This window comes from Pseudomonas sp. p99-361 (assembly GCF_003935475.1).
GTDB lineage: Bacteria > Pseudomonadota > Gammaproteobacteria > Pseudomonadales > Pseudomonadaceae > Aquipseudomonas > Aquipseudomonas juntendi.
In genome coordinates, this window is the sequence record NZ_RHQO01000003.1 from 56,839 (window position 1) to 113,524 (window position 56,686).

The 56,686-nt window shown below is 64.6% G+C and carries 48 protein-coding genes and 1 pseudogene (2 of these 49 running past the window's edge); 23 read left to right on the forward strand and 26 right to left on the reverse strand.

Going from position 1 to position 56,686, the window contains the following annotated elements:
- The 3 genes in view from EGJ22_RS02420 to EGJ22_RS02430 are tightly spaced (at most 50 nt apart) and all read left to right on the forward strand, a layout consistent with a single transcriptional unit that may run on beyond the window.
- Positions 1–776, forward strand: the 3' end of a protein-coding gene (locus EGJ22_RS02420; RefSeq protein ID WP_029887311.1) for a molybdopterin cofactor-binding domain-containing protein. Its footprint begins 1,474 nt before the window's first position; 776 of the gene's 2,250 nt are visible here — the last part of the coding sequence; its start codon lies beyond the left edge, outside the window; its stop codon occupies positions 774–776.
- A gap of 17 nt (positions 777–793) precedes the next feature.
- Positions 794–2,137 carry a cytochrome c gene (locus EGJ22_RS02425; RefSeq protein WP_029887312.1) on the forward strand — a complete coding sequence of 448 codons (1,344 nt, stop codon included), beginning with the start codon at positions 794–796 and terminating at the stop codon, positions 2,135–2,137.
- Positions 2,138–2,187: 50 nt separating this feature from the next.
- Positions 2,188–3,207, forward strand: coding sequence for an XdhC family protein (locus tag EGJ22_RS02430; protein WP_029887313.1), 1,020 nt, complete (start codon positions 2,188–2,190; stop codon positions 3,205–3,207).
- Between the two features lie 21 nt (positions 3,208–3,228).
- On the opposite strand, the gene EGJ22_RS02435 is transcribed toward EGJ22_RS02430, so the two are convergent.
- The 3 genes from EGJ22_RS02435 to EGJ22_RS02445 form a co-directional block, all read right to left on the reverse strand.
- On the reverse strand, positions 3,229–4,017 hold the full coding sequence (locus EGJ22_RS02435) for an ABC transporter substrate-binding protein (protein ID WP_064314590.1): 789 nt from the start codon (positions 4,015–4,017) through the stop codon (positions 3,229–3,231).
- Between the two features lie 241 nt (positions 4,018–4,258).
- The gene (locus tag EGJ22_RS02440) at positions 4,259–4,456 is read right to left on the reverse strand and encodes a DUF1289 domain-containing protein (protein WP_029887314.1); all 198 of its coding nucleotides are present in this window, start codon (positions 4,454–4,456) and stop codon (positions 4,259–4,261) included.
- Positions 4,457–4,463: 7 nt separating this feature from the next.
- Entirely contained in the window at positions 4,464–4,781 is a 318-nt protein-coding gene (locus tag EGJ22_RS02445; protein WP_029887315.1) for a hypothetical protein, read from the reverse strand.
- Positions 4,782–5,095: 314 nt separating this feature from the next.
- Between EGJ22_RS02445 and EGJ22_RS02450 the strand changes: the two genes are divergently transcribed.
- Positions 5,096–6,844 carry a BCCT family transporter gene (locus tag EGJ22_RS02450; RefSeq protein WP_029887316.1) on the forward strand — a complete coding sequence of 583 codons (1,749 nt, stop codon included), beginning with the start codon at positions 5,096–5,098 and terminating at the stop codon, positions 6,842–6,844.
- 244 nt (positions 6,845–7,088) lie between these two features.
- Here EGJ22_RS02450 and EGJ22_RS02455 read toward each other — a convergent pair whose 3' ends face one another.
- Positions 7,089–8,432, reverse strand: a complete 1,344-nt coding sequence (locus EGJ22_RS02455; RefSeq protein ID WP_029887317.1) for an OprD family porin — start codon at positions 8,430–8,432, stop codon at positions 7,089–7,091.
- Positions 8,433–8,700: 268 nt separating this feature from the next.
- On the opposite strand from EGJ22_RS02455, the gene EGJ22_RS02460 reads away from it, so the two are divergent.
- Entirely contained in the window at positions 8,701–9,351 is a 651-nt protein-coding gene (locus tag EGJ22_RS02460) for a TIGR04211 family SH3 domain-containing protein (protein WP_029887318.1), read from the forward strand.
- A gap of 6 nt (positions 9,352–9,357) precedes the next feature.
- Here the strand turns inward: EGJ22_RS02460 and EGJ22_RS02465 are convergent, their stop codons facing one another.
- A complete protein-coding gene (locus EGJ22_RS02465; RefSeq protein WP_029887319.1) occupies positions 9,358–10,290 on the reverse strand; it encodes a LysR family transcriptional regulator in 933 nt (310 codons plus the stop codon).
- A 208-nt stretch (positions 10,291–10,498) separates the two neighbouring features.
- On the opposite strand from EGJ22_RS02465, the gene EGJ22_RS02470 reads away from it, so the two are divergent.
- Together EGJ22_RS02470 and EGJ22_RS02475 are read left to right on the forward strand one after the other, a co-directional pair.
- Positions 10,499–10,885 carry a VOC family protein gene (locus EGJ22_RS02470; RefSeq protein WP_029887320.1) on the forward strand — a complete coding sequence of 129 codons (387 nt, stop codon included), beginning with the start codon at positions 10,499–10,501 and terminating at the stop codon, positions 10,883–10,885.
- Positions 10,886–10,926: 41 nt separating this feature from the next.
- A complete protein-coding gene (locus EGJ22_RS02475; RefSeq protein ID WP_029887321.1) occupies positions 10,927–11,496 on the forward strand; it encodes a hypothetical protein in 570 nt (189 codons plus the stop codon).
- Between the two features lie 34 nt (positions 11,497–11,530).
- On the opposite strand, the gene EGJ22_RS02480 is transcribed toward EGJ22_RS02475, so the two are convergent.
- The 3 genes from EGJ22_RS02480 to EGJ22_RS02490 form a co-directional block, all read right to left on the reverse strand.
- Positions 11,531–11,971, reverse strand: coding sequence for a VOC family protein (locus EGJ22_RS02480; protein WP_029887322.1), 441 nt, complete (start codon positions 11,969–11,971; stop codon positions 11,531–11,533).
- Positions 11,972–12,038: 67 nt separating this feature from the next.
- On the reverse strand, positions 12,039–12,965 hold the full coding sequence (locus tag EGJ22_RS02485; protein ID WP_029887323.1) for an alpha/beta fold hydrolase: 927 nt from the start codon (positions 12,963–12,965) through the stop codon (positions 12,039–12,041).
- A 152-nt stretch (positions 12,966–13,117) separates the two neighbouring features.
- Positions 13,118–15,622 (reverse strand): UvrD-helicase domain-containing protein, encoded by a 2,505-nt coding sequence (locus tag EGJ22_RS02490; protein ID WP_029887324.1) that lies wholly within the window; start codon positions 15,620–15,622, stop codon positions 13,118–13,120.
- 184 nt (positions 15,623–15,806) lie between these two features.
- Here EGJ22_RS02490 and EGJ22_RS02495 point away from each other — a divergent pair, with 184 nt between their 5' ends.
- The 4 genes from EGJ22_RS02495 (at position 15,807) to EGJ22_RS02510 (ending at position 19,274) form a co-directional block, all read left to right on the forward strand.
- On the forward strand, positions 15,807–16,505 hold the full coding sequence (locus EGJ22_RS02495) for a pirin family protein (RefSeq protein ID WP_029887325.1): 699 nt from the start codon (positions 15,807–15,809) through the stop codon (positions 16,503–16,505).
- Between the two features lie 124 nt (positions 16,506–16,629).
- On the forward strand, positions 16,630–17,547 hold the full coding sequence (locus EGJ22_RS02500; RefSeq protein WP_029887326.1) for an AEC family transporter: 918 nt from the start codon (positions 16,630–16,632) through the stop codon (positions 17,545–17,547).
- Positions 17,548–17,579: 32 nt separating this feature from the next.
- The gene (locus EGJ22_RS02505) at positions 17,580–18,191 is read left to right on the forward strand and encodes a cell wall hydrolase (RefSeq protein ID WP_064314591.1); all 612 of its coding nucleotides are present in this window, start codon (positions 17,580–17,582) and stop codon (positions 18,189–18,191) included.
- A gap of 231 nt (positions 18,192–18,422) precedes the next feature.
- Positions 18,423–19,274, forward strand: a complete 852-nt coding sequence (locus EGJ22_RS02510; protein ID WP_047149650.1) for a CAP domain-containing protein — start codon at positions 18,423–18,425, stop codon at positions 19,272–19,274.
- 34 nt (positions 19,275–19,308) lie between these two features.
- On the opposite strand, the gene EGJ22_RS02515 is transcribed toward EGJ22_RS02510, so the two are convergent.
- A complete protein-coding gene (locus tag EGJ22_RS02515; RefSeq protein WP_029887073.1) occupies positions 19,309–20,283 on the reverse strand; it encodes a GlxA family transcriptional regulator in 975 nt (324 codons plus the stop codon).
- 105 nt (positions 20,284–20,388) lie between these two features.
- Here EGJ22_RS02515 and EGJ22_RS02520 point away from each other — a divergent pair, with 105 nt between their 5' ends.
- Entirely contained in the window at positions 20,389–21,000 is a 612-nt protein-coding gene (locus tag EGJ22_RS02520) for a LysE family translocator (RefSeq protein WP_029887072.1), read from the forward strand.
- 41 nt (positions 21,001–21,041) lie between these two features.
- On the opposite strand, the gene EGJ22_RS02525 is transcribed toward EGJ22_RS02520, so the two are convergent.
- Positions 21,042–22,244 carry an MFS transporter gene (locus EGJ22_RS02525; protein WP_029887071.1) on the reverse strand — a complete coding sequence of 401 codons (1,203 nt, stop codon included), beginning with the start codon at positions 22,242–22,244 and terminating at the stop codon, positions 21,042–21,044.
- Between the two features lie 104 nt (positions 22,245–22,348).
- Positions 22,349–23,254, reverse strand: coding sequence for a LysR family transcriptional regulator (locus EGJ22_RS02530; RefSeq protein WP_029887070.1), 906 nt, complete (start codon positions 23,252–23,254; stop codon positions 22,349–22,351).
- 317 nt (positions 23,255–23,571) lie between these two features.
- On the opposite strand from EGJ22_RS02530, the gene EGJ22_RS02535 reads away from it, so the two are divergent.
- Together EGJ22_RS02535 and EGJ22_RS02540 are read left to right on the forward strand one after the other, a co-directional pair.
- Complete coding sequence (locus EGJ22_RS02535) at positions 23,572–25,989, forward strand: glucose/quinate/shikimate family membrane-bound PQQ-dependent dehydrogenase (protein ID WP_029887069.1); 2,418 nt, start codon at positions 23,572–23,574, stop codon at positions 25,987–25,989.
- A gap of 128 nt (positions 25,990–26,117) precedes the next feature.
- Entirely contained in the window at positions 26,118–27,386 is a 1,269-nt protein-coding gene (locus tag EGJ22_RS02540) for a carbohydrate porin (protein ID WP_064314592.1), read from the forward strand.
- 70 nt (positions 27,387–27,456) lie between these two features.
- Here EGJ22_RS02540 and argE read toward each other — a convergent pair whose 3' ends face one another.
- Both argE and EGJ22_RS02550 read right to left on the reverse strand, forming a co-directional pair.
- Positions 27,457–28,617, reverse strand: a complete 1,161-nt coding sequence (gene argE / locus EGJ22_RS02545; RefSeq protein ID WP_029887067.1) for an acetylornithine deacetylase — start codon at positions 28,615–28,617, stop codon at positions 27,457–27,459.
- The gene (locus EGJ22_RS02550) at positions 28,610–29,287 is read right to left on the reverse strand and encodes a DUF1028 domain-containing protein (RefSeq protein ID WP_029887066.1); all 678 of its coding nucleotides are present in this window, start codon (positions 29,285–29,287) and stop codon (positions 28,610–28,612) included. Before EGJ22_RS02550 ends, argE begins: the two co-directional genes overlap by 8 nt.
- Positions 29,288–29,671: 384 nt before the next feature.
- On the opposite strand from EGJ22_RS02550, the gene EGJ22_RS02560 reads away from it, so the two are divergent.
- Together EGJ22_RS02560 and EGJ22_RS02565 are read left to right on the forward strand one after the other, a co-directional pair.
- Positions 29,672–30,991, forward strand: a complete 1,320-nt coding sequence (locus EGJ22_RS02560) for an NAD(P)/FAD-dependent oxidoreductase (protein ID WP_029887065.1) — start codon at positions 29,672–29,674, stop codon at positions 30,989–30,991.
- On the forward strand, positions 30,991–31,407 hold the full coding sequence (locus EGJ22_RS02565; RefSeq protein ID WP_029887064.1) for a RidA family protein: 417 nt from the start codon (positions 30,991–30,993) through the stop codon (positions 31,405–31,407). The genes EGJ22_RS02560 and EGJ22_RS02565 overlap by 1 nt, the downstream gene beginning before the upstream one ends.
- Positions 31,408–31,578: 171 nt before the next feature.
- On the opposite strand, the gene EGJ22_RS02570 is transcribed toward EGJ22_RS02565, so the two are convergent.
- The 4 genes from EGJ22_RS02570 to pgm form a co-directional block, all read right to left on the reverse strand.
- The gene (locus EGJ22_RS02570) at positions 31,579–33,984 is read right to left on the reverse strand and encodes a TonB-dependent receptor (RefSeq protein ID WP_029887063.1); all 2,406 of its coding nucleotides are present in this window, start codon (positions 33,982–33,984) and stop codon (positions 31,579–31,581) included.
- A gap of 66 nt (positions 33,985–34,050) precedes the next feature.
- Positions 34,051–34,995 carry a FecR domain-containing protein gene (locus EGJ22_RS02575; protein WP_029887062.1) on the reverse strand — a complete coding sequence of 315 codons (945 nt, stop codon included), beginning with the start codon at positions 34,993–34,995 and terminating at the stop codon, positions 34,051–34,053.
- Entirely contained in the window at positions 34,992–35,504 is a 513-nt protein-coding gene (locus EGJ22_RS02580) for a sigma-70 family RNA polymerase sigma factor (RefSeq protein WP_009686523.1), read from the reverse strand. Before EGJ22_RS02580 ends, EGJ22_RS02575 begins: the two co-directional genes overlap by 4 nt.
- Before the next feature lie 77 nt (positions 35,505–35,581).
- Positions 35,582–37,219, reverse strand: coding sequence for a phosphoglucomutase (alpha-D-glucose-1,6-bisphosphate-dependent) (gene pgm / locus EGJ22_RS02585; protein WP_029887061.1), 1,638 nt, complete (start codon positions 37,217–37,219; stop codon positions 35,582–35,584).
- A 204-nt stretch (positions 37,220–37,423) separates the two neighbouring features.
- On the opposite strand from pgm, the gene EGJ22_RS02590 reads away from it, so the two are divergent.
- Positions 37,424–38,071: a DUF1345 domain-containing protein gene (locus EGJ22_RS02590; protein ID WP_009686521.1), complete on the forward strand. Its 648-nt coding sequence runs from the start codon at positions 37,424–37,426 to the stop codon at positions 38,069–38,071.
- Between the two features lie 274 nt (positions 38,072–38,345).
- Complete coding sequence (locus tag EGJ22_RS02595; protein ID WP_009686520.1) at positions 38,346–38,606, forward strand: DUF1652 domain-containing protein; 261 nt, start codon at positions 38,346–38,348, stop codon at positions 38,604–38,606.
- On the opposite strand, the gene EGJ22_RS02600 is transcribed toward EGJ22_RS02595, so the two are convergent.
- On the reverse strand, positions 38,603–40,693 hold the full coding sequence (locus EGJ22_RS02600; protein ID WP_029887060.1) for a bifunctional diguanylate cyclase/phosphodiesterase: 2,091 nt from the start codon (positions 40,691–40,693) through the stop codon (positions 38,603–38,605). The two genes, EGJ22_RS02595 and EGJ22_RS02600, sit on opposite strands and share 4 nt — an antisense overlap.
- Before the next feature lie 173 nt (positions 40,694–40,866).
- Positions 40,867–41,628, reverse strand: a pseudogene (gene catA / locus EGJ22_RS02605) (catechol 1,2-dioxygenase); the annotation flags it as partial.
- Between the two features lie 190 nt (positions 41,629–41,818).
- Between catA and EGJ22_RS02610 the strand changes: the two are divergent.
- Both EGJ22_RS02610 and EGJ22_RS02615 read left to right on the forward strand, forming a co-directional pair.
- Positions 41,819–42,586, forward strand: a complete 768-nt coding sequence (locus EGJ22_RS02610; RefSeq protein WP_029887058.1) for an SDR family NAD(P)-dependent oxidoreductase — start codon at positions 41,819–41,821, stop codon at positions 42,584–42,586.
- A gap of 28 nt (positions 42,587–42,614) precedes the next feature.
- On the forward strand, positions 42,615–43,886 hold the full coding sequence (locus EGJ22_RS02615) for a D-arabinono-1,4-lactone oxidase (protein WP_029887057.1): 1,272 nt from the start codon (positions 42,615–42,617) through the stop codon (positions 43,884–43,886).
- 92 nt (positions 43,887–43,978) lie between these two features.
- Here the strand turns inward: EGJ22_RS02615 and EGJ22_RS02620 are convergent, their stop codons facing one another.
- The 5 genes from EGJ22_RS02620 to EGJ22_RS02640 form a co-directional block, all read right to left on the reverse strand.
- Entirely contained in the window at positions 43,979–44,776 is a 798-nt protein-coding gene (locus tag EGJ22_RS02620; protein WP_009686510.1) for a helix-turn-helix transcriptional regulator, read from the reverse strand.
- Positions 44,777–44,890: 114 nt separating this feature from the next.
- Positions 44,891–46,123, reverse strand: coding sequence for an ethanolamine utilization protein EutH (gene eutH, locus EGJ22_RS02625; RefSeq protein WP_029887056.1), 1,233 nt, complete (start codon positions 46,121–46,123; stop codon positions 44,891–44,893).
- A gap of 184 nt (positions 46,124–46,307) precedes the next feature.
- Positions 46,308–47,363: a lipocalin-like domain-containing protein gene (locus EGJ22_RS02630; protein ID WP_029887055.1), complete on the reverse strand. Its 1,056-nt coding sequence runs from the start codon at positions 47,361–47,363 to the stop codon at positions 46,308–46,310.
- The gene (locus EGJ22_RS02635; RefSeq protein WP_029887054.1) at positions 47,353–49,815 is read right to left on the reverse strand and encodes an FtsX-like permease family protein; all 2,463 of its coding nucleotides are present in this window, start codon (positions 49,813–49,815) and stop codon (positions 47,353–47,355) included. The genes EGJ22_RS02630 and EGJ22_RS02635 overlap by 11 nt, the downstream gene beginning before the upstream one ends.
- Complete coding sequence (locus tag EGJ22_RS02640; RefSeq protein WP_029887053.1) at positions 49,812–50,480, reverse strand: ABC transporter ATP-binding protein; 669 nt, start codon at positions 50,478–50,480, stop codon at positions 49,812–49,814. The genes EGJ22_RS02635 and EGJ22_RS02640 overlap by 4 nt, the downstream gene beginning before the upstream one ends.
- 201 nt (positions 50,481–50,681) lie before the next feature.
- On the opposite strand from EGJ22_RS02640, the gene EGJ22_RS02645 reads away from it, so the two are divergent.
- Together EGJ22_RS02645 and EGJ22_RS02650 are read left to right on the forward strand one after the other, a co-directional pair.
- Positions 50,682–51,749: an aromatic ring-hydroxylating dioxygenase subunit alpha gene (locus tag EGJ22_RS02645; RefSeq protein WP_029887052.1), complete on the forward strand. Its 1,068-nt coding sequence runs from the start codon at positions 50,682–50,684 to the stop codon at positions 51,747–51,749.
- Between the two features lie 12 nt (positions 51,750–51,761).
- On the forward strand, positions 51,762–52,712 hold the full coding sequence (locus EGJ22_RS02650) for a PDR/VanB family oxidoreductase (protein WP_029887051.1): 951 nt from the start codon (positions 51,762–51,764) through the stop codon (positions 52,710–52,712).
- Here the strand turns inward: EGJ22_RS02650 and EGJ22_RS02655 are convergent.
- Both EGJ22_RS02655 and EGJ22_RS02660 read right to left on the reverse strand, forming a co-directional pair.
- Positions 52,692–53,432: a GntR family transcriptional regulator gene (locus EGJ22_RS02655; protein WP_009686503.1), complete on the reverse strand. Its 741-nt coding sequence runs from the start codon at positions 53,430–53,432 to the stop codon at positions 52,692–52,694. The genes EGJ22_RS02650 and EGJ22_RS02655 overlap by 21 nt on opposite strands.
- A gap of 56 nt (positions 53,433–53,488) precedes the next feature.
- Positions 53,489–54,826, reverse strand: a complete 1,338-nt coding sequence (locus tag EGJ22_RS02660; RefSeq protein ID WP_029887050.1) for an MFS transporter — start codon at positions 54,824–54,826, stop codon at positions 53,489–53,491.
- 561 nt (positions 54,827–55,387) lie between these two features.
- On the opposite strand from EGJ22_RS02660, the gene mrdA reads away from it, so the two are divergent.
- A protein-coding gene (gene mrdA, locus EGJ22_RS02665; RefSeq protein ID WP_125920115.1) for a penicillin-binding protein 2 crosses the window boundary here: on the forward strand, positions 55,388–56,686 show its 5' portion. The gene runs 597 nt beyond the window's last position; the window shows 1,299 of its 1,896 coding nt (coding positions 1–1,299); the start codon lies at positions 55,388–55,390; the stop codon falls past the right edge of the window.

Below are 56,686 nucleotides of genomic sequence, written 5' to 3' on the forward strand. Positions count from 1 at the left end.
GCCCGACCGAGGCCCTGGCGGGCAAGCAGGGCGACAAGGTCGACCCCACCGCGCTTGAGGGGCTGTCGGGCAAGGCCTATGCCATCGCCAACAAACGCATTGCCCAGGTCTATGTCAAAGGCCCGGCCATGCTCGGCTACTGGCGCTCGGTGGGCAACTCGCTGAACGACTTCTTCTATGAGTCGTTTCTAGACGAACTGGCCGACAAAGGTGGCAAGGACCCGTTCGAACTGCGCCTGCACCTGCTGCGCGACAACCCCCGGCTGACCACCCTGCTGAACGCGGCCGCCGACTTGTCCGGGGGCTGGAAGCGCGGGCCGTTCACCGCCGAAGATGGCAGCAAGCGGGCCCGTGGCGTGGCCATAGCCTCGCCCTTCGGCTCGCACGCAGCCGTCATCGCCGAAGTGTCGATGGAGAACGGCCAGGTCAAGGTGCACGATATCTGGCAGGCCATCGACCCCGGCAGTATCGTCAACCCGGCCATCATCGAGCACCAGGTCAATGGTGCGGTGGCCTTGGGCCTGTCGCAGACGCTGGTGGAAGAAGCGGTGTACGTGGATGGCAAGCCGCGCGCGCGCAATTACGACCTGTACCCGATCCTGCCGCCTTCGCGCATGGCACGGGTACATGTGCGCATTGTCGAAAGCGGGGCGAAAATGGGCGGCATTGGCGAACCGCCACTGCCCGCAGTCGCGCCGGCAGTGGCCAACGCGGTGGCGCAACTGACCGGCCAGCGCGTACGCAGCCTGCCAATGAGCCGCCACACCTTCAGCTGACGCACGAGGATTGCCCCATGACCCATCGCTTCGCAAGAACCGCTGGTTGGCTGGCGCTGCCGTGCCTGATCGCGGCGGGCCTGCTTGCCTGGTATGTCACCCGCGAGCCCGCTTCGCCGTTCACCGACGCGCAGGCGGATACCGCCGCCGCAGCGCTGGTCAGCCGTGGCGAATACGTGGCCCGGCTCAGCGACTGCGTCGCCTGCCACAGCCTGCCAGAGGGCCAACCGTTCGCCGGCGGGCTACAAATGGCCACCCCACTGGGGGCCATTCATGCCACCAACATCACCCCCGATCGCGACACTGGCATCGGCGCCTACAGCCTGGCGGACTTCGACCGCGCCGTGCGCCACGGCGTGGCACCCGGTGGCCGGCGCCTGTACCCGGCCATGCCCTACCCCTCGTACGCCAAACTCAGCGATGACGACGTAAAGGCGCTGTATGCGTTTTTCATGCACGGCGTGCAGCCGGCCAAGCAAGCCAACCTGCCCAGCGATATCCCGTGGCCGCTGAACCTGCGCTGGCCCATTGCGCTGTGGAACGGCCTGTTTGCCCCGACCGCGCCGTACACCGCCCAGGCGGGGCAGGACGCGCAGTGGAACCGAGGTGCCTACATCGTCCAGGGCCCTGGCCACTGCGGCAGTTGCCACACGCCGCGTGGTTTGGCGTTCAACGAAAAGGCCTTGGACGACAGCGGCACAGCGTACCTGGCCGGGGCATTGCTCGATGGTTGGTATGCACCGAGCCTGCGTGCGGACCACAACACCGGGTTGGGGCGCTGGAGCGAAGCTGAAATCGCCCAGTTCCTCAAGACCGGCCGCAACCGCCATGCCGTGGTATTCGGTTCGATGACCGAGGCATTCAACAACTCCACCCAGTTCATGACTGACGACGACCTGGCCGCCATCGCCCATTACCTGAAGTCGCTGCCCGGTGACCCTCAGCGCGATGGCGCGCCCTGGCAGTACCAGGCAGTGTCGGCTGCCGAGCGGCTGGACGCCCCCGGGGCGCACACCTACGTGACCCGCTGCGCGTCGTGCCATGGCCTGGACGGCAAGGGCCAGGCGCCATCGATGCCACCACTGGCCGGGGCTACATCGGCTTTGGCCAAAGAAGACGCGTCGACGATCAATATCACCTTGAACGGTTCACAGCGGGTAGTGTCTGCTGGAGTGCCTGATGCTTACCGTATGCCGGCCTTTCGCGAGCAACTGGGGGACAAGGAGATCGCCGAAGTGCTGACGTTCGTGCGCTCGGCCTGGGGCAACCAGGGCGGCGCGGTGGACGCGCAGGCGGTAAGCAAGTTGCGCGGGCACACCGACCCGGCCAGCAGTAGCCCCATCATCTTGCATATGCGCTGAAGGGGGCATGCCTGAGCCAACCTTCTCGACAGTGTTGTAACGGAGTTTCCATGGAAAGCATCGACCTGCTGGTGCTGCGCACCACCCGCGACTGGCTTGCCGGCGGCCACCGCGCCCTGCTTGCCACGGTCGCCCGTACATGGGGCTCTTCACCGCGCCCGGTCGGCTCGATGATGGCGCTGCGCAGCGATGGCCGGGTGGTTGGCAGCGTATCCGGTGGCTGTATTGAGGACGACCTCATCCACCGCTACACCAGCGCCTATGGCGGCCCCGGCATGCCCAGCGGCCAGCCGCAGGTGGTGCGCTACGGCGTCAGCGCCGAGGAAGCCCACCGTTTCGGCCTGCCCTGCGGCGGCACCCTTGAACTGGTGCTGGAGTTCGCGCCCGCGTTGTCGCACCTGGAACAACTGCTGGCCAGCCTGGACAGCGGCAACCTGATGTGTCGCGAACTCGACTTGCACACGGGTGCTGCCAGCCTGGTTGCCACCGCTACCCCACAACTGTTCAGGTTTGATGGCCAGCGCCTGTGCAGCACCCTTGGGCCTGGTTACCGCCTGCTGCTGATCGGTGCTGGCGCCCTGGCCGAGTACCTCGCAACCATGGCCCTGTTCAACGGCTTCAGTGTCTCGTTGTGCGACCCGCGCCCGGAATACACGGCAGGCTGGAGCATCCCCGGCGTTACCCTGCTGCCAGGCATGCCAGACGATGTGGTCCGTGCCTTCAAGGCAGATGTGCGCAGCGCCATCGTTGCCGTCAGCCATGACCCCAAGCTGGACGACCTGGCCTTGCTCGAAGCCTTGCACAGCCCGGCCTTCTACATTGGCGCCATCGGCTCGCGGCGCAACAGCCAACTGCGCCGTGAGCGGCTAATCGAGCATTTCGGCGAAAGCGAAGCGTCGCTGCAGCGTTTGCATGGACCGATAGGCATCTATATCGGCAGCAAGACCCCGGCGGAAATCGCCGTCAGCGTGATGGCCGAGCTGCTGGCGGCAAAAAATGATGTGCATTTGCCTGGCGCGGTCAACGTCAGCAACGCCAAGGAAGCCGAGCAACTGGCCCACGCGCTGTAGCAACGGCCTGCGCACGACCTGTCATTGCCATTGCTCCATGTTCTGCTTCAACAACTGCTGCGGTAGGGCTCCGCCTACGATCCTGGCCATTTCCCGGGCCAGTGCTGCGCGCAGCTGTGGTTGGTTGCAGGGTGAATTATGCGAAATGGCCAGGTACAACCCTTCACTGGAGACCGGTGGCTGCAGTACCTGCACGGCACCGCCAATACCCAGTGTGCGCGCCAGGGCCATGCCAGGGTACTGTTCGTAAACCACGTAGGCACTGCGCTTGTGCACCAGTTTTTCGAACGCCTGGCGAGCAGTGGGTACCGCTTCGAGCGTGAGATTAGCATGCGCGTACTCATCGAACTGCTGGCCATGGCTGTTGTTCACCAACGTACCGCCTTTGCGGCCCTTCAGGTCCGCCCATTGCCGGTAGGCAAAGGCGTCACCCTGGCGCACCCAGACCACGCTGGGGGTGGCCAGGAACGGTGGCTCGATGAAGTCCATGTGCTGTTGCCGCGCCTCGGTGCGAAAGTACCCGGCCAGAAGGTCGATCCGCCCAGTGCGCACTTCTTCCTGCGCGCGTGACCACGGCCCCGCGTCAACTACGTCGATCTCCAGCCCGAGCTGCTTGCCCAGGTGCTTGAGCAAATCGGCATTGGCACCCATCAACTGCTGCGGGTTGCGCGGATCGCGCCACAGGTAAGGCGGGTATTCCGGGTTACCGGTGGCGGTCAGCCGCCGGCATGTGTCATCGGCTACCGCCGCCAGGGGCAGCAGCATCAGGCACAACAAGGGCAAGGCGTGGCGCAGGCAACGCTTGATCATCGACGACCCTCGGCAGTTGTAACTTCGCCGCCCCGCTGGGTGACCAATGGCTTGAGCAATGCTGGTCGGCTGCATCAGGCGTGGGGCTGCATACAGTCTGGACCATCAGAGGCCGACTAGCGGACCTTTTATGGGCAAAAAAAGGAGTGCGGCCCATCGCCGGCAAGCCGGGCTCCCACAGGAGCAGTGCAAACCTCAAGCTTTGCGCCCCCTGTGGGGGCTGATGGGCTGCCAGCAGGGCTTAACTGACCTGCCGCTTGGCCGCCTTCTTGGCGATGGCCTTCATGCGCGTGGCCGCCCGCTGCACGGTCGCCATCTTCTCGGGGCGCTTCATGCCCCGCCATTTGCGGATTTCCTCGCGGGTACGGCCGCAGCTTACGCACAGCTCACTGTTGAGCTGGCACAGCGAAACGCAGGGGTTGTCGATGTCTTTGGCCATATGCCGTTCAGCCGGGCAATTCAGCCCGCGCGCGCGCGCCAGCATCCTTGAACACTTTGCGCACTTCATCGGCCTTGGCCTTGTTGACCGAGTGGGCGGCCAACAGCTCGTCGACTACGCGCAGGCCCTGTTCCAGGGCCGTCGCCAATTGCTCGGCGTCGCAAGCGTCAGCGATATCCCCAAGGTAAGGCGCGATGAGGTAAACGTAACGGTCTTGCAGCTTGAGCGCTTCCAGCGCGTCGAGAGCACGCTGGAACCGCTCGGCTGCGGCAGGGCTCATGCTCAGTTTATCGAAATGAATCAGGCTCACACGGTCAGTGGCCATTATTACGAATCTCCGTTTCCTGGTACGGCCGGGCCCGCACGCGACAGCGCTTCTACGGTGCTTGATGTGCAACCCCGGGTAATGAACACCAGCGTACCAGAAGCCGAGACAGAAAGGTTCATCGCCACCAGAACTAAAACGCTTTGCCGAGTCGCGCAAGGGCAGCCCCAGGACGCTATCGGGACAGGTGCCGGCGCCGACCGCGCAGGATAATTCCGCCAGCACTCCACCCGGCCGAGGCGCCAACGCCCTCGGTAGCTCACACAACTACAAGCCTGCACGAACAGGCAAGCCACACAGGGGCCTCAGCATTCATGGTAAAGGAACACATCAACGAAACACTCGACCTTGGCGTTACCGACCCCTCGAAAACCGCAGAAGCCCGCCAGGACCGGCGCTTCGAGGGCAAGCTGGACTGGGTGGTCTTCGGTTTCACCAGCATCCTGGCCATCGCTTTCGTGCTCTGGGGCTTCATCAACCAGGCCAGCCTGGCGCGCAGTGCCTCCACCGCTCAATCGTGGGTCATTCTCAACTTTGGCTGGTTCTTCGTACTGACCTCCACCCTGTTCGTGGTGTTCGTGCTGTGGCTGGCCGCCAGCCGCTACGGGCGGGTACCGCTTGGCCGTGATGGCGAACAGCCAGAGTTTCGCACGGTGTCCTGGGTGGCGATGATGTTCAGTGCCGGCATGGGTATCGGCCTGATGTTCTTCGGCGTGGCCGAGCCGCTGTCGCACTACGTGTCGCCGCCGCCCGGCTCGGCCAGCGGGCAGACCAGCGAAGCGATGCAGGTCGCCATGGCGACCACCCTCTTCCACTGGACCTTGCACCCTTGGGCCATGTACGCCATCGTCGGCCTGGTCATCGCCTACGGGACCTTCCGCCGGGGCCGCTCACAGTTGATTTCCGCGGCCTTCCGGCCGTTGATCGGCAAGCACGCCAACGGCCCGCTTGGCCGGCTGATCGACATGATGGCAATCTTCGCCACGCTGTTCGGCTCGGCGGCCTCGCTGGGCCTGGGCGCCCTGCAGATCGCCGGCGGGTTGGAATACAACGGCTGGATCGAAAGCCCTGGCAAGCTGTTCTACATCTCCATCATCACCCTGCTGACCATCGCCTTCGTCTCGTCGGCGGTATCGGGCATCGGCAAGGGCATCCAGTGGTTGTCCAACATCAACATGGTGCTGGCCCTGGTGCTGGCGCTGTTCGTGTTCATGGTCGGGCCTACCCTGCTCATGCTGAACTTGCTGCCGACCTCGCTCGGCATCTACATCAAGATGCTGCCGGAAATGATGGCCCGTACCAACGCCAGCGGTGGCGAGCAGATGAACAGCTGGCTGGCCGGCTGGACAGTGTTCTATTGGGCCTGGTGGATTTCCTGGACGCCGTTCGTGGGCATGTTCATTGCCCGCATCAGCCGTGGCCGCACCATCCGCCAGTTCGTTACCGGCGTGCTGCTGGTGCCGAGCCTGGTCAGCCTGGTGTGGTTCACCATCTTCGGCGGCGCGGCCGTCGATGCCCTGCGCGAAGGTGCTTTCCAGCTGGCCAACGGGGCCGTCAACAGCAACCATGCGTTGTACCAGTTGCTGGACAGCTACCCACTGGCCTCTGCGACGTCAGTGCTGGTGATGGTGCTGGTGGGTATCTTCTTCGTTTCCGGCGCCGACGCGGCGTCGCTGGTGATGGGCACGCTGTCGGAGCACGGCACCACCGCACCTTCGCGGCGCACGGTGATTTTCTGGGGCGCGCTGACCGGGACGGTCGCGGCCATCATGTTGGCGATCGGCGACCCACGGGACCCTGGCGAAGCGCTGACCGGGCTTCAGAACCTGACGATCGTGGTGGCCCTGCCGTTCGTGGTGGTGATGGTGCTGCTTTGCCTGGCGCTGTACCGCGACCTGCGCAAGGACCCGATGATGCTGCGCCAGCTGCGCGGCAACGAGCTGATCGAAAAAGCCGTGCTGTATGGGGCGGTGAAGCATGGCGAAGAGTTCTATATCGTGGTGCAGGAGAAAAAGGCGTCGGTCAAGACGGCGGAGGCTGCGAGCGAAACCGCAGACACCTGAACCCGCGCAGCGGTAACGGCTACTGCCCAAAAAAAGCGCCCCAAAAGGTAATGCCTGTCAGTTGAGCGTTACTGGGGCTGCTTTGCAGCCCTTCGCGGGCACGCCCGCTCCCACAGGTTTAGCGCTGAACTCAAGAACTGCGCGATACCCTGGACTACCCCAAATTACTTAACTGACTTGCATTACCCAAGGGGCGCAAAACATTCACCCAAACCAAAGGAGCTGGAAAGCTACCAAGGTGAATTCACAGGATCGACAGTGGGTACTCGACGATCAGCCGCACTTCGTCCAGGTCCGACTCGAACGCCGTGGCGCGGGTGGTGGCCTGGCGTACGCGCAGCGCCAAGTCCTTGGCCGCACCGCTCTGCACCACGTACTTGACCTCGATATCGCGCTCCCAGCGTTTCTGATCGGTCAGCGGGTTGCCATCGGCACCCCGGCGCATATATACGGCGTTGGCGTTGCTGTAGTCCGCGTCGCTCCCTTTGCCGTAGCGGGTCATGAACGACAACCCAGGCACGCCATAGGCCGCCATGTTCAGGTCATAGCGCAGCATCCACGAACGCTCCTTGGGCGAGTTGAAGTCGCTGTACTGGATGGAGTTGTCGAGGAAGATCGAGTCGGCCTGGCGCAAGTAATCGAAGTCGTCGTCGCCATTGTTGCGCTGGTGGGTGAGCGCAAGGGTGTGGGCACCGAAACGCACGCCCAGCTTGGCACTCCAGATATCGTTGTCGAAAGCACCCAGGCGCTGGCGCCCCTCGTCCACGGCCTTGTAGTAATTGAAACCGCCAATCAGCGCCAGTTGCTCGCCAAGCGGCCAACTCAGGCTGGTGCCGGCGTAGTACTGGTTCCAGACATCCTTGAGCCGGCTGCTGAACAGGCTGACACTGGCATATTCGTTGAGGGTGTAGTCGCCGCCGCCGTAGGCGATCCAGGGCGAGTCCACCGGGCCGCCGTAAAATGTGGCGAAGTTTTCCCGCATGCCGCTGGACATGGGCTGGCTCATGGCATGCAGGCGCCCCGCCTGCAAGGTCAGGTCCTTGATGCTGGTGTTCTCCAGGGTCGCGCCCCGAAAGCTCTCGGGCAACAGCCGTGAGTCGCCTGCGGCGACCACCGGGTTAACCGGAAACACATCGCCCACCTTCAATACCGTATCGAAGAGGCGCACCTTGGCTGCGCCGCCAACCTTGGTGTATTCATCGCGCGCCTGGCCGTCATGGTCCACCGGCAATACATCGAACGAACTGCGCCCGCCGTTACGGCCGCCGCCGGTATCGAGCTTGAGGCCGAGCATGGCGAACGCGTCCACGCCGACACCGACCGTGCCTTGGGTAAAGCCCGACTCGAAGCGGGCGATCACGGCGTGAGCCCAGGCCTCGGAGTAGCCATTGTCAGCCGCTTTGCGCGGGTTGTGCGTGGGCGCTGCAGCGTCGCGGTTGTCACGGTTGAAGTAGAAGTTGCGGTTGAGCACATCGAGGGTGCTACCTTCGATGAAGCCGTCCGTGTTCTTTTCGGCGGCCAGTGCCTGGCCACCGAAGCTGGCCAAGGCCAGGCATGCAGCCAGTTTAAGGGGGTATCTGCAAGTCATCGGATGCTCCTTGAACGTCGCATTTGTTTTTATGTCGGCGTTGCGAGATTGCCCCTCGGCAGATAACGCCAGGATGATCCCCGCATTACAATTGCGTCATCGGCGGCGCCCCGGCACGGCTTGGGCGCTGCAACATTCTGCAGACATTTCCGACGCCAGGCAGTGAACCTGCTGACAAAAAAAAGGTCATTCGCTGACGGTCAACTCACCGACCGGTTCATCGGCCCAGTCACCGGCCTACTTTTTCTCCGTTGCAGCGAAGACCAACATGCCCGATTCCCGCCCAACCGCCTCCGCCCTCCCTGCCCTGCGCGGCAGCCTGATCGCCGCCCTGCTGGCGCTTGCCGCACCCGTGCATGCCGAAGAGCCCGCCAGCGACGCACGCTGGGTCAGCGACAGCCTGAGCACCTATGTGCGTAGCGGGCCGACCGACGGCCATCGCATTGTCGGCACCCTCAAGTCCGGGCAAAAGCTGACCCTGCTTGGCAGCCAGGGCAAGTACAGCCAGGTGCGCGGCCAGAATGGCGACGTGGTGTGGATCCTCAGCGATGACCTGCAGGCGGTTCCCGGCCAGAACGAACGGCTGCCGCTGCTGGATGCGCAGGTGGCAGAGCTCACCGGCCAGCTGAAGACCATCGACGACAGCTGGAAAAACCGCGTGCAAGGCATGCAGGAAACCCTGGACTCGCGCAAAAAGCTGATTGACGAGCTGGAGGCACGCAACAAGGCGCTCAACGAGCAATACGACCAGAGCCAGTCGGAGCTGCGCGACACCCAGGCGCGCCTGGGCGATGAGAACAAACAGGTGATGATGCGCTACATGGTCTACGGTGGCAGCATCGCCGGCGCGGGCCTGCTGGCGGGGCTGATCCTGCCGGCGCTGACCCGCGGGCGCAAGAAGAATGACCGCTGGTTCTGAACTGCGTCAGGCACCGCGCTGCGGCTGCAGATCTTGGAACTTCGCCAGCTCTTCGCGGCAGAACGCCACGAACAACTGCGCCGGCTTGGTCAGCTGTACACGCTTCAACCAAGCCGCGGCCAACCCCGACAGCGCCACCGGCTCGGTGATGTCCAGCATGACCAGGCGCTGGCCGTCGTAGGTGTAGGGCGAATGCGGCCGGGTGACCAACAGCGAGAACCCGAACCCCTGCCCGACCATGCCGCGCACCATCTCGATCGAAGGCGAACTGAAGACGATGTTCGGCGTGAGGCCCAGCTCGTTGAACAGGCTGACGAAGTAGGTACGGCTGGGCGCCACGTCCAGCAAGATCATCGGCTCCGGGCACAGGTCGCGCAGCGAGACCTGGCCCTGGCTGGCAAAACGGTGGTTCTCCGGCAGCAATACGTACGGTTTTTGCGGCGGCATCAGCGGCTCGGCCTCGATGGTGCCATCGAGGTCGTGATCATAGAGAAATGCCAGGTCGAAGCTCCCTGCGGTCAGGCCCTGGATCAGGTCCTGCTGCTCGCCGTCGCGCAGGCGGATATCCACGCCAGGGTAGCGCTGGCGGAAACCGGCAATCAGCCGTGGCAGGTACAACGGCGCCACGGTTTCGAAACAACCGATATCGATCTGCCCGGCAACGGTGTCATTGTCGGCCAGGGCGTTTTGCTCGAACTCATGGGCCATTTGCAGCAGCGACTTGGCCTTGGCGTAAAAGCGCTTGCCGCTGGGCGTCAACGACACACCCTGAGCATGGTGGCGGATGAACAACTGCACCCCGAAGCTTTCCTCCAGGCCTTTGATGGCCGTGGAAATAGACGGCTGGGCGATGTAAAGCTGGCGCGAAGCCTCCGCCACGCTACCGGCTTCTACCGTGGTGACGAAGTACTTGAGTTGTCGCAGGGTATAGGCAGCCACGCTTACCTCTCTGGCGCCGGCCTGGGCGCACGGGAATCGGGATCATGGCTGACACTTTACCCCTGCAGGCGCCCGGGCGGTGGCTGGCGGATCAAGCATTTGCCTATGGCTTGAGCAGGTTTTCCCTGGGTAGGCTCAAGTGCACTGGTCAAATGGCCCTGAGCGTCTTTACTGATGCTTATCGACCCTAGGCATACGGTGTGCACTCATGAAGATCGTCATCACCAGCATCCTCGTCGACAATCAAGCCAAAGCCCTTGCTTTCTACCATTACGTACTCGGTTTCGAGCCCAAGCAGGACTTCCCCATGGGCGACCACCGCTGGCTGACCCTCACCTCGCCCAACGACCCCAACGGCGTTGAGTTGCTGCTGGAGGCGTACGACAGCGATGAGGCCCAGGCCAACCATGCGAGACTCAAGAAAGCCGGTACCCCTGCCACCTCCTTCGCCGTGCGTGACATTCAGGCAGAGTATGCCCGGCTCTGCGCCGCCGGCGTCCAGTTCACCCAGCACCCTACCAACAAGGGGGCGGTAACCGTCGCGGTGTTCGATGACACCTGCGGCAACCTGATCCAGATCGCACAGAAGCACTAACCCCATGCCGCTATGGCACTGCGCAACAATAAGGAAAACAGATGCGCCATGAATTCAGCGAAGTGCTCAATGACGGGGTCGACTACTTTCTGCTTGGCGATATCCAGTTGCTCGAACGGTTCAAGCAGGACCAGCAACTGCCCGATGACCTGGCCTACGCCTTCACCCATGACGACAGCGGCGACCAAGCCGTGCGTGAAGGTGTGGTGCTGCCACTGGCCGGGGTCGATAACCTGCCGTACCGCATTCTGTTCACCCTGGACAACCACACACCAGCGCTGCGCGAAGCTGGCAGCCGCCTGAAGCACCAGCGCAACGGCTATGTGCTGCGCGTCGAGCACGGGGCGCTGATGCTGTATACCTGGCGGATGCTTCAGCACTTCACGCCCAAGACGCTGGGTGACTTCTTGGCGCGTTACCAAGTACCGGGGCGGCCGATCATCGAGCTGGACAATGGCTGGTATGACGTGGAGGTGCTGGCCGGCGCACTGGTGCGCGACGCTTTGTACGAGCCGGCGTTCGAGTTCGTGTTGAAAAAGCGCTGGAGCCGGGGCCGGCCAGCCACCGTGGACACTGGCTACGCGTTCGGGCTGCGTGGCTATTTCGACTGATGGTTGCCCGCTCCGGTGTGCGGCGCCGCCAGGGTTAAACCCCGAGGGTGTGCACCGCTGCCACTGACGCTATCGGCCCCTTAAGCTCGACCTGGTTGCCATCCGGGTCGTAGCAGTACAGCGACGGCCCTTCGCCCTCGGCACCGTAGCGTATCTCGGCAGGTTCCACCTGCACCCCCGCCGCTTGCAGGTAGGCCAGCAAGGCGGGCTCATCGAATGGCTCGATACGCAGGCAGAAATGATGCAGGTTGCGCCCCTCGGCGCCCGGCGCCGCACCACCGGTTCGCCCCAGCGGCCCGTCCAGCGTAACCAGGTCGATCATCGCCGTGCCCGTGGCCAGGTGCACCATGCCCAGGTCCTCACGCACGCGGCTGACCGAACAGCCAAGCAGGTCGGTATAGAACGCCACGCTGCGCGGCAGGTCCCTGACCCGCAGTACCAGGTGGTCGATGTGCTGGATGGCGAAGGGTCGCATGGCGGGCTCCTGCTGGCCTGGGGGTGTACCACCATAGCGCAGGACACCAGGCCATCACCAGCACTCGCTACTCATTCACCAGGCGTTGCAGCATGCCCCCTTCATGCCGCGCGATGATGCGCAGCAGTTGGTCGGCCAGCGCCCGGTCCGGCGCATCCAGGTGGAAATGATGACCGCCCGGGTGCCAGGACACCTTCGCATGGTCGGGCAAAGCTGCCTGGCGCTGGCTGAACGCATCGCCGGAAAATGCCCCCTGGCGGCCGAACATCAGGTACAACGGGCAGCGGATCTGGCTGAGCAGGTCGCACGCTTCGCGCTCGGTCAGCGGCATGGGTTCGGGCAGAACCAGCCGTGGGTCGTGGCGCCAGCAATAGCCCTCACCCAGTTGCAACAGGTCGCGCATGGCCAACAAGCGTGCGGCGCCTTCGGACAGCTCGGTGTCCAGCCGCTCGCGGCGTTGCGCCAAGGCGGTGTCGAGGTCATCGAAGCGGGCGGCGCCCGGCTCGCCGAAGCCCGGTAGCTGGCTGCGCTGCACCATGCGCTTGAGCCGATAGGCCCGCGCCAGGTGCTGCACGCGGTCATCCTCGGCGACGGTGAACGGTGCCCCCATGCCGTCGAGGAACGTCATGCTGGCGATGCCGCTGGTCATGGCCGCAAGCAGCGACGCCACCCCCGTGCCCATGCCGTGGGCCAGTACATGGAATTGGCTCAGGCCGAGGCTGTCGGCAACCGCCAGCATGTCCTCGGCGTGCTCCCACAGGTAATAGCCACTGTCGTGCCGGCGATGGTCGGAACGCCCATGGCCGACCAGGTCGGGGGCCACGACGAAACAGTGTTCGAGCAGCGGTGCCAAGCGGTCGAACGAGGCTGCATTGTCCAGCCAGCCATGCAAGGCCAAGACCGGCATGCCGTCCTCCCGGCCCCAGCAGCGCACCGCGATTTCGATGCCATTGTTGTCCAGCAGGTAATCCTTGGGTGTCGACGATGAACGCATGGGTAGCTTCCTGACTGAGGCCTGGCAAGGCCGCGACACTCCTACCTTGGCGCGATGCCGGCAGCCGCGTTGGTGCCGGGCCGACACTTGCATAGGCCAGACCGACACCCCTCAGCTGAACGGCGCCCCTTGCTCGCCTGCCACAGCGCCCTTCACTGCCCGCGCAGGTCCTCGAAAAATGCCTGCCGGCCATCGACCCGTGCAGACGCCCTTGGCGCCACCGCCGCTTCGCCGCTGGCGGCCTCGACGTGCCAATAGCAGTGCTGCACGGCTCGGGTCACTGCCACGTAGGCCAGGCGCTGCACTTCTTCCTTCTGCGCAGTATCGAACGGCTGGGCGTCTGCGGCCTTGCCCAACCCGGCCTGGCGGTAGACCTGGTTCTTGTAAGGGGAGCTGGTCAGGTACTGGCAGTCGCCGAGCATGAACACCGCGTCGGCCTGCAGCCCCTTGGCACTGTGGTAGGTCAGCTGGCGCAGCCGGCGTTGCTCGGCCGGCAGCGCGGCCTCGGCTTGCACCACGCTTTGCAGGTGTTCGTTCATCAGTGCCCGGTCGCTGCCCTTGCGGTACAGCATCATCACCGTCTCGCCGCGCTGGTAGTGCTCCATCAGTGTCTGGCCCAAGGCTGCCTCATCCCGGTCGAAGACCTTGACCGGCGAGCCCGGCAATTGCGCGGCGGGGCCGCTGGCGCGGGCCTTCTTGCCGGCAATTGCCGGGGTGCCCTTGACCAGGTGCTCGGCGGCATCGATCACCTGTTGCTGGCAACGGTAGTTATCGACCAGCATCACGCGGGTGTTTGCCGGTGCAGCAAAGGCCTTGGTGAATTCCATGAAGTACTTGGGTGAACTGCCGCGCCAGCCATAGATCGACTGCCAGTCGTCGCCCACGCACAGCAGTGACGAATGCTGGGCATGCCGCCCGGTGTGCATGGCCGGGCCGCGTCGGCGTATTTCGCGCAAACTCGCACGCAGCCAGCTGACGATCTGTGGCGACACGTCCTGGAACTCGTCGATCATCAGGTGCGCCAATGGCCGCAACAGCGGGTCGGGTAGCAGGCGCAGGTTTTCCGGGTTGTTTTCGCCGAACAGGGCGAACATGCGGTTGTAGCTCATCACCGGTGGCGACAGGCCCAGCAGGTGCGCTTCCAGGGCTTTCCAGTACAAGGCCAGGGCCTCGAAGAACAGGGCGTCGCTGTCACCGCTGGGAAAACTCATCGACGCCACGGCCGTGTTCACCTCAAGGCCAAGGTTCTCGATGAAATTGGCAGCCCCTACGAACGCATCCAGCAGTGGCGCCGCCGCCAGCTCGCCCTTGACCTTGTACTCGAAGCCAGGGCCCGCCACGGCATCACCGGCCAGCGACGCTGCCAGGCGCCGGGCCATGGCGTAGTTGTCGAGCCAGATCAGCGGCCGGTCGCAGAACGCCTGCAACAAAGTGCGTTTGACCGCCCACTCACCGCGTACCGCCAGCTTGGCGCCAGGGCGCTGGTACTGCGCGCTTTCCGTCGGGTCGAAGCCGAGCACCACCAACGGCCCGCCCCCCGCCAGGCGCCCATGCACATGAAACCGGCTGCCACGGATCTCGACGGTATCGCGGCACGGTTCGATACCTGTGATCGGCCAGGCGCCGGCAGCGAACCAGAGGTCCTCGATCACATCACACAGCTCTTCGTCGCGCTGCGCAGCCAATTGCGTAACCTGGGCGCGTTTTTGCACCTCGGGGTTGTTCGGGTCCAGGGGTTTGAGCTGCAAGGCTTCGCTCCGCAGCAAGCAGACCAGCTCGGCAAAGCGTGGGCTTTCATGCAGCACGCGGCTGTAGCACTGGTTCAGTTGCTGGCGTTGGGCGTCATTCAAGCGCAGGTCGAACGGGTTGCTGTCGGCCTCGGCTTCGCGCCCGGCCGGCATGTCGCTGCCCAGCGTTTCGAAAGCACGCAGCTGGTCAAAACCCGGCAGGCTGCGCACCAGCGGCAGAATGCGTGAATGGAAGGTCCGCACCAGCTCGCGCGCCTGCGCCGGTTGCAGGTTGATCTGCCACAGGGCGAACACCTGCACCAGGCGCTTGATGAAGTCTTTGCGCGACTCGCGGGTAAAGGTGACCACGGTCATCGCGTCCAGCTCGTAGCCCAGGTAATGGCGCAACAGCAGGATGCGCAGTACCAGCGACGTCGATTTGCCCGCGCCCGCCCCGGCCACCACGCAGGTAGACGGGGTGTCGCTGAAAATCAGCTTCCATTGCGCAGCGCTGGGTTGCGCTTCGGCGGGCAGGCGCAGGGCCACATCGGCCTTGAAGCGTTTTTTCAGTTCAGCCGTCAGCGGCAGGCGCCAGTCGTCGAAGAGGTTGTCGTCGCAGCCAGGCACGGCAGCATCCTCGGGGCGGCTGTCGCGGATCACCAGCACCTGGCGCCCGGCCTCGTAGCCGGCTTCCCGGCCACGCTCGAAACCATCGCGCACACCCTCGGCATGGCCCCTGCGTTGCCCGGTGGCATGGCCCAGGAACCATGAGTCCCGGTGCTGCGCCTGCAAGCGGGTCAGGCAGCGCCCCAGCAGGCGCGCCGCCACACGGCGAAACCAGGGCAACTGGGCGGGCGGGGTAAGGTCGGCGGGGGCCTGGGGTAGCTCTTGGGCCACGGTCACTCCTTGCTGAACGTAAACAATGGGCATGTTCGCCGCATCGACCAAAAATGGCCAGCGAATGCTTGCAGATCAGGGGATTAGGCGATGAAGCGGATAAGTACCCGCAGGTTATAAACCCACTAATTCGATTGTTTTGAGCCGATATTTACGCTTATTTTCGATGTTTCTTTGGCGCATCATGGCCTCATCCACTGATTCAAGGAGCGCGACCATGCTGCAACTTCGTTCGTTCGATAGCCTCGGCCATGCCAACCACGGCTGGCTCGACGCCCACCACCATTTTTCCTTTGCCGAGTACTACGACCCAGCGCGCATGCACTGGGGCAACCTGCGGGTCTGGAACGATGACCTGATCGCGGCCGGCAGCGGCTTCCCACCGCATCCACACCGCGACATGGAAATCATCACCTATGTGCGCGAAGGCGCGATCACCCACCAGGACAGCCTGGGCAACAAAGGCCGGACCGAGGCCGGTGATGTCCAGGTGATGAGTGCCGGTACCGGCATCGTGCACAGCGAGTACAACCTGGAAGACGTCGATACCCGTATCTTCCAGATCTGGATCGTGCCGGAACGCACCGGTGAAGCACCGCAATGGGGTAGCCGACCGTTCCCCAAAGGTGAACGTGGCGAAGGCTTCGTGACCCTGGCCAGCGGCCGCGCCGGCGATGAAGACAGCTTGCAGATCCGCACCGATGCACGCCTGGTGGCTGCCACCCTGAAAGCGGGTGAGACCGCCGAATACCGTTTCGATGCCGATCGCCGGGGGTACCTGGTACCCGCCAAGGGCCAGGTGGAAGTCAACGGCCTGCGGGTCGAGGCGCGTGATGGTGTGGCCATCGAGCAGGAGCAGCTTCTGCGCGTGACCGCCATCGAAGACAGCGAGATCGTGCTGGTGGACGTGGCCTGACCTTCACCCGGCAGGCTTGGTGGTCAGCCGGGCTGGTGTTTTCAGCAGCGAGTGCAGTCAATACCGTTTCACAAATCGTTGCGTAGCCGTAGTCTTTGCCGGTACCCGACCACGGAACGTTGACATGCTGCAGTTGCTGCTGACCACCCTGCTCCCGATCATTCTGCTGATTGCCCTGGGTACTTTCCTGCGCCTGCGGGGGTTTCTGGCCGAAACCTTCTGGCCTGGCGCTGAACGCCTGAGCTACTACGTACTGCTGCCAGCGCTGTTCCTGCATGGCCTGGCCACCGCCAACCTGGAGGGTGTGCCGGTGCTGGGCATGGTCGGCGCGCTGATGCTTTCCACCTTGGCGGGCGCGGTGATGCTGGTGCTCTACCAAGGCATGGCAGACCACGAGGGTGCCGATTTCACCTCGGTGTTCCAGGGCGGTATCCGCTTCAACAACTACATTGGTGCCACCCTGGCTGCCGGCCTCTACGGCAGCGCCGGCATAGCCCTGGCCGCGGTTGCCAACGCGGCCATCGTGCCTCTGGTCAACCTGCTCTGCGTGCTGGTGTTCGCCCGCTTCAGCGCCCGCCACAGCTCGCCAGCAACCGTGCTGAAGGCAATCTTCGCCAACCCGCTGATTGTCGGCTGCGCGGGTGGCCTGCTGCTGCGTTTGACCGGGCTGGGCCTGCCGCCGGGCATCGAGCCCACGGTCAAGGCCCTGGGCCAGGCTGCCCTGCCGCTGGGGCTGCTGTGCGTGGGGGCAGCGCTGGGCGGCGCCCGCCTCGGCCAGCAGGCGCGGCCATTACTGGCGGCTTCGGCGTTCAAGTTCCTGGTCATGCCCGTGACCACCTGGGGCCTGTGCCGGCTGCTGGGCCTGGGCGGCCAGGCCGCAGTGGTGGCGGTGCTGTTCCAGGCACTGCCGACAGCCTCGTCCTCCTACGTAATGGCGCGGCAAATGGGCGGCAATGCACCGTTGATGGCCACCATCATCGCCCTGCAAACCGTGGCCGCCGCCGCCACCCTGCCTTTGGTATTAATGCTTACGCTTGACTAGACTGGCATCAGCCCACCGTTCGGAGTTCGACCATGCGCTTTTCGTGGATGCTGATCGGCCTGACCACCGCCCTGCTTGCCGCCCCCTTGCACGCTGCCGACCCCGCCAAAGCCGCCGTGGCCGAGGGCAAGGCCGAGGCCCTTGAAGAAAAAGTGGTCGAGGCAGCACCCCCGCCCAAGCCCGCCGAAAAGTTGACCCCGAGCGAAGCGCAGGCCGTGGACCCGGCTGGCAAGGCACCGCTGGATGACAGCCTTACCTGCCTGGCGCGCACCCTTTACTGGGAAGCCAAGGGGGCCGATGCCAAAGACATGGCCGCCGTGGCCAGCGTGGTGCTGAACCGCCTGGGCCAGGATGGCTTTCCGGATACCATCTGTGGTGTGGTCAAGCAGGGCGTTGAAAGCAAAGCCTGCCAGTTTTCCTGGTGGTGCGACGGGCGCCCCGACCAGGTCGAGGAGCCGCAGCGCTACGACGTTGCCAAGGAAATTGCGCGCAAAGCCCTCAACCAGCAGTTGCAGGATTCCACTGGCGGCGCGCTCTACTTCCATGACCGCAGTGTGCATCCAGCCTGGGCCAAGACTTATCGCCGAACGGCCAAGACCACGCACTTCTTGTTCTACAAACCCAACCAGGCGTTGGCCCGCTGACAAGGCACGTGTTAGCGCACACTGCCCTGTCACCCGACTCGTCACCGGCTTTTAGGTTTGTTCGCCCAAGCTTCGCACTTTTGCGGCGGGCAATGGTCTACCTCCCTTCGTGTACCGCCGGCACTAATTGCCGGCGTTTTATTTGCCTTGCACCCGCCTGGGCCAAAAGCCCCGAGCTTGTGTAGGATGAGCAGCGCCTACCACGCCGCTGCCAGTCATAGGGAGATACACATGCGCGTGCTGTCATCCGTTGCCGCCTTGTCGCTTGGCCTGTTGATTTCGACCGGGGCATTGGCCGTTACCGGCGAAGAAGCGCAACTGATCGCGTCGATCAATGCCTACCGCAGCCAGGCTCAACCTTGCGGTGGCGAGGCATCGCTGGAACTGCCACCGCTGAACAGCGATACCCGCCTGGCGCTGTCGCCGGAGGGCACCCGCGATCTGCAGCAGGCCATGACCCGGGCGGCCTACCCTATGGTCAATGTGCAGGCCATCAGCCTGTCAGGGCCGCGCGATGCGCCTGCGGCCATGCATGCCATCGAGGAAAGTTTCTGCCAGGTGGTGCTGGACCCGCAGTTCGTCGACATTGGCGTCAGCCAGGAAGGCCGCGATTGGCGTATCGTGCTGGCCCGGCCACTGCTCAGTGGCCGCCTCGGTGACTGGCAAGCCGAAGGGCAGAAAGTGGTGGAGGAAATCAACGCGGCCCGCAAGGTGGCCCGGCAGTGTGGCGGGCAACCCTTCGCTGCCGCCCCGCCGTTAAGCTGGAACACGGTGCTGGCGGGGGCTGCCGCCAACCACACGCGGGCCATGGCCAACCAGAATTTCTTCGACCACATCGACAAGGATGGCCGCACCCCCGGCGACCGGGCGGAGCTGGCCGGCTACCTGTATCAGCAGATCGGCGAGAACATTGCTGCTGGGCGTGACACTGCGCACAAGGTGGTCGAAGGCTGGCTGGACAGCCCCGGGCACTGTGCCACGTTGATGAACCCCGAGTTCCGCGACCTGGGGGCTGCCTACGCAGTGGACCCGAAGAGCGATGCGGGCATCTACTGGACCGCACTGTTCGGCACACCACAGTGAATTCGAGCCCCCTTGCAACCCTTTCAGGCGCGCTTCAGCCCTGGTGTGTAGCTGCTCGCAGCTCGAGCGCGGTACAGCCAAACCGCGCCCGCAGGCATTTGCCCAGGTAACTGGCATCGCCCAGGCCGACTTCATCGGCAATCTGCGCCAGGCTGTGGGTGGAGTTGAGCAAGCGCCAGCGTGCTTGCTGCAGGCGCATTTCGCGCCACCAGGCCTTGGCACTCAGGCCATGACTGGCATGAAACTGCCGGTCCAGCTGGCGCCGGCTGATGCCCAACGCTGCCGCCAGTTGCTCCACCGCCAGCGGCGCCCCCAGGTGATGGCGCATCAGTGCCTGCGCCTTCTGCACCTGGCGCCCCGGCCCGCTGCCCGGCTCCAGGGAGCGCAAGGCATGGCGGCTGTCGCGGGTTTCATCCACCAGCATGTCGGCCAAGCCCTTGAGTGCCCGCGTGCGACCGCAGGCACGTGACAGCAGCGCGACAGCCAGGTCGATGGCCGCCGTGCCACCGGCGCAGGTAATACGGTTGCCATCGATGCAGTACAGTTGCTCAGGCAGTAGCTGCACATGCGGGAACGCCGCCCGGAATTCGGCTTCGTGGCGCCAGTGCACCACCACCTTGTGCCCGCGCAACAGGCCGCACGCCGCCAGCAGGAAAACACCATTGTCGACCCCGACCAATTTGACGCCCGCCTTGCTGGCGCGCTTGAGCAAAGCCTGGTAGCGCGGTGCAAGTGCGGCGGTGGCCATGGCATTGCGCCCGCCGAACAGCACCAGGTAGTCGAAACTGGCCAGCTCGAGGTCGCCGGCCACGGCCTCGACCTGCAGCACTGCACCGCTACTGGAAGGCACCGGTTCACCACCCAGCCCCGCCACCGTCCAGCTGCAATAGCGCTGCTGGCTGTAGTCCTCGTCATCGGCGCTGAAGCGCAACTTGTCGAGGAAGGCACCAAACGGCAGCAAGGCAAAATCCGGTAGCGGCAAGATCAGCAAGCGAATATCGGGATACACAGTATTCACGTCCAGAAAGTACCATCGAATGTCCGGATATTACCCTGCCAGCGCCACCATTGCGCCCTAGACTGGCGCCCTGTTCATCACATGGCGTTACCCGGCATGAACCTCGACACATGGCTCATCTACCTGCTGGCGAGCATCGGTTTGTCGCTCACCCCAGGCCCTAACAGCCTGCTGGCCTTGACCCACGGCGCCCTGTATGGGGCCCGGCGAACCCTGTTCACCACTGTCGGCGGCGTGTTCGGCTTCAGCGCGCTCATCGCCTTGGCGATGTTCGGCCTTGGTGCATTGCTGCAGGCCTCGGCGTCGGTGCTTGGCGTACTGAAATGGCTAGGGGGTGCCTACCTGGTCTGGCTAGGTGTGCAGCTGTGGCGCAGCCCAGGCCTGCAGTTGGAACTCAATGCGGGCAACGCTGGGCTGAACAACGCAGGGTTGTTTCGCCAAGGGCTGCTGTCGGCCATGGCCAACCCCAAGGTGCTGCTGTTCTACGGCGCGTTCCTGCCACAGTTCATCGACCCACAGCGCGGGCTGCTGTTGCAGTTCGTGGTCATGGCGGCCACATTCGCCAGCGTCGAGTTTCTGGTCGAATACCTGCTGGCGCGGCTGGCGTACCGCGTTCGGCCCTGGCTGAGCAAAGCAGGCAAAGGCTTCAATCGCTGCTGCGGGAGCTTGTTCGCCCTGATTGGCGTGGCCTTGCCCTTGAGCCGCTAGCCCCTGGCACAGGCAGGCCACTGCCACTGGCGTTGCAGCGCCTATCGAGCCTGGCGTGCCTGGAAAACGAAGACCAGCAGCGCCACCCCCGGCAAGGCGGCGCCCACCAATGCCACCCCTGCCCAACCAAACTGGCTGAACAGCGCACTGGCCACTGCCGAACCCAGCGCCCCGCCAAGGAAGATGCTGGTCATGTACACCGCATTCAAACGCCCACGGCTGGCCGGGTCCAGTGCATACACTTCACGCTGGCCGATCACCATGTTCATCTGCACCGCAAAATCCAGCAGCACACCCGTCAGGCCCAGGCCGATCACGCTGTAGCCGGGCACCGTCAAACCCAGCAGCAAGGCGGCCGGCGCCAGTAACAGCGCCAGTAACGACCCCGCCCGGGCATGCCCGGCATCGGCCAGGCGGCCGGCAATGGGTGCCGCAACCGCACCCACTGCGCCGACCAACGCGAACAAGGCGATCTGGCTTTGCGACAGGCCATGCCCTGCAGCCAGGGCCAGCGGCACCGCCGTCCAGTAAAGGCTGAATGCGGCGAACATCAAGGCCTGGTAGAGCGAGCGCTGGCGCAGCAGCGGGTAACGGCGCAGCAAGGTGAGCAGCGACAGCATCAGCCCTGCGTAACTGGCCTTGTGCTCGGGCCGACGCTGCGGCAGGGTTGACGCCAGCAGCAGGATGATCGCCAGCATGACCCCGGCAGCGCCGATGAATACCGCACGCCAGCCGAAGTGGTCGGCCACCAGGCTGGACAACGGCCGGGCCAGCAGGATGCCCAGCAGCAACCCACCCATGATGTTGCCCACTACCCGACCGCGCTGGTGCTCGGGCGCCAGGTGCGCCGCCAGCGGAATCAGCATCTGCACCGCCACTGAACTGAAGCCGATCAGCAGGGCGTAACCCAGGAACAACTGCCCCTGACCACTGCCACTGGTACCTGCCAACAGCAGGCTGATGCAGGCCAGAACGGCGGTGGCCACCATCAGACGACGGTTTTCCAGCAAGTCGGCCAACGGTACCAGCAACAACAGGCCCAACGCATAGCCGAGCTGGGTGAGGGAAACGATCAGGCTGGCATGTTCGGTAGACAGCCCCAGGTCCGGGGCGATCAGCCCCACGATGGGTTGGGCGTAGTAGATGTTGGCGACGATAGCGCCGCAGCAGAACGCCAGGAGTACCACCAGGGCCCGGCTCAGGCCGGCAGTGGCCGGTTGCGCTGACGCGACGGAAGGGTTCATGCGAGGTTCCTCGACAAGGTATGGGGATGACGGCCACCTTACCTGCGGGCAGCGGCGCCGAGAATTGGGCAGCTACGCAACGCGCCTTTGCGTATAGCGCAACGCTAGCGGCCAGTATTCAGCACATTTTCGCAAAACCCGATGAAAGCGCTGACCCGTCGCGAACCCCGGTGGTTGGGCAGGTACAGGGCGTTGATACAGTCGTTGGCGGTGCCAGGGTTGGCTTGCCATTCAGGGAAGAGGCGCTGCAGCCGACCGCCTTCAACATCTTCGCGTACCAGCCAGTCGGCCAGCAATGCAATACCGCTGCCTGCCAGCGCCGTTTCGCGCAACATGTCGGCGTTGGCACTGCGCAGCGGCCCGCTTACGTCCAGCTCCAGGCTTTCCTGGCCACAGGTCAGGCTCCAGGGCCGTGCTTTTTGCCCATAGCGAAAACGCAGGCAGGGGTGTTCAAGCAGCTGCCGGGGATGCAGGAGCGGCCCGCGCTCGGCCAGGTAGCCCGGGCTGGCGACCAGCCAGCGTTGGAAGCGGCCCAGTGGGCGGCACACCATTTCATCGCTGGGCGCTGGGTCACCCAGGCGGATCGACAGGTCATAACGCCCGTCGAGCAGGTCGTCGATGCGGTCGCTAAGGTCGATGTCCAGCTCCAGCGCCGGGTGGCGCGCCAGAAACGGCCCCAAGTGCGGGGCGATGACCCGCCTGCCGAACTCCACCGGCAAGCACAGGCGCAGCACACCGACCGGTTCCTCACCGCGGTCCGAGATGCTGGCATCGGCCTCGTCCAACGCCTCGAAGATGCCTCGGGCGCGCTGGTAGTAGCGCGCGCCTGCCTCGGTGAGACTGACCTGGCGCGTCGAACGATTGAGCAAGGTGGCGCCCAGCGCCGACTCAAGGGCATCGACCAGGCGCGTCACCGACGAGGTCGCCACCCCCAGCCGGCGTGCAGCCGCTGAAAAACCCTGGGCATCGACGGTGGCCACGAACATTTTCATCGCCAAAAGTTTGTCCATGTCAGGCCGTCCTCGAAAACTCGCAAAGGTCTTACAAACCGCCAGCCCGGTCAAGAAGCGTGGCGCCGAGCAAACCGGGCCATGGCGGGCGCACGCCCAACCCGCGTAAAGCCTACAACCGACCGTAGCTGGATAATAAAACCTTGGCCGCCATACCCGGTGGTTTCATGCATTTTTCCAGACACGATCTAGAATTTTAGACACATCGCGTTAAGTTCAGCCCTGCGACAATCAGCCTCACAAAATTATGTACCAACTTGTTAATTAGCAAGCTAAGGGCTTAAACTGCGCGCATTCCACCTGCTGAGATCCCTGGCATGAACGAAACACCGCGCGCCTCTGGCGCCTCTAAAATCATCCTGATTGGCCTGGGCGTGATCATCGCCCTGCTTGGCCTGCTCCTGGCTGCCGGCGGCGTCAAACTCGCCGGCCTGGGCGGTTCCTGGTACTTCCTGATCGGCGGCCTGGCCATGGCCATCGCGGGTGTGCTCATTGCCCGCCGTAAAAAAGCGGGCGCCTGGCTGTACGCGCTGTTCCTGGTTGGCACTGCCCTCTGGGCGCTGGTCGACGCCGGCCTGGTGTTCTGGCCGCTCTTCTCGCGCCTGTTCATGTTCGGTGTCATCGGCATGGTGGTAGCGCTGGTGTACCCACTGCTGGCCCGCGCCAATGGCGCCAGCGCCGGGCGCGGTGCCTACGGCGTTGCCGCGGTGATGGCCGTGGTGCTGGCGGTTGCCGCCGGCAACATGTTCGTCGCCCACCCAAGCGTGGCCCCTACTGGCAAAGGCCCGGGCATGACCGCGGTCGAGGCCGGCAAGGAACAGAAGGACTGGGCCCACTACGGTAATACCGAAGGTGGCAGCCGCTTCGCCGCGCTGGACCAGATCAACCGTGACAACGTGAACAAGCTGAAGGTGGCCTGGACCTACCACACCGGCGACGTCGCCATCAGCGACGGCAACGGTGCCGAAGACCAGCTGACACCCCTGCAGATCGGCAACAAGGTGTTCATCTGCACCCCGCACAACAACCTGATCGCGCTGGATGCCGACACCGGCAAAGAGCTGTGGAAGAACGCCATCAATGCCCAGTCCAAGGTCTGGCAGCGTTGCCGTGGCCTGGCCTATTTCGATGCCACTGCGGCCATCGCCCAGCCGACCCAGCCCAACAGCTCGCCGGTCACCGGCGGTAGCGTGCCGGCCGGCGCCAACTGCCAGCGTCGCCTGCTGACCAACACCATCGATGGCCGCCTGATTGCCGTCGATGCCGACACCGGCGAGTTCTGCCAGGGCTTCGGCAACAGCGGCCAGGTCAACCTGATGGCCGGCCTGGGCGATGTGCCAGACTCTTACTACCAGCTGTCCTCGGCACCGCTGATGGCCGGCACCACCGTGGTGGTCGGCGGCCGCGTTGCCGACAACGTCCAGACCGACATGCCAGGCGGCGTGATCCGTGGCTTCGACGTGATCACCGGGGAAATGCGCTGGGCCTTCGACCCGGGCAACCCGGAAGACCGCCAAGCCCCGCAGGGCGACAACACCTACGTGCGCAGCACCCCGAACAGCTGGGCACCGATGTCCTACGACCCGGCGATGAACACCGTATTCCTGCCGATGGGCTCGTCGTCCACCGACATCTACGGTGTTGAACGCAGCAAGCTGGACCACACCTACGGCGCTTCGGTGCTGGCCCTGGACGCCACCACCGGCAACCAGAAGTGGGTGTACCAGACCGTGCACAACGACCTCTGGGACTTCGACCTGCCGATGCAGCCGAGCCTGATCGACTTCACCAAGGACGACGGCCAGACCGTACCTGCGGTAGTGATCGGCACCAAAGCCGGGCAGATCTATGTGCTCGACCGCGCCACCGGCAAACCGCTGACCCAGGTCGACGAAGTTCCGGTCAAGCCAAGTAACATTCCAAACGAGCCGTACTCGCCAACCCAGCCCAAGTCGGTGGGCATGCCGCAGATCGGCGCGCAGACCCTGACCGAGTCGGACATGTGGGGTGCTACCCCGTATGACCAGCTGCTGTGCCGCATCGACTTCAAGAAGATGCGCTATGACGGCTTGTACACAGCGCCCGGCACCGACCTGTCGCTGAGCTTCCCGGGTTCGCTGGGCGGCATGAACTGGGGCAGCCTTTCCACCGACCCGGTGCACGGTTTCATCTTCGTCAACGACATGCGCCTGGGCCTGTGGATCCAGATGATTCCGTCGCAGAACAAAGGCAATGCAGCGTCCGGCGGCGAAGCCCTGAACACCGGCATGGGTGCAGTACCGCTCAAGGGCACCCCGTATGCGGTGAACAAGAACCGCTTCCTGTCGGTAGCCGGTATTCCATGCCAGGCGCCGCCGTTCGGCACCCTCACCGCGATCGACATGAAGACCCGTCAGGTGGCCTGGCAGGTACCGGTGGGCACCGTTGAAGACACCGGCCCGCTGGGTATCCGCATGCACCTGCCGATCAAGATCGGCCTGCCCACCCTGGGCGGCACCCTGTCGACCCAAGGCGGCCTGGTGTTCATTGCCGGCACCCAGGACTTCTACCTGCGCGCCTACAACAGCGGCAACGGTGACGAAATCTGGAAGGCGCGCCTGCCAGTGGGCAGCCAGGGCGGCCCTATGACCTACGTTTCGCCGAAAACCGGCAAGCAGTACGTGGTCGTGACAGCGGGCGGTGCGCGCCAGTCGACCGACCGTGGCGACTACGTGATCGCTTACGCCTTGCCGTAACACAGCGTCGCCCCGTTCGCGGGTGAACCCGCCGCCACAGGAGGATCACTGCCCCGGCAAATGGTGCAGCCCCTGTGGCAGCGGGTTCGCCCGCGAAGAGGCCCGAACAGACAACCCGAGACACAGCAATGCCATCCGTAATTCGCTTCAACCCCACCCTGCTGCTGGCGTTGGCCAGCAGCACTGCACTCGCCAACGACGACCTCCTCACCCGCAGCACCCTCACCGGTGACTGGGGCGGCCTGCGCCACCAGCTGGAACAGGACGGGGTGAAAATCACCGGCGACTACAGCGGTGAAACCGCCTACAACGCGCATGGCGGCCTGCACCGCTCGGCGCGTTACTCGCAGAACGTCAAGCTGGGCGTGCAGTTCGACCTGTCGAAGCTGTATGGCCTGGACAACGGCGGCAAAGTCCAGCTGACCATCAACGACCGTCGCGGCAACAGCGCGTCGGACGATCTGGTCGGCAACCGCCTGCCGATCCAGGAAAACTACGGCGGTCTGTACACCCGCCTGACCGAGCTGAGCTACGAACGCACCCTGTTCACCCCTGCGCTCAACGTCAAGCTGGGCTACATGGCCCTGGGCAACGACGTCGGCGGCCTGGACAGCGGCATCCTGTGCAATTTCATGAACGCCGGCTTCTGTGGCCACCCGCTGAACATGTCGGGGGGCAGCGGCTGGACCAACTACCCCAACGCCCACCTCGGCGTGCGCGTGAAGTACGACCTGTCGCCCGCCTGGCAACTGCGTGTGGCAGCGTTCAATGTGGACCCCGAGAGCAACGGCAATTCCAGCCGTGCCTGGCACCTGGGGCCCAAGCACACCACTGGCACCGTGGTCCCGGTGGAGCTGGTGTACAAGCTGCAGGGCGAGCTGCCGGGCGAGTACAAGCTGGGGTACTACTACGACAGCTCCGACGTGAAGCGCATCGGCAGCGACGACGAAGTGTCGGGGCGCGGCGGGCACTACCTTCTGGTCGACCAGGCGCTGTGGAACGATCAGGCTTCGCCAGGCCGCAGCCTGCACGCCTTCGGCCAGTATTCGGCGTCGAGCAAGGCCGCTTCGCCGTTTACCAAGTGGTATGGCGCCGGGGTGGTGCTGTACAAGCCGTTCGAAGGCCGCCCGAGAGATACCGTGGCACTGGGTTACGGCCGCGCCGTACCCAACCCGCGTAGCCGCGATGTGCTGGAAGATGCTGCATTCAACGCCGGCCAGCCGTTCCCCGATATCGACAGCGCCGAGCAGTTGATCGAGCTGAGCTACGGCTACCAGGCCACGCCATGGCTGAACCTGCGCCCGGATGTGCAGTACATCATCGAGCCAGGGGCGTTCACTGGCAAAGACATCGACAACGCGCTGGTGGTGGGCCTGCAGGTAAAGGCAACCTTCTGAGTCGCCGGGGGCCGCACTGCGGCCCATTCGCGGGTTAACCTGCGCCCACAAAGCCCTGGCAGTTAAACCGTCAAGCCTGCCTGAGGTGATCCACCAGCCTGAGCAGCATGGCATCGCAGCCCTGCAGCTGTTCGACACTGACGAATTCATCCGGCTTGTGCCCCTGCTCCATGCTCCCGGGCCCGCACACCACGGTGGGGATGCCCGCCTGGTCGAACAGCCCGCCTTCAGTACCAAACGCCACGGTGCCGAAATTGTCCGAACCACTGAGCAGCGCCACCAGCTGCGCAGCTTCGCTGTTCTGCGGTGTAGCCAACCCCGGATAGGCACTCAGCGGCTGCAGGCGAATGGCGCTGTCGGCGTGGACCTTGCGCATGCGCGGCAGCAACTCGGTCTCGGCATAGGCCTGTAGTTGGTCCGCCACCGCCTGCGCCTCGAACCCCGGCAAGGCACGCACCTCGAAATCGAATTCGCACTCGGCCGGCACGATGTTAAGCGCCCTGCCCCCTTTGATCACCCCGGTCTGCACCGTGGAGAACGGTGGGTCGAAACGCTCGTCGTGATGCTGCGGCAAGGCCAGCGCGTCGCCGATATCACCCAGCTTGCCGATAAGCCTGGCGGCATACTCGATGGCATTCACGCCATACGGTGCATACGCTGAATGGCAAGCAGCGCCATGCACCTGGCAGCGTATCGCCAGTTTGCCCTTGTGCCCCAACACGGGTTTGAGTTCAGTGGGCTCACCGATCAGGCACAGCCGCGGTTTGTGCCGGCGTTGTTCGAGCGCTGCGAGCATCGAGCGTACACCCAGGCAGCCGACCTCTTCGTCATATGAAAATGCCAGGTGCACCGGCATGCGTAGCGGCTGGGCGAGAAAGGCCGGTACCGCTGCCAGCACTGACGCGATGAAGCCTTTCATGTCGGCTGTGCCACGGCCATACAAGCGGCCATCGTGTTCGCTGAGGGCGAACGGTTCGGCCGTCCAGGCCTGGCCGTCTACCGGCACCACGTCGGTATGCCCGGACAGCACCACGCCGCCAACATCCTTGGGGCCGATGGTGGCAAACAGGTTAGCCTTGGTTCTCTCCGGGTTGTGGAACAGCTCGCATTCCACGCCCAACCCGGCCAGGTAATCGCGAATGAAGCCGATCAGTGCCAGGTTTGAGTCACGGCTGACCGTGGCAAAGCCGACCAGCCTGGCCAGCAGCGTGCGGCTGGCAAACTCACTCATCGCCCGGCACCCCGTAGCTTGGCGCAGAGGTCGGGTTGAGGGCGCGGGTAACGTAGTCCTGCATTTGTGGGCGGTAGGCTTGCCACAGGCCATCGAGCGCTCCGATCGGGTCGTTGTCGGCCCAGTCGACGCGCAGGTCCACCAGTGGCCAGGTCAGCTCGCCCGCAATTTTCAGCGCCGCCGAGTGCACCGGCCCCGCCTCACCGCCCGCAGCCATCGCCGCGTGCATGGCCGCCAGCAGGCGGTCGGCCAGGTGCCCACCGGCCTGTTCGAAGGCCAGCACCATCGCTTCGATCACCACGGTGGAGGACAGCAAATTGCCCGCCGCCGCGCATTGCTCGCCGGCCACGGCATGGTGTGTGCCAAGCGCCTCGCGCCCCGTGAACAAGGCCACCTGGCCGGTGCTGTCGATCACCGTCACCTGGCGGTACTCGCTCCAGCCATTGGCGCTCAACACCCGGTCCAGCGCAGCGGCGGGTGGCAACTGGCCCTGCTCCATGGCGTCGAGAATCTGCGGGCCCAGCGCCGGCAGGGTGATGTTCTGGGTAGCGACCGCGCCCACGCCGGCACGCACCCACGGGCAACGGGCCCCTACGGCGATGCTCGATGAACTGATGGCGATACCGACCTGGCCGGTTTCCTGGCAGCGACCAATGATGGAGAAGGTCATGGCATGGTTCCTGTGTGCTGTGCAATGCAGGCCATTCTGGGTGGAACCTTCGGGCAGGCGAAACCACCTTTTTCCGAGGGGCTAGGCAGGAAAAAACTAGGGTCTGAGGCCCTGTGGGAGCGGGCGAGCCCGCGAACCAGGCGACGCAGTGGCTGGCACCGCCTTTGCCGGTGTTCGCGGGCATGCCCGCTCCCACAGCGAGTGCGCGAGCTTTCAGCGTTTCAACACGACAGTTGCGTTCACAAGATCCGGGCCTTCGCCGTTTTATCGGCAAGCCCCAGCTAAATACTATTTTCGCCATTTGCGCAGCATCCCTAGTCTGGCCGCAGGCAACGGCGGTCCCCGAACCGACCTGACAAAAACCGCCTGAACAAGGGCTCGGACATGACACTGAACAACTTAGAAATCGACACCCTCGTGGTCGGCGCCGGCCAGGCTGGCGTGGCCATGAGCGAACACCTGAGCAAGCTGGGCGTGCCGCACCTGGTGCTGGAGCGCAACCGCATTGCCGAGGCCTGGCGCAGCGGCCGCTGGGATTCGCTGGTGGCCAATGGGCCGGCCTGGCACGACCGCTTCCCAGGGCTGGAATTCAACCTCGATGCCGACGCCTTCGCCGGCAAGGACCAGGTGGCCGACTACTTCGAGCAGTACGTACGCAAGTTCAACCTGCCGGTGCGCACCGGCATCGAAGTGAAGAAAGTACAGCGCAACAGCGACCGCCCTGGCTTCACCATCGAAACCAATGAAGGCGTGATCCGCGCCAACCGCGTGGTGGCGGCGACCGGCCCGTTCCAGAAGCCGGTGATACCGGCGATCGCGCCAAAAGACGCCAACCTGCACCAGATCCACTCGGCCGCCTACTTCAACCCCGAACAACTGCCCGAAGGGGCAGTGCTGGTGGTGGGTGCAGGCTCGTCCGGCGTGCAGATCGCCGAAGAGCTGATGCGTGCCGGCCGCCAGGTGTACCTGTCGGTCGGCGCTCATGATCGCCCGCCACGGGCTTACCGCAACCGCGACTTCTGCTGGTGGCTTGGCGTATTGGGTGAATGGGACGCAGAGATTGCCAAGCCTGGCCGCGAGCACGTGACCATTGCCGTGAGCGGCGCCCGTGGGGGCCATACGGTCGACTTCCGTGCCCTCGCCCACCAGGGCATGACCCTGGTTGGCCTGACCCGGTCGTTCGAAAACGGCGTGGCGCACTTCCAGGACAACCTGGTCGAGAACATCACGCGGGGCGATGAGAACTACCTGGCCTTGCTGGACGCCGCCGATGCCTATGTGGAGCGCAACGGCCTCGACCTGCCGCAAGAGCCTGAAGCGCGCCGGCGCCTGGCCGACCCGGCCTGCATGCTCGACCCACTGCAGCAGCTGGACCTGGCCAAGGCCGGTGTCCGCAGCATCATCTGGGCCACCGGCTACGGCGTGGACTTCAGTTGGCTACAGGTGGACACCTTCGACGCCAATGGCAAGCCCCAGCATCAGCGCGGTGTCGCTCGCGAACCAGGTGTGTATTTCCTTGGCCTGCCGTGGCTGTCGCGCCGTGGCTCGTCGTTCATCTGGGGCGTATGGCACGACGCCAAACACGTCGCCGGCCACATTGCCACGCAACGCACCTACAGCGCCTACCGCGACCGCGACCAGCGCGCGGCCGACCGGCAGCAACCTGCCGCATTCAGCAACGTCAGCACCCTCGGAGCCCACTGATGCCTACCCATACCCGTATCCGCATGTTCAACACCAAGGCCACCTACCCCAACCAGACCCTGGACAACGACCTGTGCCAGGCGGTGCGGGCCGGTAACACCATTTATGTGCGTGGCCAGGTCGGCACCGATTTCGAAGGCAGGCTGGTGGGCCTGGGTGACCCGCGGGCGCAGGCCGAACAGGCGATGAAGAACGTCAAGCAACTGCTCGAAGAAGCCGGCTCGGACCTGTCGCATATCGTCAAGACCACCACCTACATCACCGACCCACGTTTCCGCGAGCCGGTGTACAAGGAAGTGGGCAAATGGCTCAAGGGCGTGTTCCCGATTTCCACCGGCCTGGTAGTGGCCGGCCTGGCCCAGGCCGAATGGCTGATGGAGATCGACGTGATCGCCGTGGTGCCGGACCAGGCGTGACCGGCAATTGCCAGGCGCTTGCCCTGTAGGATCGGCCTTGTGTCGCGATGGGGCGCGAAGCGGCCCCGGTTTTTTTGCGGCGAAGCTGAAGTTGCGGCGATGCTGAAAATTTAGGGCCGCTTCGCGCCCCATCGCGACACAAGGCCGCTCCTACAGGCGACCGTGCAAGGCTTAGAAGCCGACCGTGGCAGACAGCAGATAGGTGCGTGGGGTCGACAGGGTCAAGCCCGGCTCGCTGTCATCCGAGGCCCCTGCCGAGCTCCAGTAGCGGTCATCCAGCACGTTCTCGACACTGGCACGCAATGTGACCTCGGTCTCATCCACCTTGAACGCGTAGCGCGCCCCCAGGTCATAGCGCTCCCAGCCATCGATCTTCTTGCTGTTGTTCTGGTCCAGGTACTGCGAGCTGGAGTGGATACCGCGTGCCGTCAGGGTCAAGCCTTTGACCCCCGGCACGTCCCACTCGCCCCCCAGGTTCACGTTGTACTCCGGCGTGGCCGGGGCGCGGTTGCCGTCGTAGGCGCCATCGACCGTGTCGGTCAGCTCGCTGTCGATGTACATCACCCCACCCAGTACCCGCACACCCTGCACAGGCTCACCGAACACACTCAGCTCGATGCCGCGGTTGTCACGCTTGCCATTGGGGCCGAACACCCGCGAAGCCGGGTTGGTTTCGTAGGCCGGCTGGCGAATGCGGAACGCGCTGGCGGTGAAGGCCACCTGGCCAAAGTCATACTTGGCCCCGACCTCGACCTGGCGGCTGGTGAATGGCGGAAATATCTGGTCTTCGTTGACCGAGGTCGACGGGGCGATCTTGCCTTGGCTCAGGCCTTCCATGTAATTGGCGTACAGCGACAACTGCTCGGTGACCTTGAGCAGCACCCCGCCAGAGGGCGAGACCTTTTCTTCGTCATAGGCGGTGTCGCCTTTGACGCCATCACTCCAGTCATCCACTTGCACCCGCTGCCAGCGCGCGCCCAGGGTCAGCAGAAGGCGGTCGTCGAAAAAGCCCAGGGTGTCGGCCAGGGCCACGCCGGAGAAGCGGTTTTCCGTGTAGACCTTCGAATCGAAGCGGGTGGGTGTGCCCGGCGTGGGTGTGGCCACCGGGTGGTAGAGGTTGCTGGGTGCGGCGGCATAACGGGCGCCGCCGTTGGTGAAGTCCATGTAGTAATAGCTGGCGGCCAGGTTCAGTTCGTGGCTGACCGGCCCGGTCTGCAGCCACTTGCGCAGGCCAGCCATGGCGGTACGCACAGATTCATCGCGGGTAAAGTCGCGGGGCTGCACACTGAAATTGCCGGCGTCATTGATGACCGACACGTTGTGGCGCAGGAAGTCATGGTTGCTCTTGCGCGCGCCGACCGCACCGTAGGCCAGCAGCGAATCACTGATATCGTATTCGGCATTCAGTGCGCCAAAGGTGTCATTGGTGCGCGCCTTGCTCCAGGCCTGGGCATAGTTGTGGCGCACGTCATCGGCATCCGGCACCTTGGCGTTGGCGCCGATCAGCACACGCTCCTGCGGCGCATCGGTATCGCGCTCGGTGTGGCCCAGGTCGGCCGAGAGGCGCAGGCGCTCGCCGCGGAAATCCAGGCCCAGCACCGCCATCTGGCGATCGACAGCCTGGTGGTCCCAGGCAGTATCGCCGGCTTGCTTGACGCCGTTGAAGCGCACACCGAACTGGTCACCTTCGCCGAAGCGCCGGCCGATATCCACGGCCCCCCCCACTTGGCTGTCGGAGGCATAGCTGCCGGTGAACGTGGTAATCGGCTTGTCGCCAGCGCGCTTGGGTTGCACGTTGATGCCACCGCCTACGCTGCCCCGGGGCGATATGCCGTTGAGCAACTGGCTGGGGCCTTTGATGATGTCGACCCGCTCGGCCATTTCCATGTCGATCGAATAGGTCGGCAAGATCCCGTACAGGCCGTTGTAGGCGACATCACTATTGAACAGGCTGAGGCCGCGAATGGTGAATTGTTCGAAGCGCCCGCCGGCGGGGTTGGTGGCGCGTACCGAGGGGTCGCTGGCAATCAGCTCGCCCAGGGTGCGGGCCTGCTGGTTCTTGACCACCTCGCTGGTGTAACTGGTGATGCTGAAGGGGGTTTCCATGAAGTCCCGCGAGCCGAGCAGGCCTTGTGCGCCCTGGCGTGCCACCTGGCCGCCAGCATAGGGCTGCGATTGGCCAGGGGCGACCAGCCCGCCGACGATACTGGTAGGGGCGATTTCCAGGGCGCTACCGGCCTGGGGGGCCGGCACCAGGGTGAAGGCCCCTTCACCCACCGGGAGCCATTGCAGGCCGCTGCCACGCAGCAATTGGGCAAACCCTTCGTCAACACTGTAGGCGCCAGACAGGCCAGCGCTCTGCCGGCCTTGCACCAGTGCCGGGTCCAGCGAAAGGCTGACGCCCGCCTGGTCGGCGAAGCGGGTCAACGCGGCCCCCAGGCTGGCGGGCGCTACTTGGTATGTGCGGCGCACGGGCTCATCGGCCCAGGCCGGTGAACACAGCAACAGGCTCATGGCGAACAACGGATGCGCGGCGCGCGCCAGTGGGCGCAGGCGGCAAGACTTTACTGCTGGCATTGAACAAGGCTCCCCTTTATTTTCTCCTACCGGTAATGACCGGCGAGTGAAAAAAAGGGGACAACCTCATGCACGATTTTCTCGCGCAGACAAACTGACCCAGTAACGGGTGCGTGACTGCACCTGCAACGGCAGGCTTGCAGCCAGCAAGGCCAGCACCCGGTCGGTGTCGTCAAGGCGGAAGGTGCCGGTGACGCGCAGCCGCTCCAGCGCGGGCGCCCAGCGCAGCACCCCGGGGCGGTAGCGACGCAGCTCGTGCAACAGTTCGCCCAGCGGCCGGTCGTCCAGCCGCAGCACCCCTTCGCGCCAGCCCAGCCGCCAAGGGTCCAGCCCGCTGACCGCGCCGACGCCAGTTGCCTGCAAGCTGGCCTGCTGCCCTGCCAGCAGCGTGCGTGCCAGGCCATGGGCTGGCTGGAGCTGGGCCATGCCGTTGAGCACCGACACCCGGCAGGCGTCGCCCAACAGGCGCAAGCACACCTCGGCATCGCCCAGCAGCACCTGGCCCTCGGGCACGTGCAAGGTCAGTTGCAGATGCGCGGGCACCTTTACCGCAACCTCCCCGCGCAGCAAGGTCAGGCGCCGTGCACCCAGGTCGAGATCGACCGCGCTGTCGGTGTTCAACTGCAGGAAGGTCCCGTCGCTCAACAGCACCTGGCGCTGCTCCCCCACCGCGGTACGCAGGTCGGCAGCCCAGGCTTCCAGGGGCAGCTCACGGCTTGCCAGCCACGCCGCCGGCAGCACCGCCGCCACGCCCAGGGCGCGCTTGAGCAGCGCCCGTCGGCCGGCATCCGGGCGGTCCAGCGTGGCCACTGCCAACGCCCCTGGCAGCCCGGAGAAGCGCGCGCGCAACAAGGCTGCCTTGTGCCACGCCTGCTCATGCAGGCTGCTGCTGGCGCGCCATTGCGCGAGCCGCTGCAGGTCCTTGTCGCTGGCGGCGCCGGAATCCAGCAGTGCCAGCCAACGGGCAGCGGCACGCACGGCCTCGCGGGTTTCGGCGCTAGGTTGGGTCATTGCAGATCGGCCAACAGGCAATGCTCGTAAGCCTGCGCCATGTAACGTTTGACCGAGCGCTCGCACACACCCAGCCGCTTGCCGATTTCGGCATAGCCCAGGCCTTCCAGCTGGCTCCAGAGAAACGCCCTGCGCACCGGCGGCTTCAGGCCGTCGAGCAGTTCATCCAGTGCTTGCAGGGTTTCCAGCACGATCCAGCGCTGCTCGGGCGACGGTACATGCTGTTCAGGCAACTGCGCCAAGGCATCCATGTAGGCCTGCTCCAGGCTGCGGCGCTGGTGGAAGTTGCTGAGCAGGCGCTTGCCTACGGTAAGCAGGTAGGCGCGTGGCTCGCGGATGTCTGCCAGCGGCTGAGCACTGGCCAGCACCCGCAGGAACGTATCCTGGCTGAGGTCGGCGGCATCCCAGGCATTGCCCATGCGCCGGCGCAGCCAGCTTTCCAGCCAGCTGCGATGCTCCCGGTACAGGGCAGGCAGGCTAGGCTCTTGTGGCGGCGCGGCGTCGATCATGGGAGGGCCCTGCGGCGGCGTAAATAGGATTAATTCTAATTTACATCGCGCCGCAGTTCCAAGTGCTTTGTTGCCGGTCAGGCGATGGCAGCGTCCACCAGCACCTGCGCTTCCTGCACCAGGCGCTGCAGGTGGGCCTCGTCGATGAAGCTTTCGGCGTAGATCTTGTAGATGTCTTCGGTGCCTGACGGGCGTGCGGCGAACCAACCGTTGGCAGTCATCACCTTCAGCCCGCCAATCGCCTGGCCATTACCCGGGGCGTGGCTGAGAATCTGCACGATCGGCTCACCGGCCAGCTCGGTGGACTTCACCTGCTCCGGTGCCAGCTTGCTCAGCAACGCCTTCTGCCGCGCATCGGCCTTGGCCTCGACGCGGGTGGCATAGGGTTTGCCCAGTGCCTCGGTCAGGTCGGCATAGGCCTGGCTCGGGTTGCGCCCGGTGCGGGCGGTCATCTCGGCAGCCAGCAGCGCGGGGATCAGGCCGTCCTTGTCGGTGGCCCACACCGAGCCATCGCGGCGCAGGAACGATGCCCCTGCACTTTCTTCGCCCCCAAAACCGAGTGTGCCGTCGAACAGGCCTTGGGCAAAGAACTTGAAGCCCACCGGCACTTCATACAGCTCGCGGCCCAGGCGCTGGGTAACCCGATCGATCAGGCCGCTGGACACCACGGTCTTGCCCACGGCGGCATCGCTGCGCCATTGCGGGCGATGGCGGTACAGGTAATCGATGGCCACGGCCAGGTAGTTGTTCGGCTGCAGCAGGCCATCGGCCGTGACGATGCCATGGCGATCGTGGTCCGGGTCGCAGGCGAACGCCACGTCGAAGCGGTCGCGCAGGCCGATCAGGCCCTGCATCGCATACGGCGAGGATGGGTCCATGCGGATCTGGCCATCCCAGTCGACGGTCATGAAGCGGAAGGTCGGGTCGACTTCGGTATTCACCACTTCCAGGTCGAGTTGGTAATGCTTGGCGATCGCCGACCAGTAACGCACCCCTGCCCCACCCAGGGGGTCTACGCCCAAGCGCAGCTTGGCAGCACGGATGACGTCGAAGTCGATGACGTTTTCCAAGTCGGCCACATAGTGGCTGACGTAGTCATGGCGCTGGGTGGTGGCCGCCTGCAGGGCCCGGGCATGGTCCATGCGCTTGACGCCGGCCAGGTTGGCCGCCAGCAAGTCGTTGGCCTTGGCTTCGATCCACTTGGTCACATCGCTGTCGGCCGGGCCGCCATTGGGCGGGTTGTACTTGAAGCCACCGCTTTGCGGCGGGTTGTGCGACGGGGTGATGACGATGCCGTCGGCCAGGCCCTGGGTACGGCCACGGTTATGGCAGAGGATGGCGTGCGACACGGCCGGGGTTGGCGTGTATTCGTCATCCTTGGACAGCATGACCTGCACGCCGTTGGCGGCCAGCACTTCCAGGGCGCTGGCGGCGGCAGGGGCCGACAGGGCGTGAGTGTCGGCGCCGATGAACAGCGGGCCATCGATGCCTTTTTCCTGGCGGTACAGGCAGATCGCCTGGGTGATGGCCAGGACGTGGTACTCGTTGAAACTCAATTCAAGCGAAGTGCCGCGGTGCCCCGAGGTGCCGAAGGCCACCCGCTGGGCCGCCACGGCGGCGTCTGGGCGGCCGGTGTAGTAGGCGGTGAGCAGCCGGGGAATATCGACCAGCACGCTGGCTGGTGCCGGCTTGCCTGCCAAAGGACTGAGCTTCATGCAAAAACCTCGAGTTCAACAGATGTTGGTGTTGGAACGTGCAGTGTACTGAGAGTTGCAAGGGTGTGCGATGGGCGCCAGCAAACAACACCGGCGTTGCCGCCGGCCACCCTGCCGCTGCCGGCCTGAAGCGCCAGGTGACCTGCCACCGGGTTGGCCACGACAGGCTAGAGTGATAGCCATATCGACCGAGAAAGAGGCCCCATGGCTTTCCACCGCCTGACCCGTACACACCCCCGCCTGAGCATCGCCGCCGTGGTCGGCCTGCTGGGCGGCTGGCTGATACCCGCTGGCGACAGCGTGCAGCATATCCTCGCTGGCTGGAACCTGGGGGTCTGGCTGTATCTGCTGCTGGTGCTGTACCTGAGCTGCAGCGCCAACCCGGAGAAAGTCCGCCAGGTGGCCCGCATCGAAGATGAAAATGCCGGCCTGGTGCTGCTGACGGTGTGCATTGCCGCCATCGCCAGCCTGGCCGCAGTGACGCTGCAACTGGTGTCCAGCCGCGGCCTGCAGGGCAGCGCCCAGGCCCTGCATTACCTGTACACCGGCCTGACGGTGGCGGGGTCCTGGTTGATGATCGGTTGCATCTTCAGCCTGCACTATGCGCGGTTGTTCTACACCGGGCGGCAGCATGAACCCCCCCTGCGATTTGCCGATGGCGAACGCAACCCCGACTACTGGGACTTCCACTACTTCTCGTTCACCATCAGCGTGGCCGTGCAGACCTCCGACGTGGGAGTGGCCGGGCGTGGCTTGCGCCGGGTAGTGCTGGCGCATTCATTGGTGGGGTTCGTGTTCAACACGGCAATCCTGGGGTTCACCATCAACATCGCGGCCGGTTTGCTGGGTTGAGCACGCCGTTCGTCTGAAAGCCAGGGGCCAGGGCCGACAGTGCAACCCACATAAAAGGTGCGCCGGGGCGTGCATCCAGCAGGCGAAAACGTTTGCCCCGAGGGCTTTGGCATTGCACCGGCGGGGCCACAGGTGTGACCGTGGTCATGCAACAGTACATTTGTCATGTTCGCCGCTGAGAATCGCGCATTGCAGGTGCTATGTTTACTTACCCGGCGGCCGCATCGATGTGGCCACCCGCCCACTACGTCCAGGCACGGACCAGGAGGCTGGCATGAACAAGATGACGTTCCCCAACGCCTGCCAGGTGATGCGCTGGCATTTCCACCCGCTGGGCTTCGAGGCCAGCATGGATGCGCCACGCAGCATGGTCGCGCGGTTATTCGACCGGGCCACCGGAGAAACCGTGCTGGCGATTGCCGGCATCCCGTGTGCGGCAATCATGGCCGCCGCCGATGTCGAACGCATCATCGAGGCCGTCGAGGCCGAGATGGATGCCTTCGCCCCCGCCTTTACCTTGCGCGACGCCGGTTAACCGGCAGACTTGGCCCCCGGGCCCATCGCTTGCAGCTTGCTCAGAAATTGCTCGGCCGGTACGGGTTGCCCCAACAGGTAGCCCTGCAGCGAGTCACAGCCCAGGCGGGTCAGAAACGCCTGCTGCCGGTCAGTTTCTACCCCTTCGGCGACGATTCGCAGCCCCAGTGCCTGGCCTAGCGCGACAATGGCCGACACGATCGCGGCGTCATCGCTGTCCTGTTCCAGTTCGCGCACGAAGCCCCGGTCGATCTTCAGTTCGTTGGCGGGCAGGCGCTTGAGGTACATCAGGCTGGAATAACCGGTACCGAAATCATCAATCGACAGGTCCACGCCCATGTCGGACAAGCGCTGCAGCACTGTGAGGCTGGCATCGGCGTCATGCATGGCGGTGGTTTCGGTAATTTCCAGGGTCAGGCAGTTGGCTGGCAGGCCATTGTGCTGCAAGGCCTGGGCCACGCTGTCGACCAACCCGCAATGGCTGAACTGGATAGCCGACAGGTTGACCGCCATGCGCCACTGATGATGGCCTTGGTCCAGCCAGAGACGCATCTGCCGGCAGGCTTCGTTGAGCACCCATTCGCCAATCGGGATGATCAGGCCGGTTTTTTCTGCCAGCGCGATGAAGCGGTCAGGCATCAGCAACCCCTGCTGCGGGTGCTCCCAGCGCAACAAGGCTTCGGCACCGATGGGCTGGCAAGCCTGGGCGTCGAACTTGGGCTGGTAGTGCAAGCGGAACTGGCGCTGCGCCACGGCCTGGCGCAAGTCCTGCAGCAGCTGCAACTGCTGGCGGGCGTTGCTGTTCATCGACACGTCGAAGAACCTGTAGCCATTCTTGCCGGCGCTCTTGGCGTGGTACATGGCCGCGTCGGCATTGCGCAGCAGCTCGTGCTGGTCCTGGCCATTGCCCGGGTAAAGGACGATACCCAGGCTGGCCGACAACTGCAGGTCGTGCTCGGCCACCCGGAATGGCCGTGACACCAGGTTGACCTGCTTGACCGCCACGTCCATGGCATCGTCGGGTTCCTGCAACTGCACCAGCAGCACGAACTCATCGCCACCGATCCGTGCCAGGGTGTCCTGGCTGTGCAGGTGGCCGCGCAGGCGGGCGGCCACGGCCTTGAGCAGCAGGTCGCCAATGTGGTGGCCAAACGCATCGTTGACCGGTTTGAAACCGTCCAGGTCGATGAACATCAGGGCAAAACAGCCGCCCTGCTCCGCCACCCTGGCAATCGCCTGCTCGATGCGGTCGGCCAGCAAGGTGCGGTTGGGCAGGTCTGTCAGGGTGTCGTGCAGGGCCAGCTGGGTCAGTTCCTGGTTGGCCAAGGTCAGCGAACGGGCCAGCTCTGCGGTGCGCAGGTGCAGGCGCGCGTCCAGCACCGAGGTCAACAAGGCTACCGCCAACACTGACAGGGTGGTGATGAGCACCAGGTAGACCAGGCCATCGCCTTGCAGGCCACCGCCCGCCAGCGCCCCGCAGAAGCTGCCATCCGGGAAGTTCGCCGCTGCCATGCCGGTGTAGTGCATGCCCACGATGGCCAAGCCCATGACCACTGCTGCCAGGCCGCGAATCTGCCGCACATAGGGTGTGTGCGCACGCAGGCGGAAGGCGATCCACAATGCCGCCGCCGAGGCACCGACAGCAATCAGCAGCGAGGCGCCGAACAGTGTCGGGTCATAATCGATGCCTGGCAGCATGCGCATCGCCGCCATGCCGGTGTAGTGCATGCAGGCAATGCCTGCACCCATGGTCAGCGCGCCAAACGCCAATTGTAGACCTGGCAGGCTTGGCTGGCTGACCAGCCACAAGGCAAAGCCCGATGAAAGCACGGCGATCAACAGCGAGAACGCGGTCAGGCCCAGGTCATACCCCAGGTCGATGGGCAGGCTGAAGGCGAGCATGCCCACAAAGTGCATGGACCAGACGCCCATCCCCATGGCCAGTGCGCCACCGAACATCCACAAGTGGGCAGCCCGGCCTTTGGCCGTGGCGATGCGGCCGGCCAGGTCAAGGGCGGTATAGGACGCCAGGATCGCCACGCACAGCGAAATCAACACCAGCGAAGAGGAGTAGCTACCGGTCAGCATGGGGGTTTCCAGCACTGGGACGGGAGTCCCGGAAAAAGCTGACGATTGTACTCAAGCTTTGGCGAAACGCACGGGGTTTTTGCGAATGGGAATGGATCCAAAAAAGCCTGTGGCGGGTTTGCCAACGGAGCCGGTGCCGCGGCGGATCGCACCGGCTTTGCGGGTGTATGCGGCTAACCTTGCAAGGCCCGCGGGCGGTGGCTGCGTTTCTCGGCTTGCGGCGCCGTGGCCGCCTGCAGATGGAAGTCGAAGGCCAGCTCGGCAAAGCGCCCACCCTGCACGCCACGGTCATGCGCTGCCGCGGCGTCCTCGACAAAGTGCAGCTCGCCGATCAACCCGTCGCGGGTGGCATAGGCGAAGTCATCCCACAGATACCGGTCGCCGGCAAAATTGATCTGGGTGGTCAGGTGCCGGTGCCCAGGTGCCGAAATGAAGAAGTGCACGTGCGCCGGGCGCTGGCCGTGACGACCGAGCTGGTCCAGGCACTCCTGGGTAGGCCCCTGTGGGTCGCAGCCGTAGCCAGACGGCACGATCGAGCGCGCCCGGTAGCGGCCCTCGGCATCGGTGACGATGCGGCGGCGCAGGTTGTACGCGGACTGGCTCGAATCGAAGTACGAGTACGTGCCTTGGGTGTTGGCGTGCCACAGGTCGATGGTCGCGCCCGCCAACGGTCGGCCGTCGGCAGCAAAGACCTGGCCGTGCAGGAACATCACCACCCCGGGGTCGGTGCCGTCATCCATGCGCGCCTGCCCTTCTGCCAGCGGGGCACCGGCAACGTAAAGCGGCCCTTCGTTGGTGCGCGGGGTGCCCCCGCCCAGGCCGGCCTCGGCATCCTTGGCATCCTGCAGCAAGTCGAGGAAGTGCTCGATGCCCAGGCCGGCGGCCAACAGCCCTGCCTCGTTACGGCCGCCCAGGCGGTTGAGGTAGTCGATGGCGTCAGCCCGATGGTGCAGCGTTGCCTGGCCTTGCTGGCACGGCAGGCTGGCTGAGCCCCACTGCGTGCAGCCCGCCCCCGTATACCCATCGGTATATGGATGTTCCCGTTGATCTGTTTCATGCTCGGCCACGCGAATCGCGAAACGCCCGGGCAACAAACACTTCAACAAAGATCTTCGGGAGTCGAACATGGCGGGACGTCTAAACGGCAAGGTAGCGCTGATCACGGGTGGCGCGGGTGGCTGCGGGCTGGCCGCCTCGCAACTGTTCGCGGCAGAGGGGGCGCGGGTCGGCATTGTCGACCTGCCCGGCAGCGACGGCGCAGCGGTTGCGCGACGACTGCGCGAAGCCGGCCACCAAGCGGTTTTCGCCGCAGCCGATGTGTCGGACGCACAGCAGGTCAAGGCCGCTGTCGCCACCGTGGAGGCAGCCTTCGGCCACATCACCGTATTGATGAACCACGCCGGCATCCTTTCGGCTGTCCCCTTCCTCGACACCAGCGAAGAAGAATGGGACCGGATCATGGCCGTGAACGTGAAAAGCATGTTCCTGGTCACCCGTGCGGTGCTGCCGGGCATGCTCGCAGCCGGCGGCGGCAGCATCGTGTGTACCTCCTCCATATCGGCCGTGGTCGGCACGCCAATGGAAGTCCTGTATTGCACCAGCAAGGGCGCCACCCATATGTTCGCCCGGGCCATTGCCGTGGAGTTCCGTGACCGCGGTATCCGCGCCAATGCCATTTGCCCGGGTTTCATTGCCACAGCCCACGGCCTGCGGGAAATCGACATGCTGCGCAAGCACGGTGTGGACGTCAGCGAACAGGCCATCGCGGCCGCCCAAGGGCGCCTGTGCCAACCCGCCGAGGTGGCCAGCGCCGCCTTGTTTCTGGCCAGTGACGACGCCAGTTTCGTCAACGGCGCGCACCTGTTCGCGGACAACGGCTACACCGCGGTCTGACCTCAAGCACGCCAAGCAGGAGAATGACGTGAGCACTTCCTCCAACAACATGCACATCAACGAATTCGGCCTGGACCACGCGCACTGGCGCAACTGGGCCGGTAACCAGTCCTGCATTCGCGCGGCACGCGGGGCGCCGGCCAGCGAAGACGAACTGTGCACGCTGGTCAACCAGGCCAGCCGCAACGGCATGAACGTTCGGGTGGCCGGTTCCGGGCATTCGTTCACCCCGGTAGCGCTGACCAATGGCCTGCACCTGACGCTGGCCAACATGAGCGGCGTACGCCATGTCGACCACGCCAGAAAGCGCGTCACCGCCGCTGCCGGCACCACCATCAATGCCTTCGGCAAGGCCCTGCGGGCGGCTGGCCTGTCGATGGTCAACCAGGGCGACATCGACAGCCAGTCGATTGCCGGGGCACTCACCACCGGTACTCACGGCACAGGCCTTACCCTGGGCAACCTGGCCTCTTCGATAGTGGGCATGAAGCTGGTGCAACCCAACGGCGAAATTCTCGTCGTCGACGAAAGCACCCCTGACCTGCTGCAGGCGGGCCGCGTTTCCCTCGGTGTGCTGGGCATCGTCAGCGAACTGACCTTGCAGGTGACCGACAGCTTCAACCTGCACGAGCGCATTTGGCGCGAAGACTTCGAGAGCGTGATGGACAGGCACGACGAACTGGCGCGCAAGCATCGCCATTTCAGTTTCTTCTGGTGCCCCACCGAGCAGAGCCGGCACTGCTATTGCCTGCCCGACACCGCGGCCACCAGTAGCAGCGGGCGCACCACCGACGTGTGCGAAGTCAAGGTCATGGACATTACGGATCGCCCCGCCTGGGAAAGCGAATTCGAGAAGGTCGCGTACAGCTCGGATGTGTACCCGATCGAGTACCTGCCCAATTTCCATGAACTGGAGTATGCCGTGCCGCTGCGCCACAGCAAGGAAGCCCTGCGGGCAGTGCGCAAGCTGATGCTGGAAGACTTCCTGCAAGCCATCTACCCCATCGAGTACCGGTTCACGGCAGGTGACGGCGCCTGGATGAGCCCGTTCTTCGAACAGGACAGCGTGACCATTTCGGTATCCGGCGAGCCGGGCACCGATTACTGGGACTACTTGCGCGCGGTGGACCAGATCCTGCGGTCGTATGGCGCCCGGCCGCATTGGGGCAAGTTGCATTTCCTGACGGGCGAGGATGTAAGCGCCATCTACCCGCGTGCCGAGGACTTCCGCAAGCTGCGCCGGCAGCTGGACCCGCAGGGCACCTACCTGAGCGAACATCTCAGCCCGCTGTTCAAATAAGCACCCCGCTCCTGGCGCACCTGGCAACGTGCCGGGGCGGGCTTGCACCGCGTACGGGCCGCGCAGCGGCCCACTGCCGGCAACGCGCGGTGCTATGCCTTGGCCAGATAATCGATGAACAGGCGAAACAGTTCGGCGTTGGTGGAAATGTCCAGCCGCTGGTAGATGTTGTGCTTGTGCACCTTCACCGTCCCCTCCGAGATATTCAACTGCCGGGCAATCGAGGCGTTGCTGTGCCCTTGCAGCAACAGCTTGGCGATCAAACGCTGGGTCTCGGTCAACTGCCCCTGCAGGATTTCCACGAAGGCATCCTCCAGCACGGCGCCTTCCGGCGAAGCCCGCAGGCACTCGGCAAAACGCAGCCGACAGTGCTGGCCGAACAGCGCGGCCAGCAATGGCGCCAGGTCCGCCAGCAGCGCCATTTCCGCCGCGCTGAAGTCCCCACTGCGCTGATGGCGCATCAGCGAATAGACCATGGCCACCTGGGGCTGCAGCGGCATGATGAACCCCACCTCTTCCACTGCCGTGCCGTAGCCGGAGGCCACGCAAGGGTGGATATCACGGGAGATGGCGAAACCTGAAGAGAAGAAGCAGTCGGGCGCCAGTTCACTCATGCGCCACAGCCCGGCTGGGTGCTCGTTGACGCAGGCCACATAAAACGGGTCCAGCAAGTAACCGCCGCGCACATAGGCGTTCAGGGTGCGCTCGCTGACGCTGTGGTTGTAGCCGTTATGCACCAGCACGGCCGGCTGGTTGAACTGGAACAGGTACGCGCAGCTCATGTCGAACGCCAGCTTGTCGCCTATCACCTTGTCCAGCGCCGGCCCGAAGTGTTCGCTACCGATCGCTTCGATCAGCGCAGCCAGCCCGTTCGCTTCGTCTTTTGTCATTGTTCACCACGCTCTCATGCACCAAAACCTCATGACCTTACCGCCTTGGCCAGCCAAAAGCACAAAATCCGGGGCGCCCTGGACGCTCCGGATCACATGCACGACGCTTTACGCTCAGGACGGCTCGGGCGCCACCGCGAAGGCGCCTGCGGCGTCGTCCTGGCGCCCCATTTCCTGCGCCTTGGGCACGGCCAGCCAACTGGCCAGCAACATGGCGATCAGGCCGCCACTGAGCTTGCCAATCATCAGCGGCAGGATCAGCGAGGGCTGGAAGTTTGCCGAGAAGGCCATGTGGTCGCCGAAGGTGAAGGCCGCGCACACCGAAAAGGCAATCACCAACACCTTGTCCTTGGGCGGCATCTCGCTGACCAGGCGGAACATGGCGAGGATATTGGCCGAAGCCGCCAGCACACCCGCAGCCCCGACCCCAGACATGCCGAAACGCGATGCCACGCGCTCGATCGGCCGCGCCAGAAAGCGCTTGAGCAAATGCACCATGGGGAATGCCCCGCACAGCATCAGGCCGACGTAGCCGGCAATCTCCAGGGCGCGGAACTGGTCATCGGCATCGGCGATGATCGGCGCGAAGCCCCAACTGCCGAATACATGGCTGAACAGCCCGGTGAAGTACTGCACGATCGACGCCACCAGTACCAGCACCACCGCGATGTACATGAACTGCCCGAGCTTGAGGAACAGGTACACCATCAGTGCCGGGCAGTAACGCAGCGCCGCCGCCAGGGCAATGCAGAACAGGATCAAGGGCATCAGGTTGCGCAGCAGCATCGCCCAGGAAAAATGCAAGGCTTGGGTGGCGGCACCGGTGGTTGCGATATCCGGGCGCACACCCAGGTCCAGTCCCTGCATGGCCATGGCGATGATCATGATACTCAAGGGAATGGCCAGCAGCCCAGCCATGATGCCCAGTGCCATGTACTTGTGATCGACCTTGCGCAGCATGGCCAACCCGACCGGGATGACGAAAATGATCGTCGAACCACTCTGGAACCCGGTGATCAGGCCGAGGATCCAGCCTTCCGGGCTTTGCGCCAGGGCCTTGGCCAACTGGTAGCCGCCCATGTCCGAGGCGATGAAGATAGGCCCCGCGGTGCCAGGGTCGGCGCCCATCAACTGAAACAGCGGCGCGATTACCTGGCTGATGCCGGCTGAAATGTACGGGATCGCGGCCATGATGCCAGCGACCGGGATGAAGATCGGGCCGATGCTGTGCAGCCCGGCGATGAACTCCTGGCCCAGCTCGCCTTCGGGGTTATAGATGGATGCCAATGCACCCAGTACCGCACACACCATGATCACGTAGATGACATAGGTACCGATGCTTTCCATTTGCCGCCTCATTTTTAGAGTTGTGGGGTTGGCAGGTCTGAAAGGTCACAGGGGCATCGTTGTTTTTATGCTGAGCAAGGCGTGCCCCGTCGAGCATTCAAGCTAAGCGGCGGGGGGTGGGCTGTCCATATACCGGGAGGTATATGCCCCTGCAAAAGAGAGTGCCGTGCCCGGTTCGAAATGCTTAATACCCGGTCATTTCCAGGTACCCACGGCCACCGGCACTGCCGCTCAAGCGCACCGGCCCTTCCCAATACGGGAAACGCGTCTGCATCCACGCCTGCGGCTGAACAGCATCGACCTGCACATCCACCCCGTGCTCAGGCACCTGCACCCGCCAGCGGGTCGGCAGCTGCTTGCCATTGCCCTGTGGGGCCCAGGCCAACGGCTGCAAGCGGATCTGTGCCGGCAGCAGCGCTAGCCCCTGGCCCTGCGGGTCGATCCAGGTGCCGGCGCGATACGCCTCCCCGTGCGCTTCGCGCACCTGGAACAGCATCAGCTTGGCGCCGCTGTCCAGGTGCAGCGAGAACCAGTCCCAGCCCGTTTGCCCGGCGGCCAGCGGCTGGCTGCTCCATTCCCGGTCCAGCCAGGCCTGGCCAGTCACCGCGATGCACAGGCCGTCGCGCTCGACCTCGCCGCGCACCCGGTAGAACGGCTGGCTGTAGTAGTAAGAAGCCTGGCCCTTGCCCGACTTTTCGCTGTAGCCCTGCTGGCCGTGCAGCACCAGAGGCCGCTCGCTGCGCAACTGCAGGTCGTAGCGAAAACCTTTGCCAGCGGCCGTCATGCGCAGGTTGTCGATACCGCCCGGCCCCTGCAGCGACCAATCGTCGATCCACGCCCGAAACGGCTGGGCCTGCACACCCGCCTGGCCAATCCCGCCACGGGCCAGGGTCTCAGCTGACCGATGGCCGCCGGGGCCGGTCAACGCGGCGTGGCCCATCCACAGGTTCGGGCTCTGCCAATCGCCGGTCTCCGGGCCGGGGCGCAGGGCCGAGCGGAACAGCGTCCACTGCGCGCCCCAGTCACGCCCTTGGGTGTCTTTGAGGTTGGCGGTGACGTACCACCACTCGATGCGGAAACCATCGTGGGCCGCATGGTCCCGTGGGAATTCCAGGCGATGGCCGCGGGTGACCTGGCTGAACCCGCCTGCCGGCTGGCCGAGGCCGGCATAGCTTTGCGGTGCCGGCTGATCACAGCCGCACAACAGGCTGCAGAGCAACAGCCAGGCTCTACGTTTCATCGGCAAACGGCCTCAACAGTTCGCGCGGCTGACGCCGGGCCAGTTGCCAGAGTGGCCAGGCGCTGGCCAACAGGCTGGTGAGCAGGCCCAGCAGGGCCAGTTGCAGCAACTGGGCGGGAAACAGATGCAGCGGCAAACGCCAGCCGAATGCCTGAACATTCACCACCGCGACCAGGCACCAGGCCAGCAACAGGCCCAACGGCAGCGCCAACAGCACGGTGAGGCTGCTGAGCAGCAGTGCCTGGCCAAGGCTCAGCCACACCAGCTGGGTACGCCGTACCCCCAAGGCCCATAGCGGCGCCAGCTGGCGCAGACGGGACTGGCCCAAGGTCAGCAGGTTGATGAACAGCGCCACACCGGCCACGCCCAGGGTCAGGCTGTTGAGCGCGGCGGTGGCGGCGAAGGTGCGGTTGAATACCTCGGTCGACCAACGCTTCAACTGCGCCTGCTGCACGACCCGGCTGTCGTCGAGGTGAAAGCGCTGTTGCAACGCGGCTTTCAAGGCGGCCCCCTGGGGGTCGAGCAGGTCGACGCTCAAGCCTGTCAACGCAGCATCCGGCCAATGTGCGCGCAGCGATTGGGCATTCACCAGCATTTGGCCCTTGGGGTTGCCATAGTCGGCGTACAGGCCAACGACGAGCAGGCGGCGAGACGGGTCCGTGGGCAGTTTCAGGTGGTCCCCCAGGTGCAAACGCAACCGCCGCGCCAGCTGCTCACTGAGCATCACGGCCTGCCCCTCGGCCAACAGCTGCCAGGCCTGCGGCTGCTGTTCCAGCAACGGCCACCGGCTGTGATAAACGGAGTGGTCGACAATGCCCTGCACCTGGACCGGCCAGCCTTGCACCTGCGTTTCGACGCGCCAGCCAGGCAAAACCACCCGCACGGCAGGTTGCTGCCCCAGCCACTGGGCTATCTGCAGGCCTTGCGCGGTATCGCTTGGGCTCACGTACAGGTCGGCGGACAAGCGCTGGTCCAGCCAGCCGACAAAGGTCTTGCGAAAACCCTCGGTCATGCTGCCCACACCCACGCTGGCAGCCAGCGCCAGCAGCAAGGCCATCAGCGCCAGGCTCAAGGCAGGCAACTGCTGGCGGCTGTCGGCGACGAACCACTGGGCCAACGGCCGCTGACAACGGCGCGCCAACCAGGCCAGCACCCTGTCGAGCCAGGCTGGCAACGCCAATGCCGCCCCCAGCAACAGCGCCGCCAGCATACCGAAGGCGCTGGGCAGGCTGTCACCGAACACCCCGCAAGCTGACGCCAGCACCAGCAACAGGCCCGCTACCCAAGCCTGACGCCTCAGCCACGGCCCCTGTGCCAGGCGCCATGCTTGCGGCTGCGCCAACGCCAGCAAGGGCAAGCGCGCGGCGCGCAGGATGCTGCCCAGCCCGGCCAGCAGTGCACCGAGTACGCTCACCAGCACGCCCCATAACCACCACTGCGCAGGCAGGTTCAGCGTGCCTGCGACCTGCGCGCCATACAGCCCGCGCAGGCTGGCGGCGACATCGGGCAGCAACCAGGCCGCCACCGCGTAGCCACTGGCTACCCCGGCCAGCCCGCCAAGCACTGCGAACAGCCCCAGCTCCAGGCCCAGGGCACACAGCAGGGTAGCCAGGCTGACCCCACAGGCGCGCAGGTTGCGAATCAGCCCGCGCCGCTGTTCCAATGCCAGGCCAATCGCGGCATGGGCGATGAACAGGCCAACGACGAAGGCCAACAGGCCTAGCGCAGTGAGGTTGAGGTGGAAGCTGTCGGTCAGACGCTGCAAACCGCCATCATCTTGCCGGGGTTGCACGACAAGGTCAGCCGCAATGTCGGCAGGCAAAGGCCCCGGACTTGCCGCTACCAGCAGGCGTGACAACTGCCGCGGTGCCTGCAGCAAGGCCTGCGCGTGGCCGATATCGACCACGATCACCCCGGGGGCCAGCTCGGCTTGCACCAGCAACGGTGGCAGCGGTTGCCCATCGCGGTCGTGGGCCACCTGCCCTGCGGTCATGTTCAACAGGCGCAAGGTATCTGGCCCGACCCAGGCCTGCCCGGGCACGCCGATGAACGCCTGCAGGTCGAACGCCTGGGGCTGCACCCCGGCGATACTGCCGGCCGCCGGCAGGCTCAATGGCTCGATGCCGATCAGGCGCACACTGCGCCCGGGCTCGCCTGGCAGGCGCAGGCGCCCCTCCAGCACCGGCGACACCGCCCAACCCAGCCTGCGCAGTTGCACGTACAGCGCCTGGTCAAAGCGTTCGCCGTGGCGTGGCAGCAGTTGCGTCTGCAGCGGCCCGGCCAGTACCGCACTGGCCCTGGCGTAGTCGCTGCGTGCCTGGCTGTTCAAGGCCTGCACCCCGGTCCATAGCGCCGTGGCCAGCCACAGCCCAGTGAAGATGCTGAAAAACTGCACGCGGTGGCGCCGCCAGTGGCTGAGCAAAGCCAACAGGGCCAGCGACAGCAGCCTCATGCGCCCTGCCCGCTGCGCACACGGCCACCCTGCAGGTAGCAACGTTGCTGCAGCCGCGCCGCCAGCCGGGGGCTGTGGGTGACCATCAGCAGGCCGCTGCCAGCCTCGCTGACCAGTTGCAGCAACAGGCTCAGCACTTCGTCGCTGGTGGCTTCGTCAAGGCTGCCGGTGGGTTCGTCAGCCAATAACCAGGCCGGGCGCCCAGCCAATGCGCGGCCGATGGCCACGCGTTGCTGCTGGCCGCCCGACAGTTGTTCAGGGTAACGCCCGAGCAGGTCAGCCAGGCCCAGGCGTTGAGCCAGGTGGGCGCCCCATTCGGGGTCGTGCCGGTTGGCCAGCCGGGCCTGGAATGCCAGGTTGCTGCCCACGTCCAGGCTGCTGATCAAGTTGTACTGCTGGAACACCAGGCCAATCCCCTGTCGCCGCCACAGTGCCAGGGACGCCTCCGAGCGGCTGTCCAGGGCACTGCCGTCAATCAGGATGCGCCCGCTGTCGGCACGGTCCAGGCCGGCCACCAGGTGCAGCAAGGTGCTCTTGCCACTGCCAGACTCGCCCATCAAGGCCAGGCTGCTGCCGCGCGGCAGGCACAGGTCGACGCCCTGCAACACCGGCAACGGCCCTTGGGGGGTGACAAATGATTTGTGCAGGTTTTCGATGGCCAGCATCAGGGATGCCTTGGGGTATCGGGTGACCATCCAGTAATAGCAGGTCACGGACACATAGGAGAGACGCGCCCATCAATGGATCCACAGGCGATTCGATAATCGCACAAATAGCGCTATTCATTGCGTAAATGCAGATTGACCACGCACGCGCATATGGCTCTAATGGATCCATTAAACAAAAACAAAACCTGGAGAGCCTTCATGTACCCGAAAAACACCTGGTACGTTGCCTGCACCCCTGACGAAATTGCCGACAAGCCCTTGGGCCGACAGATCTGCGGCGAAAAAATCGTCTTTTACCGTGGCCAGCAGAACCGTGTAGCCGCTGTCGAGGACTTCTGCCCGCACCGAGGCGCGCCGTTATCCCTCGGCTACGTGGAGGACGGCAATCTGGTCTGCGGCTATCACGGCCTGGTCATGGGCTGCGACGGCAAGACGGTGTCGATGCCTGGCCAGCGGGTTCGCGGCTTTCCGTGCAACAAGGCGTATGCCGTCGTGGAGCGCCATGGCTTCATCTGGGTCTGGCCTGGCGACCAGGCGCAGGCCGACCCAGCGCTTATCCCGCATTTGGAATGGGCAGACAATGAAGAGTGGGCCTACGGCGGAGGGCTGTTCCACATTGGCTGCGACTATCGCCTGATGATCGACAACCTCATGGACCTGACCCACGAAACCTACGTGCATGCCTCCAGCATCGGCCAGAAGGAAATCGACGAAGCCCCGCCCGTCACCACCGTCACCGGCGACGAAGTGGTCACCGCCCGGCACATGGAAAACATCATGGCCCCGCCCTTCTGGCGCATGGCCCTGCGCGGCAACGACCTGGCCGACGATGTGCCGGTGGACCGCTGGCAGATCTGCCGCTTCACCCCACCCAGCCACGTCCTGATCGAAGTGGGTGTGGCGCATGCCGGCAAGGGTGGCTACCACGCTGCAGCGCAGCACAAGGCCGCGAGCATCGTGGTCGACTTCATCACCCCGGAAAGCGACACCTCGATCTGGTACTTCTGGGGCATGGCGCGCAATTTTGCCGCGCACGACCAGAACCTGACCGCCGACATCCGCGAGGGCCAGGGCAAGATTTTCAGCGAAGACCTGGAAATGCTCGAGCGCCAGCAACAAAACCTGCTGGCCAACCCTGGGCGCAACCTGCTGAAGCTGAACATCGATGCCGGTGGCGTGCAATCGCGCAAGGTGCTGGAGCGGATCATCGCCAAAGAGCGTGCAGCACAGCCGCAACTGATCGCCACCAGCGCCACCCCTGCCTGAGGAGCCACCGACATGATCGATGCCATCGTGATATCCCGTAACGATGAAGCGCAGGGTATCTGCAGTTTCGAACTGGCCTCGGCAGATGGCAGCCTGCTGCCTGCATTCAGCGCCGGGGCCCACATTGACGTGCACCTGCCCGATGGCCTGGTGCGCCAGTATTCGCTGTGCAACCACCCGCAAGAGCGCCACCGCTACCTGATCGGCGTACTCCATGACCCGGCTTCGCGGGGCGGCTCACGCAGCCTGCACGAGCAGGTGCAGGTCGGCGCGCGGCTGCAGATCAGTGCGCCGCGCAACCTGTTCCCGCTGGCCGATGGGGCGCGGCGCAGCCTGCTGTTTGCCGGCGGCATCGGCATTACCCCGATCCTGTGCATGGCCGAGCAGTTGGCCCACAGTGGCCACGATTTCGAGCTGCACTACTGCGCCCGCTCCAGTGAGCGTGCCGCATTCGTCGAGCGTATCCGCAACGCGCCCTTTGCCGACCGCTTGTTCGTGCATTTTGACCAGCAGCCGGAAACGGCGCTGGACGCTCGCCAGGTGCTGGGCAACCCGCAAGCTGACGTGCACCTGTATGTGTGCGGGCCGGGCGGGTTCATGCAGCATGTGCTGGGCAGCGCCAGGGAGCTGGGCTGGCAGGAGGCCAACCTGCACCGCGAGTATTTCGCAGCCGCACCCGTGGACGCCAGCAACGACGGCAGCTTCTCGGTACAGGTCAACAGCACCGGCCAAGTGTTCGAGGTGCCAGCCGACCAGACCGTGGTACAGGTACTGGAGCAAAACGGCATCGAGATCGCCATGTCGTGCGAGCAAGGTATTTGCGGCACGTGCCTGACCCGCGTACTGCAGGGCACGCCAGACCACCGCGACCTGTTCCTGACCGAAGAGGAACAAGCCCTCAACGATCAGTTCATGCCTTGCTGCTCGCGCGCGAAAACACCGTTACTGGTGCTGGATATCTGAAGCGGCCAGCGCGCTGGGGAGGATCACCTGCATGCCGGTGCCCGAGGCGTTTGCGCCGAAGGTTTCGGCATAGCGCAAGGTTGCATTGGCATGCTCGCGCATGATCGCTTCGGCGCGGGCACCCTGGCGGTTGACCAGGGCATCGAACACGGCATGGTGCTGCATGTGGGCGAAGTTGAAGCGCCGGTATTCACGGGCCAGGTCGTGGCGGTCTACCGCCAGCGCCGTGACCGAGGCGAATGGCAGGTGGTCGTTGCGCGCCAGCGCCACGGTAATGGCCGGGTTGTGGCTGGCTTCGATGATCACTTGGTGAAAGCGCATGTTCAGATCGTGGTAGGCCTGCAGGTCTTCTTCGGTCACGAAGCCCTTGTCGAACAGCTGGTCGCCCTCTATCAGGCACTGCTGCAGTGCCGCACGGGCTGGCGCGGCCAAGCCGCGCTCGGCAGCCTGGCGGGCGGCAAGGCCTTCGAGCACACCGCGCACCTCGACTGCACCGGCAATGTCATCGGCACTCACCGAACGCACTTGAAAGCCCCGGCCGCCGAAGCGGACCAGCAGGCCTTCCTGTTCGAGCGTGCGAAAGGCCATGCGCACCGGCATGCGTGAAACGCCGAACAGTTCGGCAGTGGGAACTTCCATCAGGCGCTCGCCGGCCGCCAGCTCGCCTGAGGCGATCATCTTGCGCAACGCGACCAGCACCATTTGACCGGGCTTGCTCATCCAGGCAACTTCCAGGGAAACGAGCCGGCATCTTAGCGCAAGCCGGGCTCGAGTAGTCAGTGGCTCAGCGCATCGCTGACCGCCACTGGGGCCGGCCTGGGTGCGCGCAGCAGTAGCAGGCACCCCGCCGCCAGCACGAACACACTGGCAAACACCCCATACAAGTGCAGCGGCTGCCAGCCGCCATCGAGTAGCACACCCGCCACGGTGGGCGACACAATGGCGCCCATACGGCCGATGCCGATGCCCCACCCCACGCCGGTGGCGCGCACCGATGCGTCGTAGACCACCGGCGACAAGGCATACAAGCCGGCCACGCAGCCGTTGGCGAACAGCCCGATCAACAGGCCCAGGGCCAATGCCGCGCTAGCCGAGGCGCCGTTGGCCACGAACAGCACCAGCAGCGCCGCAGTGGTCAGCATGAACAGCCCCAGCACGCGGGTAAGCGGCCAGCGCGAGGCCAGCCCGCCGATCAGCGCCGCGCCGAGGATGCCGCCCACGCTCAACAGAACACCGCCCGTAATGCCTTGCTGCGCGGACAGCCCGGCAGCCACCAGCAGCTTCGGGGTCCAGCTCATGACGAAGTAGAAACCGAACATGACCAGGAAGAACAGCAGCCAGATCACCAGCGTGGTCCGGCGCATGGCCGGCGCCAACAGTTGCCGGAAACCGCTGGCCCTGCCCGGCACCCTGGCCGCAAGCGCTGGCAGCTGCGCCAGTGCCGGGTGGCCTAGCCTTACCGCCAAGCGATTGACCCGCACCAAGGCGTTGGCTGGCCGGCGTGCCAGCAGAAAGTCCAGCGACTCCGGCAACCACAACCAGACCAGCGGTAACACGCAGACGGTGACGATGCCGCCGAACAGAAACACCGACCGCCAACCCCACTGCCCCAGCAGCCACACCGCCAGCAAACCGCCCAGGGTTGCCCCCAGGGCATAGCCGGTGGACTGCAGGCTGACCGCCAGGCCGCGCCAGCGTTTGCTGGCATATTCGCTGGCAATGACGTTGCTGCTGGCCAGGATGCCGCCAATGCCCAGGCCCGTCAGCCCACGCAACAGGGCCAGTTGCATCGGGCTCTGGCTCAACGCCGAGAGCAGCATGCCGACCCCCGACAGCACCAGGCATAGCAGGATCAGCGGACGCCGCCCGAAACGGTCAGCCCAGGGTGCGATGAACAGCGAGCCCGCCGCCATGCCGAACAGGCCGGCACTGAGCAGCAAGCCCACCTGCGCCCCGTTGAGGTTCCACTCGGCAGACACCGAGGCAGCGGTAAAGGCCATGACCAGCACGTCGAAGCCGTCGATCATGTTGAGCAGGATGCATATGCCGATGGCCAGGCACTGAAAGCGCCCCATCGGGTCGTTGTCCAGGCGCTGCTTGAGGTCGGTATTCATAGCGCCACCTGCCGCTTTGCAGGTGGCACATCGGCAACGCACGCGCAGGCAAAGCGCAAGGAACCCTGACGGTTCCATACCCTGGAAAAGCCATTCATGACTGAACCCTTCTTGTAGTTGTCGGCGCATCAGGCTGGAGGGCTCCAGCCGATGTCAGGCGCTAATCAAACAAATAATGGATCCACAAACAATCCATGGGGCTAACGCAAGCACGGCGCAGACCGATAATGACAGTCAGATCAGCCAAAAATAAAAAAATTAAGTCTTAATTATCAATACTTTACATATTCGTGATTACCGTTAATTCGCGTTCGTTTATCGAACAGATTCAGTGCATGGATCCATATAGATCACGGCATTACCGCATAGGCCTGTCATCGCACCCGGCGCCATGAACAAATCTTCATATAGCGCCCCAGCGCCCTGACCATGCGGCGCACAGCGCAAGCCAGGCTACCGCCAGCCACCACCCGGCTTGAGGCTGCCGGGTGGGTTGCGTAGCATCCCCCGCCCGTTCGCGCGCCTGCACATCGGCGCGAAACCCGCACAAAAGAGCCCAGAATGCCGCAACCTATCCCCCTCAAGGACCACGAAAAGGAAAAGCACCTGGTCAACCGCCGGCTTCTGGCCTGCGCCGCCCTGGTCTTCAGCCTGTGTGCCGTGCTGGTGGGTCGGCTCTATGTGCTGCAGGTGCTGCAGCACGACCAGCAGAGCGCCGTGTCGGAAAACAACCGCGTGCATGTGCTGCCCATAGCCCCTGAGCGCGGGCTTATCTACGACCGCAACGGCGTGGTGCTGGCCGACAACAAGCCCAGCTTCGACCTGACCATCACCCGCGAGCGGACCGGCGGCAATTCGGCCAAGGTGCTCGACACCCTGACCCAGGTGCTGGGGCTGAACGAGGACGACCGCAAGCAGTTCGACAAGGACCTGCGCCGGGGCCGCAAGCCGTTCGAGCCGATCACCCTGATAGTGGGGCTGAGCGAAGAGCAGATCGCCCTGGTGGCGGTCAACCAGTTCCGCCTGCCGGGCCTGGAGGTCGAACCACAGTTCATCCGCGAGTACCCGCTGGGCGCGCATTTCGCCCATTCGGTTGGCTACGTGGGGCGCATCAACGAGAAGGAGGCCAAAGTACTCGACAGCACCGAATACCGGGGCACCCAGTCGATTGGCAAGACCGGCATCGAGCGCTTCTACGAAAGCCAGCTGCATGGCCATGTGGGCTATGAGGAAGTCGAGACCAACGCCCAGGGCCGGGTGATGCGCGTGCTCAACCACAAGGCCCCGACACCCGGGCAGGACATCGTGCTGACACTGGACGCCCGCCTGCAAGTCGCTGCCGAAAAGGCCCTGGGCGACCGCCGTGGCTCGGTGGTGGTGCTGGACCCGGCCAATGGTGACGTGCTGGCCATGGTCAGCAACCCCAGCTTCGACCCCAACCTGTTCGTCAAGGGCATCAGCTTCAAGCAGTACGCACAATTACGCGATTCGATCGACCGCCCACTGTTCAACCGCGTGCTGCGCGGCCTGTACGCGCCCGGCTCGACGGTGAAGCCGGAAGTGGCGATCGCCGGCCTCGACAGCGGCGTGATCACCCCCGGCAGCCGGGTGTTCGACCCGGGCTACTACGAGCTGCCCAACTACGCCCACAAATACCGCAACTGGAACCGCAGCGGTGACGGCTGGGTAGACATGTACACAGCCATCATGCGCTCCAACGACACCTACTTCTACGACCTGGCGCACAAACTGGGCATCGATCGCCTGCACGACTACATGGCGGAGTTCGGCCTGGGCCAGAAGGTGTCGCTGGACATGTTCGAAGAGGCCGCTGGCCTGATGCCTTCGGCCCAATGGAAA

Excerpts from the sequence above, each read along its gene's own strand:
- EGJ22_RS02565 (WP_029887064.1), top strand. The coding sequence starts at position 30,991 with ATGCCTACCCATACCCGTATCCGCATGTTCAACACCAAGGCCACCTAC.
- EGJ22_RS02535 (WP_029887069.1), top strand. The coding sequence starts at position 23,572 with ATGAACGAAACACCGCGCGCCTCTGGCGCCTCTAAAATCATCCTGATT.
- EGJ22_RS02525 (WP_029887071.1), bottom strand. The coding sequence starts at position 22,244 with ATGAACCCTTCCGTCGCGTCAGCGCAACCGGCCACTGCCGGCCTGAGC.
- EGJ22_RS02610 (WP_029887058.1), top strand. The coding sequence starts at position 41,819 with ATGGCGGGACGTCTAAACGGCAAGGTAGCGCTGATCACGGGTGGCGCG.
- EGJ22_RS02560 (WP_029887065.1), top strand. The coding sequence starts at position 29,672 with ATGACACTGAACAACTTAGAAATCGACACCCTCGTGGTCGGCGCCGGC.
- EGJ22_RS02500 (WP_029887326.1), top strand. The coding sequence starts at position 16,630 with ATGCTGCAGTTGCTGCTGACCACCCTGCTCCCGATCATTCTGCTGATT.
- EGJ22_RS02580 (WP_009686523.1), bottom strand. The coding sequence starts at position 35,504 with ATGATCGACGCCGCGCCGCCACAAGAGCCTAGCCTGCCTGCCCTGTAC.
- EGJ22_RS02660 (WP_029887050.1), bottom strand. The coding sequence starts at position 54,826 with ATGAATACCGACCTCAAGCAGCGCCTGGACAACGACCCGATGGGGCGC.
- EGJ22_RS02655 (WP_009686503.1), bottom strand. The coding sequence starts at position 53,432 with ATGAGCAAGCCCGGTCAAATGGTGCTGGTCGCGTTGCGCAAGATGATC.
- EGJ22_RS02640 (WP_029887053.1), bottom strand. The coding sequence starts at position 50,480 with ATGCTGGCCATCGAAAACCTGCACAAATCATTTGTCACCCCCCAAGGG.
- EGJ22_RS02425 (WP_029887312.1), top strand. The coding sequence starts at position 794 with ATGACCCATCGCTTCGCAAGAACCGCTGGTTGGCTGGCGCTGCCGTGC.
- EGJ22_RS02550 (WP_029887066.1), bottom strand. The coding sequence starts at position 29,287 with ATGACCTTCTCCATCATTGGTCGCTGCCAGGAAACCGGCCAGGTCGGT.
- EGJ22_RS02485 (WP_029887323.1), bottom strand. The coding sequence starts at position 12,965 with ATGCGTTCATCGTCGACACCCAAGGATTACCTGCTGGACAACAATGGC.
- EGJ22_RS02450 (WP_029887316.1), top strand. The coding sequence starts at position 5,096 with ATGGTAAAGGAACACATCAACGAAACACTCGACCTTGGCGTTACCGAC.
- EGJ22_RS02600 (WP_029887060.1), bottom strand. The coding sequence starts at position 40,693 with ATGCTGACCGGTAGCTACTCCTCTTCGCTGGTGTTGATTTCGCTGTGC.
- EGJ22_RS02570 (WP_029887063.1), bottom strand. The coding sequence starts at position 33,984 with ATGCCAGCAGTAAAGTCTTGCCGCCTGCGCCCACTGGCGCGCGCCGCG.
- EGJ22_RS02645 (WP_029887052.1), top strand. The coding sequence starts at position 50,682 with ATGTACCCGAAAAACACCTGGTACGTTGCCTGCACCCCTGACGAAATT.
- EGJ22_RS02480 (WP_029887322.1), bottom strand. The coding sequence starts at position 11,971 with ATGCGACCCTTCGCCATCCAGCACATCGACCACCTGGTACTGCGGGTC.
- EGJ22_RS02635 (WP_029887054.1), bottom strand. The coding sequence starts at position 49,815 with ATGAGGCTGCTGTCGCTGGCCCTGTTGGCTTTGCTCAGCCACTGGCGG.
- EGJ22_RS02520 (WP_029887072.1), top strand. The coding sequence starts at position 20,389 with ATGAACCTCGACACATGGCTCATCTACCTGCTGGCGAGCATCGGTTTG.
- EGJ22_RS02430 (WP_029887313.1), top strand. The coding sequence starts at position 2,188 with ATGGAAAGCATCGACCTGCTGGTGCTGCGCACCACCCGCGACTGGCTT.
- EGJ22_RS02590 (WP_009686521.1), top strand. The coding sequence starts at position 37,424 with ATGGCTTTCCACCGCCTGACCCGTACACACCCCCGCCTGAGCATCGCC.
- EGJ22_RS02460 (WP_029887318.1), top strand. The coding sequence starts at position 8,701 with ATGCCCGATTCCCGCCCAACCGCCTCCGCCCTCCCTGCCCTGCGCGGC.
- EGJ22_RS02630 (WP_029887055.1), bottom strand. The coding sequence starts at position 47,363 with ATGAAACGTAGAGCCTGGCTGTTGCTCTGCAGCCTGTTGTGCGGCTGT.
- eutH (WP_029887056.1), bottom strand. The coding sequence starts at position 46,123 with ATGGAAAGCATCGGTACCTATGTCATCTACGTGATCATGGTGTGTGCG.
- argE (WP_029887067.1), bottom strand. The coding sequence starts at position 28,617 with ATGAGTGAGTTTGCCAGCCGCACGCTGCTGGCCAGGCTGGTCGGCTTT.
- EGJ22_RS02435 (WP_064314590.1), bottom strand. The coding sequence starts at position 4,017 with ATGATCAAGCGTTGCCTGCGCCACGCCTTGCCCTTGTTGTGCCTGATG.
- EGJ22_RS02595 (WP_009686520.1), top strand. The coding sequence starts at position 38,346 with ATGAACAAGATGACGTTCCCCAACGCCTGCCAGGTGATGCGCTGGCAT.
- EGJ22_RS02540 (WP_064314592.1), top strand. The coding sequence starts at position 26,118 with ATGCCATCCGTAATTCGCTTCAACCCCACCCTGCTGCTGGCGTTGGCC.
- EGJ22_RS02490 (WP_029887324.1), bottom strand. The coding sequence starts at position 15,622 with ATGCCCATTGTTTACGTTCAGCAAGGAGTGACCGTGGCCCAAGAGCTA.
- EGJ22_RS02650 (WP_029887051.1), top strand. The coding sequence starts at position 51,762 with ATGATCGATGCCATCGTGATATCCCGTAACGATGAAGCGCAGGGTATC.
- EGJ22_RS02495 (WP_029887325.1), top strand. The coding sequence starts at position 15,807 with ATGCTGCAACTTCGTTCGTTCGATAGCCTCGGCCATGCCAACCACGGC.
- EGJ22_RS02620 (WP_009686510.1), bottom strand. The coding sequence starts at position 44,776 with ATGACAAAAGACGAAGCGAACGGGCTGGCTGCGCTGATCGAAGCGATC.
- EGJ22_RS02505 (WP_064314591.1), top strand. The coding sequence starts at position 17,580 with ATGCGCTTTTCGTGGATGCTGATCGGCCTGACCACCGCCCTGCTTGCC.
- EGJ22_RS02440 (WP_029887314.1), bottom strand. The coding sequence starts at position 4,456 with ATGGCCAAAGACATCGACAACCCCTGCGTTTCGCTGTGCCAGCTCAAC.
- EGJ22_RS02510 (WP_047149650.1), top strand. The coding sequence starts at position 18,423 with ATGCGCGTGCTGTCATCCGTTGCCGCCTTGTCGCTTGGCCTGTTGATT.
- EGJ22_RS02475 (WP_029887321.1), top strand. The coding sequence starts at position 10,927 with ATGCGCCATGAATTCAGCGAAGTGCTCAATGACGGGGTCGACTACTTT.
- EGJ22_RS02445 (WP_029887315.1), bottom strand. The coding sequence starts at position 4,781 with ATGGCCACTGACCGTGTGAGCCTGATTCATTTCGATAAACTGAGCATG.
- EGJ22_RS02470 (WP_029887320.1), top strand. The coding sequence starts at position 10,499 with ATGAAGATCGTCATCACCAGCATCCTCGTCGACAATCAAGCCAAAGCC.
- EGJ22_RS02455 (WP_029887317.1), bottom strand. The coding sequence starts at position 8,432 with ATGACTTGCAGATACCCCCTTAAACTGGCTGCATGCCTGGCCTTGGCC.
- EGJ22_RS02575 (WP_029887062.1), bottom strand. The coding sequence starts at position 34,995 with ATGACCCAACCTAGCGCCGAAACCCGCGAGGCCGTGCGTGCCGCTGCC.
- EGJ22_RS02530 (WP_029887070.1), bottom strand. The coding sequence starts at position 23,254 with ATGGACAAACTTTTGGCGATGAAAATGTTCGTGGCCACCGTCGATGCC.
- pgm (WP_029887061.1), bottom strand. The coding sequence starts at position 37,219 with ATGAAGCTCAGTCCTTTGGCAGGCAAGCCGGCACCAGCCAGCGTGCTG.